This is a genomic window from Pseudomonas sp. CC120222-01a, assembly GCF_003097235.1.
GTDB lineage: Bacteria > Pseudomonadota > Gammaproteobacteria > Pseudomonadales > Pseudomonadaceae > Aquipseudomonas.
The window spans coordinates 227,336-285,006 of the sequence record NZ_QEQQ01000002.1 but is presented as its reverse complement, the minus strand read 5'-3'; the positions used below and the strand labels follow the sequence as shown (position 1 = coordinate 285,006).

At 63.1% G+C, this 57,671-nt stretch carries 47 protein-coding genes and 2 pseudogenes (2 of these 49 running past the window's edge); 23 read left to right on the top strand and 26 right to left on the bottom strand.

Annotated features, from left to right (window positions below):
- The 10 genes and pseudogenes from ubiB to N430_RS29930 all read left to right on the top strand — a co-directional run.
- Positions 1-1,006, top strand: the 3' portion of a protein-coding gene (ubiB, locus tag N430_RS04215; protein WP_110633184.1) for a ubiquinone biosynthesis regulatory protein kinase UbiB. 617 nt of this gene lie to the left of the window's left edge; only the last 1,006 of its 1,623 coding nucleotides appear in the window; its start codon lies beyond the left edge, outside the window; its stop codon occupies positions 1,004-1,006.
- Between the two features lie 72 nt (positions 1,007-1,078).
- Positions 1,079-1,471, top strand: coding sequence for a phosphoribosyl-AMP cyclohydrolase (gene hisI, locus N430_RS04210; RefSeq protein ID WP_027592414.1), 393 nt, complete (start codon positions 1,079-1,081; stop codon positions 1,469-1,471).
- Position 1,472: 1 nt separating this feature from the next.
- Positions 1,473-1,808, top strand: a complete 336-nt coding sequence (locus N430_RS04205) for a phosphoribosyl-ATP diphosphatase (protein WP_013974545.1) — start codon at positions 1,473-1,475, stop codon at positions 1,806-1,808.
- Positions 1,809-1,832: 24 nt separating this feature from the next.
- The gene (locus N430_RS04200; RefSeq protein WP_110633181.1) at positions 1,833-2,105 is read left to right on the top strand and encodes a twin-arginine translocase TatA/TatE family subunit; all 273 of its coding nucleotides are present in this window, start codon (positions 1,833-1,835) and stop codon (positions 2,103-2,105) included.
- Positions 2,106-2,108: 3 nt separating this feature from the next.
- A complete protein-coding gene (gene tatB / locus N430_RS04195; protein WP_103446006.1) occupies positions 2,109-2,486 on the top strand; it encodes a Sec-independent protein translocase protein TatB in 378 nt (125 codons plus the stop codon).
- A complete protein-coding gene (gene tatC, locus N430_RS04190) occupies positions 2,483-3,274 on the top strand; it encodes a twin-arginine translocase subunit TatC (RefSeq protein ID WP_110633178.1) in 792 nt (263 codons plus the stop codon). Before tatB ends, tatC begins: the two co-directional genes overlap by 4 nt.
- Positions 3,271-3,978, top strand: coding sequence for a 16S rRNA (uracil(1498)-N(3))-methyltransferase (locus tag N430_RS04185; protein WP_110633175.1), 708 nt, complete (start codon positions 3,271-3,273; stop codon positions 3,976-3,978). Before tatC ends, N430_RS04185 begins: the two co-directional genes overlap by 4 nt.
- A 100-nt stretch (positions 3,979-4,078) precedes the next feature.
- Complete coding sequence (locus tag N430_RS04180; RefSeq protein ID WP_110633172.1) at positions 4,079-5,995, top strand: methyl-accepting chemotaxis protein; 1,917 nt, start codon at positions 4,079-4,081, stop codon at positions 5,993-5,995.
- Positions 5,877-7,214 (top strand): annotated as a pseudogene (locus N430_RS29935) (methyl-accepting chemotaxis protein); the annotation flags it as partial. The gene N430_RS04180 and the pseudogene N430_RS29935, both read left to right, overlap by 119 nt.
- Positions 7,197-8,069, top strand: coding sequence for a methyl-accepting chemotaxis protein (locus N430_RS29930; RefSeq protein ID WP_371922760.1), 873 nt, complete (start codon positions 7,197-7,199; stop codon positions 8,067-8,069). The pseudogene N430_RS29935 and the gene N430_RS29930, both read left to right, overlap by 18 nt.
- Positions 8,070-8,179: 110 nt before the next feature.
- Here the strand turns inward: N430_RS29930 and N430_RS04170 are convergent, their stop codons facing one another.
- From N430_RS04170 to pip, 7 genes are all read right to left on the bottom strand, one after another.
- Positions 8,180-8,914 (bottom strand): amino acid ABC transporter ATP-binding protein, encoded by a 735-nt coding sequence (locus N430_RS04170; RefSeq protein WP_110633165.1) that lies wholly within the window; start codon positions 8,912-8,914, stop codon positions 8,180-8,182.
- Entirely contained in the window at positions 8,907-9,869 is a 963-nt protein-coding gene (locus tag N430_RS04165) for an amino acid ABC transporter permease (protein WP_110633161.1), read from the bottom strand. Before N430_RS04165 ends, N430_RS04170 begins: the two co-directional genes overlap by 8 nt.
- Before the next feature lie 79 nt (positions 9,870-9,948).
- Positions 9,949-10,746, bottom strand: a complete 798-nt coding sequence (locus tag N430_RS04160) for a transporter substrate-binding domain-containing protein (RefSeq protein ID WP_103446240.1) — start codon at positions 10,744-10,746, stop codon at positions 9,949-9,951.
- 219 nt (positions 10,747-10,965) lie between these two features.
- The gene (gene mdoH / locus N430_RS04155) at positions 10,966-13,539 is read right to left on the bottom strand and encodes a glucans biosynthesis glucosyltransferase MdoH (RefSeq protein WP_110633159.1); all 2,574 of its coding nucleotides are present in this window, start codon (positions 13,537-13,539) and stop codon (positions 10,966-10,968) included.
- Positions 13,532-15,268 (bottom strand): glucan biosynthesis protein G, encoded by a 1,737-nt coding sequence (locus N430_RS04150; protein ID WP_218278045.1) that lies wholly within the window; start codon positions 15,266-15,268, stop codon positions 13,532-13,534. The genes mdoH and N430_RS04150 overlap by 8 nt, the downstream gene beginning before the upstream one ends.
- A 263-nt stretch (positions 15,269-15,531) precedes the next feature.
- On the bottom strand, positions 15,532-15,969 hold the full coding sequence (gene dtd / locus N430_RS04145; protein WP_103446014.1) for a D-aminoacyl-tRNA deacylase: 438 nt from the start codon (positions 15,967-15,969) through the stop codon (positions 15,532-15,534).
- Positions 15,966-16,937: a prolyl aminopeptidase gene (gene pip / locus N430_RS04140; protein WP_110633153.1), complete on the bottom strand. Its 972-nt coding sequence runs from the start codon at positions 16,935-16,937 to the stop codon at positions 15,966-15,968. Before pip ends, dtd begins: the two co-directional genes overlap by 4 nt.
- 259 nt (positions 16,938-17,196) lie before the next feature.
- On the opposite strand from pip, the gene N430_RS04135 reads away from it, so the two are divergent.
- Positions 17,197-22,626 carry a dermonecrotic toxin domain-containing protein gene (locus N430_RS04135; protein ID WP_158288777.1) on the top strand — a complete coding sequence of 1,810 codons (5,430 nt, stop codon included), beginning with the start codon at positions 17,197-17,199 and terminating at the stop codon, positions 22,624-22,626.
- A 15-nt stretch (positions 22,627-22,641) separates the two neighbouring features.
- On the opposite strand, the gene hutG is transcribed toward N430_RS04135, so the two are convergent.
- The 7 genes from hutG to hutC all read right to left on the bottom strand — a co-directional run bounded on the left by hutG (position 22,642) and on the right by hutC (position 31,058).
- Positions 22,642-23,445 (bottom strand): N-formylglutamate deformylase, encoded by an 804-nt coding sequence (gene hutG / locus N430_RS04130; protein ID WP_110633146.1) that lies wholly within the window; start codon positions 23,443-23,445, stop codon positions 22,642-22,644.
- A 10-nt stretch (positions 23,446-23,455) separates the two neighbouring features.
- Positions 23,456-24,661 (bottom strand): imidazolonepropionase, encoded by a 1,206-nt coding sequence (gene hutI, locus N430_RS04125; protein ID WP_110633143.1) that lies wholly within the window; start codon positions 24,659-24,661, stop codon positions 23,456-23,458.
- A 15-nt stretch (positions 24,662-24,676) separates the two neighbouring features.
- Positions 24,677-26,068: an amino acid permease gene (locus tag N430_RS04120; RefSeq protein WP_110633140.1), complete on the bottom strand. Its 1,392-nt coding sequence runs from the start codon at positions 26,066-26,068 to the stop codon at positions 24,677-24,679.
- A gap of 179 nt (positions 26,069-26,247) precedes the next feature.
- Positions 26,248-27,780: a histidine ammonia-lyase gene (gene hutH / locus N430_RS04115; protein ID WP_110633137.1), complete on the bottom strand. Its 1,533-nt coding sequence runs from the start codon at positions 27,778-27,780 to the stop codon at positions 26,248-26,250.
- Positions 27,781-27,850: 70 nt separating this feature from the next.
- On the bottom strand, positions 27,851-29,524 hold the full coding sequence (gene hutU, locus N430_RS04110) for a urocanate hydratase (RefSeq protein WP_110633134.1): 1,674 nt from the start codon (positions 29,522-29,524) through the stop codon (positions 27,851-27,853).
- A 257-nt stretch (positions 29,525-29,781) separates the two neighbouring features.
- Entirely contained in the window at positions 29,782-30,351 is a 570-nt protein-coding gene (locus tag N430_RS04100) for a HutD family protein (protein WP_110633128.1), read from the bottom strand.
- The gene (hutC, locus tag N430_RS04095) at positions 30,348-31,058 is read right to left on the bottom strand and encodes a histidine utilization repressor (RefSeq protein WP_178083372.1); all 711 of its coding nucleotides are present in this window, start codon (positions 31,056-31,058) and stop codon (positions 30,348-30,350) included. The genes N430_RS04100 and hutC overlap by 4 nt, the downstream gene beginning before the upstream one ends.
- Before the next feature lie 145 nt (positions 31,059-31,203).
- Here hutC and N430_RS04090 point away from each other — a divergent pair, with 145 nt between their 5' ends.
- Positions 31,204-32,568, top strand: a complete 1,365-nt coding sequence (locus N430_RS04090; protein WP_110633125.1) for a formimidoylglutamate deiminase — start codon at positions 31,204-31,206, stop codon at positions 32,566-32,568.
- Positions 32,569-32,698: 130 nt separating this feature from the next.
- On the opposite strand, the gene N430_RS04085 is transcribed toward N430_RS04090, so the two are convergent.
- Positions 32,699-33,271: a lipocalin family protein gene (locus tag N430_RS04085; RefSeq protein ID WP_110633122.1), complete on the bottom strand. Its 573-nt coding sequence runs from the start codon at positions 33,269-33,271 to the stop codon at positions 32,699-32,701.
- Positions 33,268-33,522, bottom strand: coding sequence for an outer membrane protein assembly factor BamE (bamE, locus tag N430_RS04080; protein ID WP_027921036.1), 255 nt, complete (start codon positions 33,520-33,522; stop codon positions 33,268-33,270). Before bamE ends, N430_RS04085 begins: the two co-directional genes overlap by 4 nt.
- 134 nt (positions 33,523-33,656) lie before the next feature.
- Here bamE and N430_RS29925 point away from each other — a divergent pair.
- Positions 33,657-34,784: pseudogene (locus N430_RS29925) on the top strand (cache and HAMP domain-containing protein); the annotation flags it as partial.
- Positions 34,785-34,808: 24 nt separating this feature from the next.
- Positions 34,809-35,639, top strand: coding sequence for a methyl-accepting chemotaxis protein (locus N430_RS29920; protein WP_371922759.1), 831 nt, complete (start codon positions 34,809-34,811; stop codon positions 35,637-35,639).
- A 117-nt stretch (positions 35,640-35,756) separates the two neighbouring features.
- Here the strand turns inward: N430_RS29920 and N430_RS04070 are convergent, their stop codons facing one another.
- From N430_RS04070 to N430_RS04060, 3 genes are all read right to left on the bottom strand, one after another.
- Positions 35,757-36,353, bottom strand: a complete 597-nt coding sequence (locus tag N430_RS04070; RefSeq protein WP_103446027.1) for a DUF924 family protein — start codon at positions 36,351-36,353, stop codon at positions 35,757-35,759.
- A 3-nt stretch (positions 36,354-36,356) separates the two neighbouring features.
- Complete coding sequence (locus tag N430_RS04065; RefSeq protein WP_103446028.1) at positions 36,357-37,367, bottom strand: class 1 fructose-bisphosphatase; 1,011 nt, start codon at positions 37,365-37,367, stop codon at positions 36,357-36,359.
- Between the two features lie 292 nt (positions 37,368-37,659).
- On the bottom strand, positions 37,660-40,110 hold the full coding sequence (locus N430_RS04060) for a glycogen/starch/alpha-glucan phosphorylase (protein WP_110633115.1): 2,451 nt from the start codon (positions 40,108-40,110) through the stop codon (positions 37,660-37,662).
- A gap of 186 nt (positions 40,111-40,296) precedes the next feature.
- Here N430_RS04060 and N430_RS04055 point away from each other — a divergent pair, with 186 nt between their 5' ends.
- The 3 genes from N430_RS04055 to N430_RS04035 all read left to right on the top strand — a co-directional run bounded on the left by N430_RS04055 (position 40,297) and on the right by N430_RS04035 (position 42,121).
- Entirely contained in the window at positions 40,297-40,701 is a 405-nt protein-coding gene (locus N430_RS04055) for a YkgJ family cysteine cluster protein (protein WP_003249225.1), read from the top strand.
- A gap of 739 nt (positions 40,702-41,440) precedes the next feature.
- A complete protein-coding gene (locus N430_RS04040; RefSeq protein ID WP_110633112.1) occupies positions 41,441-41,722 on the top strand; it encodes a hypothetical protein in 282 nt (93 codons plus the stop codon).
- Positions 41,723-41,860: 138 nt separating this feature from the next.
- Positions 41,861-42,121 carry a DUF3077 domain-containing protein gene (locus N430_RS04035; protein ID WP_110633109.1) on the top strand — a complete coding sequence of 87 codons (261 nt, stop codon included), beginning with the start codon at positions 41,861-41,863 and terminating at the stop codon, positions 42,119-42,121.
- Positions 42,122-42,130: 9 nt separating this feature from the next.
- Here N430_RS04035 and N430_RS04030 read toward each other — a convergent pair whose 3' ends face one another.
- The 3 genes from N430_RS04030 to thiI all read right to left on the bottom strand — a co-directional run bounded on the left by N430_RS04030 (position 42,131) and on the right by thiI (position 47,142).
- Entirely contained in the window at positions 42,131-43,555 is a 1,425-nt protein-coding gene (locus N430_RS04030) for a PhoPQ-activated protein PqaA family protein (protein ID WP_110633106.1), read from the bottom strand.
- A gap of 183 nt (positions 43,556-43,738) precedes the next feature.
- Complete coding sequence (gene typA, locus N430_RS04025; protein ID WP_027921032.1) at positions 43,739-45,559, bottom strand: translational GTPase TypA; 1,821 nt, start codon at positions 45,557-45,559, stop codon at positions 43,739-43,741.
- 128 nt (positions 45,560-45,687) lie between these two features.
- Complete coding sequence (thiI, locus tag N430_RS04020; protein ID WP_110633103.1) at positions 45,688-47,142, bottom strand: tRNA uracil 4-sulfurtransferase ThiI; 1,455 nt, start codon at positions 47,140-47,142, stop codon at positions 45,688-45,690.
- A 490-nt stretch (positions 47,143-47,632) separates the two neighbouring features.
- Here thiI and glnA point away from each other — a divergent pair, with 490 nt between their 5' ends.
- From glnA to ntrC, 3 genes are all read left to right on the top strand, one after another.
- Complete coding sequence (gene glnA, locus N430_RS04015; RefSeq protein WP_103446036.1) at positions 47,633-49,039, top strand: type I glutamate--ammonia ligase; 1,407 nt, start codon at positions 47,633-47,635, stop codon at positions 49,037-49,039.
- Between the two features lie 411 nt (positions 49,040-49,450).
- Positions 49,451-50,536, top strand: coding sequence for a nitrogen regulation protein NR(II) (gene glnL / locus N430_RS04010; RefSeq protein WP_103446038.1), 1,086 nt, complete (start codon positions 49,451-49,453; stop codon positions 50,534-50,536).
- Entirely contained in the window at positions 50,533-51,969 is a 1,437-nt protein-coding gene (gene ntrC / locus N430_RS04005) for a nitrogen regulation protein NR(I) (protein ID WP_054884256.1), read from the top strand. Before glnL ends, ntrC begins: the two co-directional genes overlap by 4 nt.
- A gap of 358 nt (positions 51,970-52,327) precedes the next feature.
- Here the strand turns inward: ntrC and N430_RS04000 are convergent, their stop codons facing one another.
- Complete coding sequence (locus tag N430_RS04000) at positions 52,328-52,765, bottom strand: hypothetical protein (RefSeq protein WP_110633100.1); 438 nt, start codon at positions 52,763-52,765, stop codon at positions 52,328-52,330.
- On the opposite strand from N430_RS04000, the gene trmL reads away from it, so the two are divergent.
- Positions 52,764-53,225, top strand: coding sequence for a tRNA (uridine(34)/cytosine(34)/5-carboxymethylaminomethyluridine(34)-2'-O)-methyltransferase TrmL (trmL, locus tag N430_RS03995; protein WP_110633097.1), 462 nt, complete (start codon positions 52,764-52,766; stop codon positions 53,223-53,225). The genes N430_RS04000 and trmL overlap by 2 nt on opposite strands.
- Before the next feature lie 166 nt (positions 53,226-53,391).
- On the opposite strand, the gene secB is transcribed toward trmL, so the two are convergent.
- Genes secB through N430_RS03975 form a run of 3 tightly spaced genes read right to left on the bottom strand, consistent with a single transcriptional unit; the run spans position 53,392 to position 54,587 of the window.
- Positions 53,392-53,877: a protein-export chaperone SecB gene (gene secB, locus N430_RS03985; protein WP_103446040.1), complete on the bottom strand. Its 486-nt coding sequence runs from the start codon at positions 53,875-53,877 to the stop codon at positions 53,392-53,394.
- A 40-nt stretch (positions 53,878-53,917) separates the two neighbouring features.
- On the bottom strand, positions 53,918-54,172 hold the full coding sequence (gene grxC / locus N430_RS03980; protein ID WP_003249204.1) for a glutaredoxin 3: 255 nt from the start codon (positions 54,170-54,172) through the stop codon (positions 53,918-53,920).
- A gap of 1 nt (position 54,173) precedes the next feature.
- Positions 54,174-54,587 (bottom strand): rhodanese-like domain-containing protein, encoded by a 414-nt coding sequence (locus N430_RS03975; RefSeq protein WP_110633094.1) that lies wholly within the window; start codon positions 54,585-54,587, stop codon positions 54,174-54,176.
- A gap of 206 nt (positions 54,588-54,793) precedes the next feature.
- Between N430_RS03975 and gpmI the strand changes: the two genes are divergently transcribed.
- Entirely contained in the window at positions 54,794-56,329 is a 1,536-nt protein-coding gene (gene gpmI, locus N430_RS03970; RefSeq protein WP_110633090.1) for a 2,3-bisphosphoglycerate-independent phosphoglycerate mutase, read from the top strand.
- A gap of 141 nt (positions 56,330-56,470) precedes the next feature.
- Positions 56,471-57,671: the 5' portion of a murein hydrolase activator EnvC gene (locus tag N430_RS03965; RefSeq protein ID WP_110633087.1), read on the top strand. 95 nt of this gene lie beyond the right edge of the window; only the first 1,201 of its 1,296 coding nucleotides appear in the window; its start codon is at positions 56,471-56,473; the stop codon falls past the right edge of the window.

Here is a 57,671-nt window from a genome sequence, read left to right as displayed (position 1 = left end):
CCTGCTGCGCGAGGCGGCCAACGCCAGCCAGCTGCGGCGCAACTTCGAAGGCTCCGAGCTGATGTACGTGCCCCAGGTGTACTGGGACCTGTGCCGCCCCAAAGTGCTGGTGATGGAGCGCATCTATGGCGTGCCGGTCACCGACATGGCCACCCTGGCCGACCAGCGCACCGACATGAAGATGCTGGCCGAACGTGGCGTCGAGGTGTTCTTCACCCAGGTGTTCCGCGACAGCTTCTTCCACGCCGACATGCACCCGGGCAACATCTTCGTCAGCACGGTCAAACCCTGGAGCCCGCAGTACATCGCCATCGACTGCGGCATCGTCGGCAGCCTTACCGCCGAGGACCAGGACTACCTGGCGCGCAACCTGATCGCCTTCTTCAAGCGCGACTACCGCCGCGTTGCCCAGCTGCACATCGACTCGGGCTGGGTACCGGCGCATACCAAGGTCAATGAATTCGAAGCGGCGATCCGCACGGTGTGCGAGCCGATCTTCGAAAAACCGTTAAAGGATATTTCCTTCGGCCAGGTGCTGATGCGCCTGTTCCAGACCGCCCGGCGCTTCAACATGGAAGTCCAGCCGCAGCTGGTGCTGCTGCAGAAGACCCTGCTCAACATCGAGGGCCTGGGCCGTCAGCTGTACCCCGATCTGGACCTGTGGAGCACCGCCAAGCCATTCCTGGAACGCTGGATGCGCGACCGCATGAGCCCCAAGGCGGTAATCGGCAACCTCTATAGCCAGGCTGAACAGTTACCCCACCTGGCCGGTATGACCCGCGACCTGCTGGAGCGCCTGTCGCAGCCGCATCTGGAAGACCCGCAACTGCCGGAGCGCCGCCGCCAGGGCGACCGTTGGGCACTGCGCCTGCTCGGTGCCGGCTTGCTCGGTGGCGGCGCAGTACTGGCCGCCGGTGCCGCCGAAGCCGCCAGCCTTGCCGCCCCGGCCGCCTGGCCGGCCTGGCTGATGCTGGCCGCCGGCCTTTACCTGATCGTGCGCCAATAGCCAGCCGCGCTGCTGGCTGGCACACTAGCGCAAAGGGCCCGGCACAGGAGCGGGCCCGCTTTGGAGTCGACGATGAAAGACTGGCTGGACGAGATCAAGTGGAACAGCGATGGCCTGGTACCGGCGATCGCCCAGGACCACAAGACCGGACGCGTGCTGATGATGGCCTGGATGAACCGCGAATCGCTGGCGTTGACCGCCGCCGAGCAACGCGCCATCTACTGGTCGCGTTCCCGTGGCAAGCTGTGGCGCAAGGGCGAAGAGTCCGGCCATGTGCAGAAGCTGCATGAAATGCGCCTGGACTGCGATGCCGACGTGATCATCCTGATGGTCGAGCAACTGGGCCATATCGCCTGCCACACCGGCCGCGAAAGCTGCTTCTACCGCGTCTTCGAAGACGGCCAGTGGAAAACCGTCGACCCGGTTCTGAAAGATCCGGATGCCATCTACAGCGCAGGACACTGACATGAGCGACACCCTCAACCGCCTGGCCGAAGTGCTCGAAGAGCGCAAACAAGCGGCTCCCGACAGCTCCTATGTGGCCAGCCTGTACCACAAGGGCCTGAACAAGATCCTCGAAAAGCTCGGCGAAGAGTCCGTCGAGACCATCATCGCGGCCAAAGACGCCGCCGTGAGCAAGGATTACAGTGATGTCATCTATGAAACCGCAGACTTGTGGTTCCATAGCCTGGTCATGCTCAGCGCGCTGGGCCAGCATCCACAAGCCGTGCTTGATGAACTGGAGCGCCGTTTCGGGCTTTCCGGGCACGATGAAAAGGCCGCGCGTCAGCCATCGGCCTGAGCAAACCGCATTTAGGAGAGCACCATGGGTATTTTTGACTGGAAACACTGGATCGTCCTGCTGGTCGTTGTGGTCCTGGTGTTCGGCACCAAGAAGCTGAAGAACTTCGGCAGCGACCTGGGCGAGTCGATCAAGGGCTTCCGCAAAGCCATGAGCGAAGAAGAGAACAAGCCGGCCGAGCAGACCCCGCCGCCCGCCCAGCCCGTGCCGCCGGTGCAGAACACTGCCCAGCCGCAGCAAGGCCACACCATCGATGGCCAGGCCCAGCCGGTCCAAGAGCCGCAGCGGAAAGACTGACCCATGTTCGGCATCAGCTTCAGCGAGCTGTTGCTCGTCGGCCTGGTCGCCCTGCTGGTGCTCGGCCCCGAGCGCCTGCCTGGCGCCGCGCGTACTGCGGGGCTGTGGATCGGGCGACTGAAACGCAGCTTCAATGCGATCAAGATGGAGGTCGAGCGCGAAATCGGCGCCGACGACATCCGCCGCCAGCTGCATAACGAGCACATCCTGCAGATGGAGGAGGAAGCCAAGCGCATCCTCAACCCACTGACGCCACCCGCGCAGCCGCCGGTGACCACGGCCAGCGTGCAGCCACCTGCCGGGCTCGAAGCCAGGCCGGCCGAGCCACCTGCCGCCCCGGCCGCACCTTCTGAACCGCCTCAACCGCCGCGAGCCCCATGAGCGAAAATCCGGACCACGACCAGCCAATGCCGCTGGTTTCGCACCTGACCGAACTGCGCACCCGCCTGCTGCGCTGCGTGGCGGTCATCTTCCTGATCTTTGCCGGGCTGTTCTCCTTCGCCCAGCAGATCTACACCCTGGTCTCGGCGCCGCTGCGCGAACACTTGCCGGCCAACGCAACGATGATCGCCACCGACGTGGCCTCGCCGTTCCTGACGCCGTTCAAGCTGACCATGATCGTCTCGCTGTTCCTGGCGATCCCGTTCATCCTCCAGCAGATCTGGGGCTTCATCGCGCCAGGCCTGTATCGCCATGAAAAGCGCATCGCCATTCCGCTGTTGGTGTCGAGCATCCTGCTGTTCTACGCCGGCATGGCTTTCGCCTACTTCCTGGTGTTCCCGCTGATGTTCAGCTTCTTCGCCAAAGCCACGCCGGAAGGCGTGGCGATGATGACCGACATCGCCGCCTACCTCGACTTCGTGATGACGCTGTTCTTCGCCTTCGGCGTTGCCTTCGAGATCCCGGTGGCCGTGGTGCTGCTGGTATGGATCGGCGTGGTCGACGTGAAGTACCTGAAGAAGGTTCGCCCGTACGTGATCATCGGCTGCTTCGTGGTCGGCATGATCCTCACCCCACCGGACATCTTCTCGCAGACGCTGCTCGCCGTGCCCATGTGGCTGCTGTTCGAGATCGGCGTGCTGTGCGGCAGCCTGATCCGCAAGCGCAGCCATGCTGACGACGAAGCCACCAACGACCATAACGACCAGCCGCCAGCGACCCAGCCGTGAACCTGTTACTCCTTGAAGAGGCCGACTTCGTCTCGGCCGACCGCGTCGTTCTCGCTGATCGGCGCTTCACCCACATGCAGGACATCCACCGTGTCGCCGTGGGCGACACACTGCGCGTGGGCCGCATCAACGGCCTGATGGGCAAGGCCACGGTGCTGCGCCTGGAAAAGCATGAAGCCGAGCTGGAGGTCGCCTTCGACCAGCAGCCACCGGCCAAGCTGCCGCTAACCCTGGTGCTGGCCGTGCCGCGCCCGAAAATGCTGCGCCGGCTGTTCCAGACCGTGGCGACCCTGGGGGTACCGCGGCTGATCCTGGTCAACAGCTACAAGGTCGAAAAAAGCTTCTGGCAAACGCCCTTTCTCCAGCCTGAAACCATCCGCGAGAACCTGATACTCGGCCTGGAGCAAGCCCGTGACACGGTGCTGCCCGAGGTAATCATCGAAAAACGCTTCAAACCGTTCGTCGAAGACCGCCTGCCTGCCATCGCCGACGGCACCCTCGGCCTGGTCGGCCACCCCGGCCCCTACCCGGCCTGCCCACGTGCGGTTGAAGGCCCGGTAACCCTGGCCATCGGCCCCGAAGGCGGCTGGATCCCTTATGAAGTCGACCTGTTCGGCAAGGCTGGCTTGGCACCTGTTCAGCTGGGTGATCGCATCCTGCGGGTGGAAACCGCCGTAACTGCCCTGCTCTCAAGGATTTTCTGACAGGCGGGTCAGCTTTTCACTATCAAGTTTCCCCGGCGCAAGCCGATGGTGTTGGCAACACAACAAAAATCTGTGCTGCCACGTTGCCGGGGAGTCGAACATGTACCAATGGTTTTCCCAATCGCTCGGGAATGTAAGCGTCAATCGCAAGCTGGGGCTGGGCTTTGGCCTGGTGCTGTTGTTGACTCTGGCCATCACCTTTACCGGTTGGCAGGGCCTGAACAGCATCACCGAGCGGGGTGACAAGCTGGGCAACATTTCGGTGATCCACCAGTACACCCAGGATTTGCGCATCGCCCGCCAGCACTACCAGCGTGACCGCAACGATGCGGCCATCGGCGAGCTGGAAAAGGCCCTGGGCAATCTCGAGCGCCAGATCAGCTTCATGCTCGGGCAGATCGAGCAACCCACCGACCGCCAGCGCCTGCAACAGCAGCAGGCCGCCGTCAGCCAGTACCAGCAAGCCTTCAACGACATCAAGCAGGCCGGCCAGCGCCGAGAGGCTGCTCGCGATGTGCTGGGCGCTAGCGCCGACAAGGCCGTCGAGCTGATCAATCGGGTGCAACAGCGCCTGCTGCAGGGCGGCGACATCAGCCAATACCAGCATGCCGTGGACGTCAGCGCACTGGTGCAGCAGGCGCGCTACCAGGTACGTGGCTATACCTACAGCGGCATCGCTGACTACCAGCAAACCGCGCTGAATGCCGTCGACCAGGCACTGGCCGAGCTCAAGGCACTGCCGGCCAGGCTGCCAGCTGAATATGCCGCCAGCCTCGACGATTCGGCGACCGCGCTTGCAGGTTACCGCGATGCGGTGGCCCAGTTCGCCAATGCCCAGAGCGCCAGCGAGCAGGCGCTGCAACGCATGGCCGACCAGGGCACGGTGCTGTTGCAGACCAGTGAGGCGATGACCGTTTCGCAGACCGAAGTGCGCGATGCCGGCACTGCCCAGGCCAAAGTCATGCTCGGCGGTGCCACGGCCCTGGCCCTGGTGCTGGGTTTGCTCGCGGCCTGGGCCATTACCCGGCAGATCATCATCCCGCTGCGCCAGACCTTGGCTGCCGCCGAGCGCGTGGCCAATGGCGACCTGCGCCAGGACCTGCACTCGACCCGCCGCGACGAACTTGGCCAGCTGCAAGCCAGCATGCAGCGCATGACCCAGGGCCTGCGCGAGCTGATCGGCGGCATCGGCGATGGCGTGACGCAGATCGCCAGCGCCGCCGAAGAGCTGTCGGCGGTGACCGAGCAGACCAGCGCCGGGGTCAACAATCAGAAAGTCGAGACCGACCAGGTGGCGACTGCGATGAACGAAATGGCGGCCACCGTGCACGAAGTGGCGCGCAATGCCGAGCAGGCCTCGGAAGCGGCGGCCATGGCTGATCAACAGGCGCGCGAGGGCGATCGGGTGGTCAGCGAGGCGGTCACGCAGATCGAGCGCCTGGCCAGCGAAGTGGTCAACTCCAGCGAAGCGATGAACCAGCTCAAGGCCGAAAGCGACAAGATCGGCAGCGTGCTCGACGTGATCAAGTCGGTGGCCCAGCAGACCAACCTGCTGGCACTCAATGCCGCCATCGAAGCGGCGCGTGCGGGTGAGGCCGGGCGCGGCTTTGCGGTGGTCGCTGACGAGGTGCGCAGCCTGGCCCAGCGCACCCAGCAATCCACCGAAGAAATCGAAGAGCTGATCGCCGGCCTGCAAAGTGGCACCCAACGCGTGGCCAGCGTGATGGACGCCAGCCGTCAACTCACCGACAGCAGCGTCGAACTGACCCGCCGCGCTGGCAGTTCGCTGGAGACCATCACCCACACGGTGTCGTCGATCCAGGCCATGAACCAGCAGATCGCCACCGCCGCCGAGCAGCAGAGCGCCACTGCCGAGGAGATCAACCGCAGCGTGATGAATGTGCGCGATATCTCCGACCAGACGTCGGCGGCAAGTGAGGAGACCGCCAGTTCCAGCGTCGAACTGGCCCGCCTGGGCACCCACCTGCAGGGGTTGGTCGGACGGTTCAGGCTCTGATGCTTCACGACTTGCGCTGAATTTTCCTACAGAACTTTCAGGTCAAGTCCTACAAGCCCTCCGCCGATGGGCAGGGATGGGATGCCAGCACTACGCCAGCACCCCATCCCTATCAACTGGACGGAGACCTGCCATGTTCGGCTACCTCAATCACAGGCTCGGCAACATCAGTGTCGGCGCCAAGCTCGCCCTGGGCTTCGCCGTAGTCCTCGCGCTCACCCTGGCCACCACGGTCAGCGGCTGGCGTGCGCTCGACGGCGCCATTACGCGCTCGGAACAACTCAGTGAAATCGGCCGGATCAATGATCTGGTCAAAGACCTGCGCGCCGAGCGCATCACCTACCGGGTGCTGGCGGACGACGCCAGCAAAGCGCAGATCGCCGGTACCCTGCAGCAGCTGGATGCCCTGCTGACCACCCTGCAGCAGCGCAGCAGCGTCGATGAATCTCGCCAGGTGCTGACCCAGAAGCTGCAGCTGCTGCAGCGCCTGCGCGAGAACTTCACTGCCCTGCAAGGCAGCGTCGAGGAGCGCCGCGCGCTTCGCGCAGGCATGCAGGAGCAGGAGCAGAAGCTGAACGACGTCATCGACGATCTGCAGACACAGGCATTGCTGAAGATGCCCGCCGACAGCCAGGGCGGCGTGCTGGGACTGATGGAAACCTTGAGCCGCCAGGTCGACACCGCCAACCAGCAGAGCCTGGTGCCGGCCTACACCTTTTCGCCGCTCTCGGACTTTGCCAAGGTCGGCGATAGCGCATTGAACGCTGCCGATACCAGCCTCGGCCAGCTGCTCAGGGGCCTCGCTTCGTTGGGCCTGCCCCGCGCCCTGACAGAACAACCCGGCATCGAACTGGCCAAGTACCGCACCAGCCTTGACCAGTACCGCCGCAAGGCGCTGCAGGTCGAACAGCTGCAGAACGAAATGGAACAGATGGGCAACGAGCTCAGGGCGGTCAGCCTGGAGCTGGGTGAAAGGAAGGTCGAGCAACGCGACAACGAAGCTGTGGCCGCACGTTCCTTGCTCACCAGCGTGGCCCTGCTGGCGCTGATTGTCGGCATCGTCGCCGGCTGGCTGATTACCCAGCAGATCACCCAGCCCCTGCGCCAGACACTGGCGTTGGCCGCACGTATCGCCAAGGGCGACCTGAGCCAGCTCGAACCTGTGCAGCGCCGCGACGAGATGGGGCAGCTGCAGACCCGCATGGGCGAAATGACCGTCAGCCTGCGCGAGCTGATCGGCGGTATCGACCAAGGCGTCGGCCAGCTGTCCCAAGCCGCGTCGCAGCTGGCCGCCAGCAGTGAAGACACCAAGCTGCGCATCAACCAGCAGCGCGAAGAAACCGACCAGGTCGCCACCGCCATGAACCAGATGAGCGCCACGGTGCAGGAAGTGGCGCAAAACGCCGAGCAAGCGTCACTGGCAGCCACCAATGCCGACCAGCAGGCACAACTGGGTGACCAGGTAGTAGGTGAAGCCATAGGTCGTATCGAACAGTTGGCGGGCCAGATGGACCATTGCCTGGCCGCCATGCAGCACCTGGCCGGCGAAAGCCAGCGGATTGGCAGCATTCTCGATGTGATCAAGTCGGTCTCGGAGCAGACCAACCTGCTGGCACTGAACGCGGCGATCGAAGCCGCCCGTGCGGGTGAAGCGGGCCGTGGCTTTGCCGTGGTTGCCGATGAGGTGCGCGGGCTGGCGCAACGTACCCAACAGTCCACCGAAGAAATCGAGCAACTGATCGACAGCCTGCACAGCGGTACCGACGAGGTCACCCACCTGCTCGACGACAGCAAGCGCCTGACCGAGCAGAGCGTGGAGTTGAGCCGCAGGGCCGGGCATGCCTTGGGGCAGATCACCGACACGGTCTCGAGCATTCAGGGCATGAACCAGCAGATTGCCACGGCCAGCGAAGAGCAGAGCGTGGTGGCCGAGCAGATCAACCGGAGCGTGATCAGCGTGAGGGATGTGTCGGATCAGACCAGTGCGGCCAGTGAACAGACGGCGGCTTCAAGCGGGGAGCTGGAGCAGCTGGGGCGGCAGTTGCGGGGGATGGTGGGGCGATTCAGCCTCTGAGACCGAGTCGCCTGCTTCGCGGGCTTGCCCGCTCCCACAGGTACTGCATCGCAATTGAGGCAGTGCAGAATCCTGTGGGAGCGGGCAAGCCCGCGAAGAGGCCGGTGCGGTTACAGCACCTGGCGCAGGAAGGCCTGCGCGCGCGGGTCCTTCGGCGCTGCAAAGAACGCGGCCGGCGCCGAATCTTCCAGCAGCTTGCCGTGATCGAAGAACAACACCCGGTCGGCCACTTCCCGGGCAAAGCCCATTTCGTGGGTGACGCAGACCATGGTCATGCCTTCCTGGGCCAGGGTCTTCATCACGTCCAGCACCTCACCGACCATTTCCGGGTCGAGCGCGGAGGTCGGTTCGTCGAACAGCATCACCTTCGGGTCCATCGCCAGGGCCCGGGCGATCGCCACCCGCTGCTGCTGGCCACCGGAGAGGCGCGACGGGAACTCGTTGGCCTTCTGCGAGATACCGACCTTCTCCAGCAATGCCCGAGCCTTGGCTTCACGCTCGGCCTTGTTGCGCTTGCGCACCACCCTCTGCGCCAGGCACAGGTTTTCCAGCACGGTCATGTGCGGGAACAGGTTGAAGTGCTGGAACACCATGCCAACTTCGCGGCGGTAGGCGTTGATGTCGGTCTTCGGGTCGGCCAGTTGCAGGCCGTCGATGGCCACGTGGCCTTCGTCGAAATGCTCCAGGCCGTTAAGGCAGCGCAGGAAGGTCGACTTGCCCGAACCCGAGGGGCCGAGCACCACCACCACTTCGCCCTTGGCGACCTGGGTGGTGACGTTATCCACAGCCCGCACCACATGGCCGCGGGTGTCGAAGACTTTCAACAGATCACGGACTTCAATCACTTTGCGCAAGTCTCCGCTCGAGCCGGCTGGCGATATGCGACAGCGGCAGGTTGATCAGCAGGTACAGGCCTGCCACGCAGAACCAGATCTCGAAGGTCGAGAACGACGTGGTGATGGCCTCGCGGCCGCTCTTGGTCAGTTCGGTAATGGCGATCACCGACACCAGCGAGGTGTCCTTGACCAGGCTGATGAACTGCCCGGCCAGCGGTGGCAGCACGCGCTTGAACGCCTGCGGCAGGATCACGTGGCGCATCGACTGGCCGGCGTTCAGGCCCAGCGAGCGAGCAGCCTCGTTCTGGCCCTTGGCAATCGACTGCACGCCAGCGCGGACGATTTCCGCTACGTAAGCGCCGGTGAACAGCGCCAGTGCCGCCACCCCGGCAAACTCCCGGGACAGGTTGAGCACGGTGCCGATGAAGAAGTAGAAGATGAAGATCTGCACCAGCAGCGGCGTGCCGCGCACCAGTTCGACGTAGACGGTCGACAGGTCGCGCAGGGTCGGGTTGTTCGACAACCGGCACAGGCCGGCGAACAGGCCGATCACCAGGCCCAGCGCACCGGACACCACCGAGATCCACAACGTGGTCCACAGGCCCCAGGCCAGAGGGCCAGCCGCCCAGTGGCGGGTCACGCCGACCTGGTCGCCCTCGGCGACGTCGTCACCGCGGCTCAGTTGCAGGCTGTCCTTGGCCACGTCGAGCACTTGCTCTTCGCCGTTTTCATCCTTGAGCGTGACACGCGCGGTGTCACCGGAAACGACGATCTCCTGCACGCTACCGTTACCTGCGGCACGCTGTACGTCCTCGGCCTTGTAGGCGAAGTACTGCGGTACGCGGTTCCAGCGCCACTCGTAGGAAATCATCGAGGTGGCCATGTACAGGCTGAACGCCAGGCCCACCAGGACCAGGGCAGTCAACCCGTGCCAGGGCCACTGGGCTTTCTTGTGTTTGATCACGTGGGGTACTTCCGTAAATGCGAACGCGCAGGGTTTGCCTGCGCGTCGGGGTCATAAAGCCGGGCTTGTGGCCTGGGCCTTATTCCATGTCTTTCAGCCAGTCCTTGTTCTTGAACCACTTGTCGTGAATACGATCGTAGGTCCCGTCATGCTTGATCTGGTGCAGGAAGTTGTTGATGAAGTTGATGCTGTCGTAGTCGCCTTTCTTCAGGCCGAAGGCCAGCGGCTCGTAGGTGAAGGGTTCTTCGAGGAACAGCAGCTTGCCGGCGCCGGCCTTCTCGACTGCCACCACGTTGTACGGCGCGTCGTAGACGAAGGCGTCAGCCTTGCCGTTGACCACGTCCATCACCGCTTCCTGCTCGTTGTCATAGCCGTGGTACTTGGCTTTGCCGATCAGCTTCTTGGACACCATCTCACCGGTGGTACCGAGCTTGGAAGTCAGGCGGTACTTCTCGTTATTCAGGTCCTTGTACGACTTGATCTCGCCCGCCAGCTCCTTGCGGATCAGCAGGGTCTGGCCAACCACGATGAAGGGTTCGCTGAAGTTCAGGCGCAGGTTGCGTTCCTGGGTCAGGGTCATGCCGCTGCCGATCATGTCGAACTTGTCGGTCAGCAGGGCCGGGATGATGCCGTCATACGCGGTGGAAACAGCCTCGAACTTCACGCCCATGGATTTGGCCATGGCTTTGAGGATATCGACTTCGAAGCCGATGATCTCGCCGCGCTTGTTGGTCATCTGGAACGGCATGTAGGTTGGGTCCATGCCCACCCGCAGGGTGCCGCGCTTGACCGCCTCATCGATGGCGCCGGCCTGGGCCGCAGTTACGGCGACCAGGGCGGTAACACCGACCAACAGTCGCGAAAGGTATTTCTTGATCATCACCAAGTCCCCTAGAAAAGTAAGAAGCGAATCTTATTGTCTTGGCATGGCCGTGCCGGCCGATGCGGATTATCGGAGAGGGATGCTAACGCATGGCGGCGCTCGGACCTAGAGCCGGGGGGGACTTTGTTGGCCAAAATCGAGGGAAGGCCCTAAAAGCTTCGCGGGCAAGCCCGCTCCCAGTGTGGGAGCGGGCTTGCCCGCGAAGAGGCCCTATCAGGCGCCGACGAGTGCCGGTTGGCCTTCATTCTCCGGATGCAGCGGCAGCAGCGGCGAATGCGGGTCGTTCTTGATCGAGGCACGCCACACATCGATCCACGCCGCATTGTGCTCGGCCCAGACCCGCTCGTGCAGGCGGCTCAAGGCGACCGGGTCGCTGAGCAAGGCCAGGCGGGTGTTGAGGTCCAGCCCTTTCGGCCCGACCTCCATGGCCTTGGCCACGCGCTCGGCACGCAGCGCTTCGATCGGCGCGGCCTGACCGTGACGGGCAGTGGCCATGGCGCAGGCCAGGGCGTTCTGCCGTGGGTCGACCACTGCACGCACGAAGCCGTCATGCAAAGCATGCCAGCGGTTCTCGTGGGTGTACTGGTCGGTGGCCAGCAGCTCCTGCGGCGTCGCGTATTCCTCGGGAATGAGGAACAGCTTCTCGTCCTTGGCCGCCAGGCCCAGGCGCGTGCGGCTGGAGATGACCGATACCGGGATCGACAGCACCAGCGAGCCGACAATTGGCGCCAGCCACCACAGGAAGCTCGGGTTCAGCCAGGCCACCAGCCCGGCCCAGGCGAAGCCCAGCAGGGTCTGCGGACCATGGCGACGCAGCGCTTCGCTCCACGGAGTGGAGTCGTCATCACGCTGCGGCGAGTTCCAGGTCGCCGCCCAGCCGAGGAACGCGGCCAGCACGAAGCGAGTGTGGAAGATCATCCGAACCGGCGCCAGCAGCATGGAGAACAGCATCTCCATCAGCATCGACAGGGTAACCTTGATGCGCCCGCCGAACTCGACCGCGCCCTTGGCCCAGATCAGGATGACGCTGAGCAGCTTGGGCAGGAACAGCAGCACGATGGTGGTGGAGAACAGCGCCACGGCTTTTTCCGGGTGCCACTGCGGCCACAGCGGGTAGAGCTGATACGGCTCGATGAAGTACTGCGGCTCCATCAGGGTGTTGGTTGCCAGCAGCGCGGTCGACAGCACCAGGAACAGGAACCAAAGCGGCGCCGACAGGTAAGACATCACGCCAGTGAGGAACACCGCACGGTGCACCGGGTGCATGCCCTTGACCAGGAACAGGCGGAAGTTCATCAGGTTGCCGTGGCACCAGCGGCGGTCGCGCTTGAGCTCGTCGAGCAGGTTCGGCGGCAGCTCTTCGTAGCTGCCCGGCAGGTCATAGGCAATCCACACGCCCCAGCCGGCACGGCGCATCAGCGCGGCTTCGACGAAGTCGTGGGAGAGAATGGCCCCGGCGAACGCGCCCTTGCCCGGCAACGGCGCCAGGGCGCAGTGCTCGATGAACGGCTTCATGCGGATGATCGCGTTGTGGCCCCAGTAGTGCGACTCGCCCAGCTGCCAGAAGTGCAAGCCGGCGGTGAACAGCGGGCCGTACACGCGGGTGGCGAACTGCTGCATGCGCGCATACAGGGTGTCCATGCCCGAGGCTTTCGGCCCGGTCTGGATGATGCCGGCGTCCGGGTTGGCCTCCATCAGGCGCACCAGGCTGCTCAGGCATTCGCCGCTCATGACGCTGTCGGCGTCGAGCACGACCATGTACTTGTATTCGCCACCCCAGCGACGGCAGAAGTCGTCGAGGTTGCCGCTCTTGCGCTTCACGCGGCGACGGCGGCGGCGGTAGAAGATGCGGCCGAAGCCCTTGGTTTCGCGGCACACGTCCAGCCAGGCCTGTTGCTCGGCCACGGCGATGTCGGTGTCGTTGGTGTCGCTGAGCACGAAGAAGTCGAAACGGTCGAGGTTGCCGCTGGCCGCCACCGACTCGAAGGTCGCCCGCAGGCCTGCGAACACGCGCGGCACGTCTTCGTTGCAGATCGGCATCACCAGCGCGGTACGCGCCTCGGGGGCAATCGGCTCGTTACCGGCACTGCTACCCGAAATCTTGTATTTGTCACGCCCGGTGAGCAGCTCGAGGAAGCCCATCAGCGCGGTCCAGAAGCCTGCCGAAACCCAGCAGAAGAGGATACCGAACAGCACCAGGATGGACGTCTGCAAGGCATACGGCCAAACCTGCACCACGGTGTCCCACAGCGGCTGGTTGACGATTTCGTTCAGGTCGACGAACGACCAGCCCTGGTACGGCAGGATGCCCTTCATGTACCAGCCGGCGACGACGGTCTGGCCGATCATCAGGGCGAGCAGGATGTAGCGGCGGATCGAACCGACCGTGCGCCAGCGCGCTGCGGGCAGCTCGCGCTTGGGCGGCTGCGGGGCGTTGGTGCGACCGGTCATGCGCCGCCACAGGCGGATCAGCACGTTGGTGCGCCATGGCTCGGGCACGACCTTGGTGCGCTTGATCGGCGGCGCGATCTTCAGGCACAGGCGGCCGCTGCCGTCGACACCGAGCATCTCGGCGTCTTCCAGCTCGGCGGCGCTGCCCACGGTCAGGCGCGGGCCGACCGAGGCCTGCACGGCCTCGGTGGTGCTGGCGGCCGGGTTGGCCGCCAGGCGTTGGTGCAGCTCACTGAACGAGGTGCAGCTGGCGAGTTCCGCGCGCTGCTCATCGCTCAGTGGGAGGTGGGCCAGGTATTCGCCAAGCGATTCCGGCCTTGCGCTTGAGTTACTCATCGGCAGGCAACTGATAGCTCCAGGTCTCGGTCAGCACTTTTTCAGTGGTGGCCGGGGTCCCGTTGGTGGGCGCCGCATCGGCGGCAGGTTGTTCGGCCTTGGCTGGTTCCGCCTTGGCGGTCTTCTCATGCTTGGCGTGCTTGGCCGCGGCCTTTTCCTGCTTGGCTTCAGCAGCAGGCTTGGCCGGCTCGACCGGCACGTCACGCACCAGCGCAGCGCGCATTTCGGTGGACTTGTTGGCTTCCTTGACCTTCAAGCGCAGGGTCAGGCGCCAGCCCTTGGTCTCCGGGTTATAGCGCAGATTGTTCTCGACCACCTCGGCGTTGTCGCCAACGCTGATCTGGCTGCGCACCGGGGTGTCTTCCGGCAGGGCGGCAAGGGCCGGGCCGGCGAAGTCGACCAGGAAGGCGACGCTACCGTCTGGCTGGCGGATCAGGTTGGATTGCTTGACGTCACCGGTGGAACGCAGGGTCTGCTTGACCCAGCCCAGGTCAGGTGCCTGGAACTGCTGCTCGTCGATGGTCCAGTGCAGGCGGTAGGCGTATTCGAACGGCTTGCCTGGCTCAGGCAGCTTCTCCGGGCTCCAGAAGGCAACGATGTTGTCGTTGGTCTCGTCGGCAGTCGGGATCTCGACCAGGTCGACGGTGCCCTTGCCCCAGTCACCCTTCGGCTCGATCCAGGCGCTCGGGCGCTTCTGGTAGTTGTCGTCGAGGTCTTCGAAGTCACTGAAGGCGCGTTGACGCTGCATCAGGCCGAAACCACGCGGGTTCTCGACGCTGAAGTTGCTCACGGCCAGGTGTTTCGGGTTGTTCAGCGGGCGCCACAGCCACTCGCCGTTACCGGCATGGATCGACAGGCCCTCGGAGTCATGCAGGGCCGGGCGATAGTTCAGCACCTTGGACGGCTGGTTGGGGCCGAACAGGAACATGCTGGTCAGCGGGGCGATACCCAGGCGGCTGACCTGGTCACGCAGGAACACGCGCGACTGCACGTCGACCACGGTGTCGGTGCCCGGGCGCAGGATCAGCTTGTAGGCGCCGGTGGAACGTGGCGAATCCAGCAGGGCGTAGATCACCAGGTGCTTATCGGCAGGCTTGGGCTTCTCGACCCAGAACTCGGTGAAACGCGGGAATTCTTCACCCGACGGCAGCGCGGTGTCGATGGCCAGGCCACGGGCCGACAGGCCGTACACATGGCCCTTGCCGACCACGCGGAAATAGCTGGCCCCCAGCAGGGTCATGATCTCGTCCTGCTTGTCGGCCTTGTTGATCGGGTAAAGCACGCGGAAGCCGGCGTAACCGAGGTTCTTGACGGTTTCCGGGTCGTGCGGCACGTCACCGAACTCGAAGCGGCTCGAGTCGTACTTGATTTCCTCGACATTAGTGGCGGTGATCTCGTTGATCTTCACCGGTGTGTCGAAGTGCATGCCCTGGTGGTAGAAGGACAGCTTGAACGGGGTCTTGTCCTTGGCCCACTCGGCCTTTTCCTGCAGGAAGTGGATCTTCTGGTAGTCCGCGAACTTCATGTCGCGGAAGGCAGCAGGCAGATTGCTCTTCGGTGCTTCGTATTTCTGGCCGGCCAGATCCTTTGCCTTGGCTGCAACATCGTCAAGATTGAATGCCCACAGCTGGCCCGCGCTCATCAGGCCGACCAGTGCCACACTGGCCATCAGCGCCTTGCGCAGCCCGGTGCCGGGGATTCTTGATGCTTTTTGGGGACTAACAATCACGAGCAACCCTCGCCGAAAACAGATCATGAAACCAACGGCCAGCGACAAATGCCGGGTTGGCGAGCACTGTTCGGACCCCATGAGGGCGTAATGATTCCCCAAACAGGTCCAGACAATGCTCGAGTCAGAGTGAAACGAACCTGCGAACGCAGGCTCACGCAGCGCGCGATTATCCAGCAGGATGCGTTACAACGCATCAGTGTGGACCAACTATTTATCGTACAAAACCCCTTGTTTTCCTATAAACAAAGGGTTTTTCGACCTCATATTTGTAACAAGAATGTCACCGGGCCATCATTGACCAGGTGCACCTGCATGTCTGCGCCGAATCGCCCGCTCGCCACATCGGCATGCTGGCCGCGCGCCTTGCTCAAAAGATAGTCGAACAATTCGGCCCCGAGCGCTGGTGGCGCGGCGGTCGAAAAGCTCGGGCGCATGCCGCTGCGGGTGTCAGCCGCCAGGGTGAACTGGGACACCAGCAGCAAGCCGCCACCGACATCCTTGAGCGACAGGTTCATCTTGCCCTGATCGTCGCTGAATACCCGATAGTTCAGCAGCTTGTGCAACAGTTTATCGGCATGCTCACGGGTATCTTCAGGCTCGACGGCCACCAGCACCAGCAACCCCTGGTCAATGGCACCGACGATTTCCCCGCCGACCTCCACGCGTGCGCCACGCACGCGTTGCAGCAAACCCCTCATGCTTCTTCCAGCGGCAGGTCAAGCAGACGGCGGGCCATCTGATCGGCTGCACGCACCAGGGCATCGGTGATGCCTGGCTCGGAGGCGGCATGGCCGGCGTCGCGGATGACCTTCAGCTCGCTGTTCGGCCAGGCCTGGTGCAGCGCCCAGGCGTTGTCCAACGGGCAGATCACGTCGTAACGGCCATGCACGATCACCGCGGGCAGGTGGGCGATCTTCGGCATGTCGCGAATCAGCTGGTCTGGTTCCAGGAACGCGTTGTTCATGAAGTAGTGGCATTCGATGCGGGCGATCGACAGCGCGCGCTGTGGCTCGGAGAAGCGGTCGACCACCAGCGGATTCGGGCGCAGCGTGGCGGTGCGGCCTTCCCAGGTGGACCAGGCCTTGGCCGCGTGCATCTGGGCGATCTGGTCGTTGCCGGTCAGGCGCTTGTGGAAGGCCTTGACCAGGTCGCCGCGCTCTTCCGGTGGGATCGGCGCAATGTAGTCCTGCCAGTAGTCCGGGAACATACGGCTGGCGCCTTCCTGGTAGAACCATTCGATTTCCTGCGGGCGGCACAGGAAGATGCCGCGCAGGATCAGGCCGTGCACGCGCTCGGGGTGGGTCTGGGCGTAAGCCAGGGCCAGGGTCGAACCCCAGGAGCCGCCGAACAGCACCCATTTATCGATGCCGAGATGCTTGCGGATGCGCTCCAGGTCCTCGACCAGGTGCCAGGTGGTGTTGTTCTCCAGGCTCGCGTGCGGCGTGGAGCGCCCACAACCGCGCTGGTCGAAGGTGATGATGCGGTACAGGTTGGGGTCGAAGTAGCAACGGCTCTGGGCATCACAACCCGCGCCCGGGCCACCGTGGATGAACACCACGGGCAGACCTTCCGGCGAGCCGCTTTCATCGACATACAACACATGCGGCGCTTCCACGGCCAGATCATGCCGGGCGTAGGGTTTGATCTGCGGGTACAGGGTCTGCATTGCGCACTCCGTGTGAGGTTTGGGTCGGCCGAGGGCCATCATAAACCTGAATTGCGCTTTGAGCATGTGTCTACGGCGAGATCATGTTATGCACGGCTGCCTGTTGTGCTGAATAGCATCGAAGCCTTCGACAAATGCGAGGCTCATCATGATCGAATCAGCGCGACACCCAATCCCCGACACTGGCCACCCACAAAACCTGATCGCCAGCAAATTGCCCGCCTGGGTTGCCGGGCTTCACGCCGCAGAGCACCGACTGATGCGCGATGCTGCAGGCCGGCGAGACCTCCCGTTCGAGCAAGCCTGCCAGGCCGAGCCTGAAATCGCCCGGCAACTGGTGCAGCAGTATGGCACCCACAGGCAGGCGGAGGACCGGTTGCACGCACTGCTGGCAAGCTTGCCAGCGCTCGAGCCGTTCGCGGCCGGACTGTTGACCGAGGCAATCAGCCAGCGCTTTGGCCAGCACCTCGATGTCAGCGCAACCTACCTGCTGAATGTCAGCAAAGCTGCCACTTACAAAGAGGTGATGGACGGCGATCCGCTGGTCAGCAGCGATCGCGCCGTGAAGCTGGCCACGCAGTCCCTGCTGCATTGGGCATTGCAGAACTTCGAGGCATTCGAGGCAGAGGCTGGGGGCCTGGAAGCAGGCGGCAACAGATCGCTGGTCTTGGACAGCAACAAAGTCAGCATCATTTCCTCATCGATAAAGCAGTTGCCCATTGTTGCCGAGGAGTTCGCGGCAATGGTGCGTGAACTGGATATTGGCGGTCAGTACCAGAAACTGATCGATTCGCTCCTCACCTCGACGCCCGCTGCAGGCGATCAAGCGGCCCCGGAGGTTTTCAGCCACGCCGAACTGTCCACCTTCCGCTTGCATGTCCAGCGCGCCTATCTACAGGGTGCGATCGACAAGGCCAGCCATGACGCACTGCTCCAACTGGCCGTCGATGGCAAGGCAACCTACCAGGGGCGACCGATATTGTGCTCGCGCCTCAGCCTGCTACGCGCCACGCTGACCGGGGCTGCTGTATTGGGTGTCGCCGCTCCCGGCTTCTCCGGCGGCGGACGGTTTACGCCGCCCACCTTCCCGTATGGCGGCTGGCTGGTAATCTACTTACCGGGGATGCCGGAACCACTGACAGCGCACGCCAGCCGGGCGGATGCCGAAGCATTCTTGCTGGCCCAGATGCCCGCCCTTCGCCGCCCTGAACACCTGCGGCTGGTTCCTGAACGTGAAAAGTCCGCTTTTCTCGCCAGCCTCAGGGACACGCTTGAGCCCTACACCTGGAACCCGGCGAAAGGCTTCAAGGAGCGCATGGCTGACCCGAATGCCCGGATCACCCTCCACGTACAGCCATTTACCCAGCCTTTTGTGGACGAACTGGTCACCCAGCGCCTGCAGCGCCTCAGGGACGACGGGTTATTCCACGCCGTGCCGACAGCCTCGAAAGACCAGGACAGCCTCGACAGGACTCGGGCCTACTTCGAGTCCGTGGTATTGGGCAGCCTGAACATCGGCGCCTTTTTCATCCCGGGGCTTGCGCCTTTGATGCTGGGCCTGACAGTGCTGCAGCTTGGCCATGAGGTCTACGAGGGACTGGCAAGCTGGAGCGATGGCGAGCGCGAGCAGGCCTTTGCCTACCTGATGGATGTGGTGGAAAACGCCGCCCTCATCGCCGCCTTGGGCGCCACAGGCGCAGCGGACGCCCAGCCCGCGGTGCAGCGGATTGCCGTGGAGTCACCCTCGTTCATCGAAGAACTCGACACCGTCGAGCTTGCCGATGGTAGCCAGCGCCTCTGGCGGCCAGACTTGCAGCCCTTTGCCCATGACGTTGTGCTGCCGGCCGATAGCAGGCCGGACGCATTGGGCCTGCATCACCACCAAGGCAAGACCTGGCTTGCCATCGAAGACAGGGCCTACTCGGTTCGGCACTTAGCTGATGCCAGCGAATACCGCTTGCAGCCGGTGCACGCTGACAATGGCTATCAGCCTGCGGTACAGCAGAACGGTGCCGGGGCCTGGTTGCTGCCAGCGGAAAATCCCGCGCTCTGGCCGCAGTTGAAGCTGTTCCGCCGCTGCGGTCACCTCAGCAGCCGCTTCGATGATCAGACTGCCACGCGCATCCTGAGCATCTGCGGCATCGAAGAGGACGTTCTGCGCCGGGCTGTCAGTGACAACCTGCGGCTCCCGGCCCTGCTCGAAGACACCATGGCCCGCTTCGAGCTGGATCGGGCGCTCGATCAATGGCCAGGCGACCGGCACGCCGAATTCCAGGTTCGCTACGACCACCTCCCTGCCAGCGAATGGCCCCAAGCGCGTGTCATCGCGCAGCGCTACCCAGGCCTGCCGACGCCGGTTGTCGACGAGTTGTTGCGCAACGCCTCCCTTGAGGAGTGGAGGGCACTGTCACAAGCAACGGTACCTGTGCGCATGGCCGAAGAAATTCGCGTCTACCAGCAGCAGATCCGCCTCAGCCGCACCTATGAAGGGCTCTATCTGGAAGGGCCACGCAACTGGGACAGTGATCGACTGGTGTTACATAGCCTGGAGCACCTGCCGGGTTGGCAAGCCGACACTGGCATTACGCTGGCGCGACAGCTGAGTCCGTTTCAGGTCGACACCGTCGGTAGCACACCCGATGCGCCGGGCAAAACCATCTTCAGCCTGCAAGCGGGTTACCTGGTCAGCCACGTCGATACCGCCGTAGCAGACGGCCCGGTGTTGCCATCGATGTTTGCCGCGCTATTCGAGGTGCTAAGCCCGGCCCAACGCGCAGCGCTGGGTGTGGAAAGCGCTGCGGACCTGCGTGGGCTCATCCAGCGCACGCCCTTGTTGCCGCGTGCAACAACACGAAAATTGCTCGGTATGCAGCCAGTTCGGCCCGGCTATCGCTCCCCCATGCGCCTGGCCGATGGTCGCTTGGGCTACCCGCTGGGTGGCAGCCGCGCGCGCACCGGCAGTGTGTCGCGGCACAACCTGCTGGCCCGCATCCGCCAGCTTGGCCAGGCGGCTCCGCAGCCGCGCCCTGCCGAGCAGATTCTGACGGCCCTGGAAAACCAGCAGCTGACCCGTGCGCACATCGACGATTTGCTACAGGACCTGAGCAGTCAACACAGGCAATTGCAAAGGCAGCTGACCGACTGGCGCGACCTGGCAACGTTGCTCCATCGGCAAACGCCCGACGAACTCCAGCGCCTGATGGACGCCATTTCCCAGCACTGGTATGACCGCGCGTTCCTGCCCCCCAACGAAACCCCGCCGCCACTGCGCCTGGAGCGCCTGTCGCTGCTGGATTTCCCGCTGAACTTGCCCGAGCGCTTCACCGCCAGCGTCACTGACCTGCAGCTGGTCGACAGCGAACCGCAGGCATTCGCTGGCTGGAGCCAGCACGCGCCCCAGCTGACCAGCCTGCTGCGCCAGTTCGGTCACCTGCGTTCCTTGCAGGTCAGCCGCAGTTACCTGGCCAACGCGCACCCCTCGCCGTTCCAGTTCAGCCTGCCGGTGATCGCCCAGCATTTGCCGCAACTCGAGTCGCTTGGCCTGATCAATCAGAACCTGTCAGTGTCCTCCACTGACATCGACAGCCTGGCGGGTCTCGAACACCTGCGCCGGCTGGACCTGAGTGGCAATCGCCTGTCCGAACAATACACACCCAACTTCGACGAACTGACGCTGGACTTCCTTGGGCTCGACCGCGTGGCACTGGATCATTGGCCGGACGGCCTCGGTCGCAACAGCATGGCGCAGATCCGACACCTGTCACTGCGTGACAACCACATCACACTGTTACCGGACTTCCTGCTTGAGGGCCGCATCAGCCTGGCCGAGCATGCGCACATCGACCTACAGGGCAATGCCATTCTCGACCAGCACCTGCTGCGCATTCTGCTGAGCGAACAGGCGCGTGCCACTTGCTTCCAGCTGGACCAACCCGCGGAACTTCGGCAGTACCTGGCAGAACAACTGCAATTGCGCAGGCAACTGCATGAGTTCGTCGACAACTATGTCAACGCCTCCGGATCCACATCCACGCCAAGCCAAGCCGTACTGACCTCTCGCACGCGAATCGCCACCGCGTTGAACGAGTTCTGGCAACACCAGGAAATGGGCAACACGCATGCCCCCCTGCGCCTGACCGGCGTCGCGCTCGAGCACATGCCCAGCCGTTTGCCGAGTTTCTTCAGCGAGCGGGTAGGCAACCTCACGCTGGAAGCTGTCAGTGGCGTCACCGCACAGCTCGATAGCATGCTCGCGCAGTTTCCCAACGTCACCCGCCTGACCATCGATGGCTACACGAACGCGCAGGCGAGCCTGCCGTCAGCCCTGCTGCGCCTGCCTCGCCTGACCGACCTGGCTTTGCGCAACATCGGGCTGCAGATCGACGAGCAGCTACTCGCCGGCCTGGCCAGGCTGCACGGCCTGCAGTCGCTGGACCTGGGCGGCAACCGGCTGGCGGAAATCGCCCATGCCCCGGGCGAACTGCGGTCGCTACGCCGCCTTGACCTGAACGACATGAACCTGAGCCAGTGGCCTGCCTGGGTCAACGACCTGCTGCCGCTGGACATGCTCGACCTCAGCGACAACCAGCTGAGCGAACTTCCAGAGTTTGTCCTTTCCAACCTCGAAAGCGGTTTTCCGATCACCTCCATCCAACTGTTCAACAACCCGATCAGCGATCAGACCTACCTGCGCGCCCGGACGTCGTCCGATAGCCAGCACAGTTTCACGTTCGCCATGGACGTGCCGGACCACTTGACCGATTCCTCGGATGACGGCCTGCCGTTCGGCCACTTCCACATTCCATTGCTTGACCCCGCAGGTGACCGCCCCAACCTGAATGACTGGCTGCTGGGCTCGGACGTAGAAAACGAAGCCATGCGCAGTTGCTGGAAACAACTCGAAGAAGAGGGCAACGCGGCAAACCTGCTGGCGCTGGTGGGCCGCCTGCGACAATCAGGGCCCTACTCCAATGTGTCGACGCGCGTGGCCTTCAGCCAACGGGTGCGCCAGGTACTGGTAAAAGCGGCGGTGGATAGCGTCGACCGTGCAGTGCTCAATCTTCAGGCCAGCGAAGCACTGCTACAGGAGTCGGGTGATCTGACCTGCCACGACGGGGCGCTGCTGGTATTCCAGGACATCGAACTGTTCATCGCCAACCAACGTCTGGAGGTCGCTCAGGAGGAAACCGAAAACAACAGGTACCTGGAGCTGCGACGTCTGTTCCGGCTGCATGCGCTGGACGAAGTAGCCAAGAGCGAGGCCGGCGCCCGCGATGTGGCGGAAGTCCAGCTGACCTACCGAAGGGAGCTGAACGCCACGCTGCAACTTGGCCTGCCGGACGACAACCTGCGCTACGCCGTCAACACCTCACTGGACGAACTCATCTACGCCGAGCAAGAGGTGCAACGCGGGGAGCTGGGTGAAGCCTTCCTGGACTTCGCAGCGGGCAACGAACGCTGGGTGGCGCAACTTCGCCTTACCCATGCGGCGCGCTTTGCGCAGATCGAAGAAGATTACCAGGCCCAGGTGCTGGCATTGCCAGAACAGTATCCAGACACGCCCCTCGAGCAACTCAGTCCGCAATTCGAGGCGCTGGAACGGAGCAGGCGAACTCGCGAACGACGCCTGGTTCGCGAGCTCACTTCATTTGCCAACCCCGAGCGCAAACCGCGTTCATCCAGCCAGTAACGCGGCAGCTGGCGGTTAATGCCCGTAACGCTGGCGCCCCCAGGCCAGCATGGCTTCGAGCAGCTGACTCAGCACCCGTTGAGTCGGCTGCGCGAGGTCTTCGCGGTAGGCGAACGGTTCAACTTCTTCCATGTAAGTGCTTTGTGCCAGCTCCAGTTGCACCGCATGGATATGGTTGGCCGGGTCACCATAGTGACGGGTGATGTGCCCGCCCTTGAAACGACCATTGAGCACATGGCTGTAGTTGCCCGCCTCGGCGCACACACCTTGCAACCGCTCGGCCAGCTGTGGATCGCAACTGGCACCATTGAAGGTACCCAGGTTGAAGTCCGGCAGCTTGCCATCGAACAGGTGCGGGATCAGCGAACGGATCGAGTGAGCATCCCACAGCAGTGCATAGCCATGGGCTTCGCGCAGGCGCGCCAGCTCGCTCTGAAGGGTGTTGTGATAAGGGCGCCAGATCGACTCCAGATAAGTCTTGCGCACCTCAGCGGTCGGTGCCTGGCCTTCCTTGAACAGCGGCTCGCCGTCGAACAGCGTGGCCGGGTACAGACCGGTGGTGGCACCGACGTACAGCGGTTTGTCGTCGTCCGGGCGGTTCAGGTCGATGACGAAGCGCGAATACTCTGCCGCCACCACGCTGGCGCCCAGCTCACGGGCGAAGTCATACAGGCGCGGGATGTGCCAGTCGGTGTCAGGCAGGCTGCGGGCCTGTTCGACCAGGCCGTTGTCCACGGCCGGGGTCAGCTTGAGGCCGGCATGGGGCATGCTGATCAGCAGCGGCAGGCGGCCTTGGTGGAAACTCAATACCTTGTCCATCGTGCCTCGCTCAGTTGGAAATTTCATGGCCCTTGCGCACCACGCGCTTGGGCAGGTCACCGCCGAGCCAGTAGGCCAGGTCGGCAGGACGGGCGATCTGCCAGGCGACGAAGTCGGCGACCTTGCCGACCTCCAGCGAGCCGTGGCTGTCACCCAGGCCGAGGGCAGTGGCGGCATGCAGCGTGACGCCAGCCAGGGCCTCTTCCGGGGTCATGCGGAACAGCGTGCAGCCCATGTTCAGCATCAGGCGCAGTGACAACCCCGGCGAGGTGCCTGGGTTGAGGTCGCTGGCCAGGGCAATCTTCACACCGTGGCGACGCAGGGCATCCATCGGCGGCAGCTGGGTTTCGCGCAGGAAGTAGAAAGCGCCCGGCAGCAGCACGGCAACCGTGCCAGCTGCGGCCATGGCAATGGCATCTTCCTCGGTCATGAACTCCAGATGATCGGCCGACAGTGCCTGGTAGCGCGCTGCCAGGCTTGAGCCATGCAGTGAAGACAGCTGCTCGGCATGCAGTTTCACCGGCAGGCCCAGTTCATGCGCCTTGATGAACACCTTTTCGACCTGTGCCGGCGAGAACGCCAGGTGTTCGCAGAAGGCGTCCACCGCATCCACCAATCCTTCGGCGGCCAGGGCGGGCAGCATCTCGTCGCAGATATGGGCGATATAGTCATCGGAGCGGCCGGCATACTCCGGCGGCAAGGCATGGGCGGCCAGACAGGTGGCGCGTACCGCCAGCGGCAGCTCGTCGGCCAGGCGCCGTGCCACACGCAGCATCTTGCGCTCGTTGGCCAGGTCCAGGCCATAGCCGGACTTGACCTCGATGGTGGTCACGCCATCACGCATCAACGCCTGAACCCGCTGACGAGCACTGGCGAACAGCTCGTCCTCGCTGGCCGCGCGGGTGGCCCGCACAGTGCTGGCGATACCGCCGCCCTGGGCGGCGATCTCGGCATAGCTCACGCCCTGCAGGCGCTGTTCGAACTCGCCGCTGCGGTTGCCACCGAACACCGCATGGGTGTGGCAGTCGATCAGCCCCGGGGTGACCCAGGCGCCGCCCAGGTCCACCGTGCGGTCAACCTCGAAGGGCTGCAGCTCGGCGCGGGGGCCGATCCATTCGATCAGCCCGGCGCTGGTGACAATGGCCGCGTCCTCGATGATCGAGTAACGGCCCTCGGCCAGGGTTGCCGCGTGGCAGTGCTGCCAGAGGGTTCTCATGTGCAATCTCCTTGACTAGCGGTGCAGCTCGACTGGCACGTGCTTGCCTGCGCGCGGCTTGCACCACAGCAGGTAGGACGCCACCAGGAACACCACCCAGACCACACCGACCAGCAAGGCCGCCTGGGTATCCGGGAAGTAACCGAGCACACCGAAAATGAACACCATGAAGGCAATGGCCATGGCCGGGCCGTATGGCCAGAACGGTACCGGGAATTTCAGCTGGGCCGCCTCTTCAGCGCCCATGCTGCGGCGCATGGCAACCTGGGTGACCAGGATCATCAGCCATACCCACACGGTGGCGAAGGTGGCGATGGAGGCGATCAGCAGGAACACGTTTTCCGGGATCAGGTAGTTGAGCAGTACGCCGACCAGCAGCGCCGCGCCCATCACCAGCACGGTCATCCATGGCACGCCGTGCTTCGACAGCTTACCGAAGCTGCGTGGCGCGTGGCCTTGCTGGGCCAGGCCGTACATCATGCGGCCGGCGCCGAAGATGTCGCTGTTGATGGCCGAAATCGCCGCCGAGATCACCACGATGTTCAGCACGGCAGCCGCCGAGCCAATACCGAGGTGGCTGAAGATCTGCACGAACGGGCTGCCTTCGCTGCCGATCTGCGGCCATGGGTACAGGCACATCAGCACGAACAGAGTCAGCACATAGAACAGCAGGATGCGCAGCGGCACGGCGTTGATCGCCTTGGGGATGACGCGCTGTGGGTCCTTGGCTTCACCGGCGGTGACGCCGATGATCTCGATGCCACCGAAGGCGAACATCACCACGGCGAACGAGGCGATCAGGCCGCCGATGCCATTGGGCATGAAGCCGCCATGCTCGATCAGGTTGCTGATGCCCACGGCATGCTCGCCACTCACCTGGCTGAAGCCGAAGGCCATGATGCCGAGGCCGGCCAGGATCATCGCCACGATGGCGCCGACCTTGAGCAGCGACAGCCAGAATTCCATTTCGCCGAACACCTTGACGTTGCACAGGTTCAGGCCGCCGATCACGAAGACGATGCCCAGTACCCAGATCCAGCGGGCCACTTCCGGGAACCAGAAACCCATGTAGATACCGAAGGCGGTGATGTCGGCGATGGCCACGATGACCATCTCGAAGGCGTAGGTCCAGCCGAGGATGAAGCCGGCCATGGGGCCGAGGTAAGTGGTGGCGTAGTGGCCGAAGGAGCCGGCCACCGGGTTGTGCACGGCCATCTCGCCGAGGGCGCGCATGACCATGAACACCGCAGCACCGCCGATCAGGTACGCCAGCAGCACGGCCGGGCCGGCCATCTGGATGGCCGAGGCGGAGCCGTAGAACAGGCCGGTGCCGATGGCGGAGCCAAGGGCCATGAAACGGATGTGGCGGGCCGTTAGCCCGCGCTTGAGACCTTGAGCTTGTTGCATGTCACGTCCTTAAATTGTTTTTGTGGTCGTGAGTTTGAAGGGGGCTGCTTTGCAGCCCTTTCCGACCGGTCCGGCGCCCCGGCAAGGCCGCTCCTACAGGCAACGCATTACCTTTGTAAGAGCGGCCTTGCCGGGGCGCCGGACCGGTCGGAAAGGGCCGCGAAGCGGCCCCGGGGGCATCACAGGCTAGGCAGGACACCAGCAGGCAGCAGCCCGGTCAGGCTGCCCTTGGCCAGCAGCTCGACGGCTGCCTCGATGTCCGGTGCGAAGAAGCGGTCACGGTCGTAGTGCGGCACTTCACGACGCAGCGCCTGGCGCGCCTGCTCCAGCTTCGCCGAAGTCTTCAGGCCTTTGCGCAGGTCCAGCCCCTGACACGCACCCAGCCATTCGATGGCCAGCACGCCACGGGTGTTCTCGGCCATTTCCCACAGGCGCTTGCCAGCAGCCGGGGCCATCGACACGTGGTCTTCCTGGTTGGCCGAGGTCGGCAGGCTATCGACACTGTGCGGGTGCGACAAGGCCTTGTTCTCGCTGGCCAGGGCGGCAGCAGTGACCTGGGCGATCATGAAGCCGGAGTTGACCCCGCCGTTTTCCACCAGGAACGGCGGCAGCTGGGACATGTGCTTGTCCATCATCAGCGAGATGCGGCGCTCGCTCAGCGAACCGATTTCGGCGATCGCCAGGGCGATGTTGTCGGCGGCCATGGCCACCGGCTCGGCGTGGAAGTTGCCACCGGAAATCACGTCGCCTTCGGCGGCGAACACCAGCGGGTTGTCCGACACGGCGTTGGCTTCGATGCCCAGCACTTCGGCGGCCTGGCGGATCTGGGTCAGGCAGGCGCCCATGACCTGTGGCTGGCAGCGCAGCGAGTACGGGTCCTGGACCTTGTCGCAGTTCTTGTGCGACAGCGAGACTTCGCTGGAGTCGCCCAACAGGTCGCGGAAGCAGGCAGCGGTGTCGATCTGGCCACGCTGGCCACGCACTTCATGGATGCGTGCATCGAACGGCGAACGCGACCCCAGTGCCGCTTCGACGCTCAGGCCGCCGCAGGCGATGGCAGCGGCATACAGGTCTTCGGCGTGGAACAGGCCGCGCAGGGCATAGGCGGTGGAAGCCTGGGTGCCGTTGAGCAGGGCCAGGCCCTCCTTGGCAGCCAGGGTCAGCGGCTCGAGGCCGGCAACCGCCAGGGCTTCGGTGGCCGACAGCCACTGGCCCTGGTGGCGGGCCTTGCCTTCACCGAGCAGTACCAGCGACATGTGCGCCAGCGGTGCCAGGTCGCCGGAAGCGCCGACCGAGCCCTTGAGCGGGATGTGTGGGTAGACCTCGGCGTTGACCAGGGCGATCAGCGCATCGATGACCTTGCGGCGGATACCGGAGAAACCACGGCTGAGGCTGTTGATCTTGAGGACCATGATCAGCCGCACCAGGGCGTCGTCCAGCGGCGCACCGATACCGGCAGCGTGGGACAGCACCAGCGAGCGCTGCAGGTTCTCGAGGTCGTGGCTGGCGATACGGGTCGAGGCCAGCAGGCCGAAACCGGTGTTGATGCCGTAGGCGGTACGGTCTTCGGCAATGATCTGCTCGACGCAGGCAACGCTGGCGTCGATGGCTGGCGCGGCGCTGGCATCCAGTTGCAGGCGCACGGGGGCGGCGTGGATGGCGCGCAGCTGGGCCAGGGTCAGGGTGCCGGGCTTGAGGGTCAGGACGGTCACTTCGCTACTCCAATTCTGTCAGGGGCCCTCAGGCCCCTCTTGTTATTCAGTATCACTCAAAGCGCAGCGATCAGCCTGTGATCATTGGCAAGTCGAGGCCCTGCTCCTTGGCGCAGTCGATGGCGATGTCGTAACCGGCATCGGCGTGGCGCATCACGCCGGTCCCTGGGTCGTTGGTCAGCACGCGAGCGATACGCTCGGCGGCTTCATCGGTACCGTCGCAGACGATGACCATGCCCGAGTGCTGGGAGAAGCCCATGCCCACGCCGCCGCCATGGTGCAGCGAAACCCAGGTGGCGCCGCCTGCGGTGTTGAGCAGGGCGTTGAGCAGCGGCCAGTCGGAGACGGCGTCGGAGCCGTCGCGCATGGCTTCGGTTTCGCGGTTGGGGCTGGACACCGAGCCGGAGTCCAGGTGGTCACGGCCGATCACCACCGGTGCCGACAGCTCGCCGCTGCGGACCATTTCGTTGAAGGCCAGGCCCAGCTTGGCGCGCAGGCCCAGGCCAACCCAGCAGATACGGGCCGGCAGGCCCTGGAAGCTGATGCGCTCACGGGCCATGTCCAGCCAGCGGTGCAGGTGGGCGTCGTCCGGGATCAGTTCCTTGACCTTGGCGTCGGTCTTGTAGATGTCTTCGGCCTCGCCAGACAGCGCCGCCCAGCGGAACGGGCCGATGCCGCGGCAGAACAGCGGGCGAATATAGGCCGGGACGAAACCTGGGAAGTCGAAGGCGTTGGCCACGCCCTCTTCCTTGGCCATCTGGCGGATGTTGTTGCCGTAGTCGAAGGTCGGGATGCCCTGCTTCTGGAAGTCGAGCATGGCCTGTACGTGCACGGCCATCGACTGCTTGGCGGCCTTGACCACTGCAGCCGGCTCGGTCTGCGCGCGGTCGCGGTACTGTTCCCAGGTCCAGCCGGCTGGCAGGTAGCCGTTCAGTGGGTCGTGGGCGCTGGTCTGGTCGGTGACCATGTCCGGGCGCACGCCACGCTTGACCAGCTCTGGCAGGATTTCGGCGGCGTTGCCGTGCAGAGCGATGGAGATCGCCTTGCCTTCGGCGGTGTACTTGGCGATGCGCGCCAGGGCGTCGTCGAGGTCAGTGGCCTGTTCGTCGACGTAGCGGGTTTCCAGGCGGAAGTCGATGCGGCTCTGCTGGCATTCGATGTTCAGCGAGCAGGCACCGGCCAGGGTCGCGGCCAGTGGCTGGGCGCCGCCCATGCCGCCGAGGCCGGCGGTGAGTACCCACTTGCCTTTCAGGCTGCCACCGTAGTGCTGGCGACCGGCTTCGACGAAGGTTTCGTAGGTGCCCTGGACGATGCCCTGGCTGCCGATGTAGATCCAGCTGCCGGCGGTCATCTGGCCGTACATGGCCAGGCCCTTGGCGTCCAGTTCGTTGAAGTGTTCCCAGTTGGCCCAGTGCGGCACCAGGTTGGAGTTGGCGATCAGTACGCGCGGGGCGTTGCTGTGGGTCTTGAACACGCCGACCGGCTTGCCCGACTGCACCAGCAGGGTTTCGTCGTCTTCCAGGCGGGTCAGGGTTTCGACGATCTTGTCGTAGCAGGCCCAGTTGCGCGCGGCGCGGCCGATGCCGCCATACACCACCAGCTCTTTCGGGTTTTCCGCGACCTGCGGGTCGAGGTTGTTCATCAGCATGCGCAGTGGCGCTTCGGTCAGCCAGCTCTTGGCGGTCAGCTTGTTGCCACGTGGGGCACGGATTTCAACGTCACGGTATTTGTTGTTGTCGGTCACGGGAAGGTCCTCGGCGGTTGTCCGCGGGCAGTTGTGTCGTGGCCAATATACAAACACATCTTTACTTGTATGTACAAGCATGGACAACCAAATTTATCGGACCACTGCTCCGAATTCATGAAAGCACTGGGGCCGCTGCGCGACCCTTTCGCGACACAAGGCCGCTCCCACAGGTTCAGCGCCAACCTGAGCCATCGCGCTGTACTTGTGGGAGCGGCCTTGTGTCGCGAAAGGGCTGCGCAGCAGCCCCAGCTATTTCAGTTTGAAATGAGTTCGATCAGGCAGAACCGCCCTTGAACGTCCAGCCCCAGCAACCCGTCGTTACCCTCCAGCCGCAGGCAGTCGTAGAGACCCAACGTGTGCGTTTCCCCAGCCATCGCCACTTCAACCTGATTGCTCGCCGCAAACAGCAACACCGTCGACGCCGAGCTGTACAGCCGGCTGGTGCCGTCAAACCACTGCAAGCGCGCCCGATAGCGCTGCGGCGCATAGATCAGGTTGAAATCACGGATCGGCCCACCGAGCAGCTTGCAGCTGACCTGGCTCTCGCCACTGAAGGCGAAGGCATCGAACGGCAGCAGCGGCCGGCTGGCCTGGTCATCGACCAGCAAACGCATGCCGTCACCCTGGAGCACGGTGATGATCCGCTGGTAACCGGCGAACACGGAAAACCCGCCCGACTCCTCGATATCGGCGATCGACAGGCGCCAGCCGAAGCCATCAAGCCCCTCGCCGTTGTCGCGGGTGATCTCTTCGGTGAAACCGCCACCGTTCTTCCAGGGCATGCGCGGGTAGTCCTGCGCACGCAGCAACTGCAACTGGGTCATTTACTGAAACGTCCTTCAAGGCGGTGACGGGAACCAGGGTGGATCAGTCGCGCCGCCGTCACGGGCTGACGGCCAGACCAGGTGCGACGGCGGATCAGCAGGCAGGGCTCGCCGCGCTCGATCTGCAGCAGGCGACACTCTTCGGGCTCGGCGAGAATCGCCTCGACCACGTGCTCGCCCTCGGTCAGCGGCGCGACCTGGGACAGATAGGCATAGGGCGTCTGCCGGGTGAAGTCCTGCTTGAGGTACTCGGGGGCAATCGCCGCGTTGACGTAGCGGTCTTCGATCTGCACCGGCACGCCGTTTTCGTAATGCACGATCAACGAGTGGAACACTCGCTGCCCTTCGCGCATGTCCAGGGCCAGGGCGCGCTCGGAACCGGCGGCCTCCTCGGCCAGCTTGATTACCTGGCAGCTATGCTGGTGGCCACGGCCGGCGATCTCGTCGGCGATGTTGTTGACCTCGAACAACGCCGAACGGGACTTGGGCTCGGCGACGAAAGTGCCCACGCCCTGCATCCGCACCAGCAGGCCTTCAGCAGTGAGCTCACGCAAGGCACGGTTGATGGTCATGCGGCTGAAGCCCAGCTCGCTGACCAGTTCGCTCTCCGAAGGCACCCGGTGATGCGGTGGCCAGCTGCCGTTTTCGATCTGCTGGATGATCATCTGCTTGACCCGGGCATACAGCGGCGCCGGGCCCTCGCCCATCTGGGCAACCAGCGCGGAGACAGGAGGTGTCGGCACGGCGTTGAGTCCTTAGGCAATGGAATGAGCGGTAGCTTGCCGCAGTTTACCCGGCAGGCAAACGCCTGTATATGTATATACAAGTTAAACAATAACAGGATTTTTGCCGATGTCCGCCTATTTTGCCGAACGCGCCCTGCTGCCCACGGGCTGGGCCAGTAACGTCCGCTTCGAAGTCTCCAGTGATGGCCTGCTGAGCCGGATCGAAGCCGACGCCTCGGCCGACGGCGCCGAACGCCTGGCCGGGCCGCTGCTACCGGGCATGCCCAACCTGCACTCGCATGCGTTCCAGCGGGCCATGGCGGGGCTGGCGGAAGTCGCGGGCAACCCCAATGACAGCTTCTGGACCTGGCGTGAACTGATGTATCGGCTGGTCGGCAAGATCACCCCGGAGCAGCTGCAAGTCATTGCCCGCCAGCTGTATATCGAGATGCTCAAGGCTGGTTACACCTCGGTGGCAGAATTCCACTACGTGCACCATGACCAGGCGGGCAAGGCCTACGCCGACCCGGCCGAACTGTCCCGACGCATCAGTGCGGCGGCAGCCAGCAGCGGCATCGGCCTGACCTTGCTGCCGGTGCTGTACAGCCATGCCGGTTTCGGCGGCCAGGCACCGAACGAAGGGCAGCGACGCTTCATCAACTCCACCGAACAGTACCTGCAACTGCAGGCACAACTGGCACCGGTACTGGCAGCGCAACCGGCCCAACAACTGGGCCTGTGCTTCCACTCGCTGCGCGCGGTCACGCCCGGTCAGATCGCCGAGGTACTGGCAGCTGGCAATCAACACTGCCCGATTCACATCCACATCGCCGAACAGCAGAAGGAAGTCGACGACTGCCTGGCCTGGAGTGGGCTGCGGCCGCTGCAATGGCTGTATGAACATGTCGAAGTGGACCGCCGCTGGTGCCTGGTGCACGCCACCCACGCCGAAGCTGACGAAGTCACCGCCATGGCGCGCAGTGGCGCAGTGGCCGGCCTGTGCCTGACCACCGAAGCCAACCTGGGCGACGGCATCTTCCCGGCGGTGGACTTCCTCGCCCAGGGCGGGCGCATGGGCATTGGTTCGGACAGCCATGTGTCGCTGAGCGTGGTCGAGGAACTGCGCTGGCTGGAATATGGCCAGCGCCTGCGCGACCAGCGGCGCAACCGACTGTACCGTGGCGACCAGCCGATGGTCGGGCGCACGCTGTATGACGCGTCACTGGTCGGCGGTGCGCAGGCATTGGGGCAGCCGATTGGCGAACTGGCGGTGGGCAAGCGGGCCGACTGGCTGGTGCTGGATGGGCAGGACCCGTATATCGCCATGGCAGAGGGAGACGGCATTCTCAACCGCTGGCTGTTCGCGGGCGGCGACCGTCAGGTGCGGGATGTGATGGTCAATGGCAAATGGGTAGTGCGTCAGGGGCAGCATGCCCACGAAGAGGAAAGCCGACAGGCGTTTGCTGAAGTACTGCGGCAACTCTTGGGCTGAGTGTTATGGGGCTGCTTTGCAGCCCTTTCGCGACACAAGGCCGCTCCCACAAGAGAACGCGATCTCCTGTAGGAGCGGCCTTGCCGGGGCGCCGGACCGGTCGGAAAGGGCCGCAGAGCGGCCCCAGTATTCAATGCATCTGCACGATCTGCTTGTCCGGCGTACGCCAGATCAGCCGGCTGGTGTCATAGCCCTGCTGACGGGCCTTGGACATCAGGCTCTCGCGCTCCCATACCGGCAGTGTCGGTGTGCGCGACAGGATCCACAGGTACTTGCGATCCGGGCTGCCGACGATCGCCGTGCGATAGTGGTCGTCCACGTAAAGGATCCAGTACTCGCCCTTGGCCACGCCCGGTACCAGGCGGGTAAACCAGTTGTCGAACTCCACCCACAGCCTGTCGGTATGGCCCGGCTCCTGGATGTTGGCGTGCCCTTCGGCGCGCAGCCATTCATCCCCCATCGTGCGGCAGCGGTTGAGCACACCGTACGAGCCATCGGGCTTAAGGTTGTAATGCGCTTCGGACTGCGCGCAGTCGGCCTGATACTTCATCGGTAGACGCGCCAGTTCGTACCACTTGCCCTGATAGCGCTTGAGGTCGACATTACCGGCGGTCTTCGGCGCCAGCGGGTCGGTGGCGGAGGTGGCACAGCCCCCCAGCAGCATCACCAGGCACAGCCCCAGCAGTACGTGCAAACGCCTCATTTGAGGCCCTGCCCGGAGTAGATCAGCACCTTGTCGGCCGCGTATTGCACGCTGATAAAGCTCTTCTCGTCCCCCCAGGTACAGCTGCTCATGCCCAGCGCGCCGGAGCACTCGGTGGGCGTGCCGAGCAGTTGCTCGACCTCGGCCTTGTTCATGCCGGCCTTGAGCTTGGAATAGTTTTCCTGATTGATCTTGCTGCACGCAGTCAGGACGACGCACAAGGACAACAGGGCGAGGGAACGCAACGACATGAAGGGACACTCCTGGAAAATAGACACAGGCGAGTGGCCTGCAGTGATCTTCGACGGGAAAATCCCTCCCTGGTTCCCTGGCGACACCGCTTTAGTCGTACGCCGTTGGTCGGCTGGACCTGCGCAAACGATTAATGTTTTGCCGCGCCACGACGACACAGCGAGCACGCTGTGGCGCATTGCCACAGCGCCCTCCTATGCCTTGCCTTGTGCAGACCAGAAAAATGACCAAGAACCTCAAGTTCAGCCACAAGATCCTGCTGGCCGCCGCCCTCGTGGTGGCCGTTGCCTTTACCTGTTTCGTGCTGTTCAACGACTACCGACAACGCCAGTCCCTGCGCAGCGACACGCAGACCAACCTGCAGGACCTGGGCAACCTCACCGCCGGCAACATCCGCAACTGGCTCGACAGCCGCATCCAGTTGCTCGACTCACTGGCCCAGCAAGTTGCCGTCGATGGGCCGGGCAAAGCCAGCCTGGACCGCAGCCTGGCCTTGCCGGTGTACGGCAAGAATTTCCAGCTCACCTATTTCGGCGGCCAGGACGGCAGCATGCAGTCGGTACCGGTAGGTAACCGCGCCGCCGACTACGACCCGCGGGTGCGGGGCTGGTACAAGGCGGCCAGCGCCAGCGGCCAGACCATTGTCACCGAGCCGTACATCTCGGCCTCGGCCGGCAAGCTGGTGATCACCCTGGCCACCCCGGTGCAGCAGGCGGGCCGGCTGATCGGCGTCAGCGGCGTCGACACCGACCTGCAGACCATCAGCAACCTGATCAACGCCCTGAACTTCGACGGCCAGGGCCATGCCTTCATCGTCAACGGCGAAGGCAAGATCCTTATCCACCCCAAAGCCGACCTGGCCCTGAAGACCCTGGCTGACGTCTATCCGCAGGACACGCCGCGCATCGGCAGCGGCCTGAAGGAAGTCGAAGTCGATGGCCGCAAGCAGTTCATCAGTTTCACCCACGTCGACGGTGTGCCGTCGGCGGACTGGTACGTGGCCCTGGTACTCGACCAGGATGCAGCGTTCGCCATGCTGGGTGAGCTGCGCACCTCCGCCATCATCGCCACCTTGATCGCGGTGGTGGCGATCATCGCCCTGCTCGGCCTGCTGATCCGCGTGCTGATGGAGCCACTGCACCTGATGGGCCGCGCCATGCATGACATTGCCGAAGGCGAAGGCGACCTGACCCGGCGCCTGACCATTCACGCCCAGGATGAATTCGGCAGCCTTGGCCAGTCGTTCAACCGCTTTGTCGAGCGTATTCACGAGTCGATCCGCGAAGTGGCCTCGGCCACCGGCCAGGTCAACGCCGTGGCTGCCCAGGTGGTGACCGCTTCGAATGCCTCGATCAACAATGCCGACCAGCAGTCCAGCCGTACCAGCAGCGTGGCGGCAGCCATCAACGAGCTGGGCGCCGCCGCCCAGGAAATCGCCCAGAACGCCGCGCTGGCCTCGCAACATTCCAGCGAAGCGCGTGGCCTGGCCGAGGACGGCCAGCAAGTGGTCGGGCGCACCATCGATGTGATGAACCAGCTGTCGGCACGCATCAGCGACTCGTGCGGCAACATCGAGACGCTCAATGCCCACACCGCCAACATCGGCCAGATCCTCGATGTGATCAGCGGTATTTCCCAGCAGACCAACCTGCTGGCGCTCAACGCCGCGATTGAAGCGGCCCGTGCCGGCGAGGCCGGGCGTGGCTTTGCCGTGGTGGCCGATGAAGTACGCAACCTGGCCCACCGTACCCAGGAGTCGGCACAACAGGTACAGCGCCTGATCGAAGAACTGCAGGCCGGCGCACAAGTGGCGGTCAGCACCATGAACCAGAGCCGTGAGCACAGTGACCACAGCGTGGGGATTGCCAACCAGGCCGGCGAACGCCTGGGCAGCGTGACCCAGCGTATTGGCGAGATCGATGGCATGAACCAGTCGGTGGCCACCGCCACCGAAGAGCAGACGGCCGTTGTCGAGTCGATCAATGTCGACATCACCGAAATCAATACATTGAATCAGGAAGGGGTGCAGAACCTGCAGAGCACCTTGCGTGCCTGCACCGACCTGGAGCATCAGGTCGAGCGGTTGAAGCACCTGGTAGGCAGCTTCCGGATCTGAATCCGCTGGGGCCGCTGTGCGGCCCTTTCGCGACACAAGGCCGCTCCTACAAGTGACCGCGATCTCCTGTAGGAGCGGCCTTGTGTCGCGAATGGGCTGCAAAGCAGCCCCAGGGATCTAGAACCTGGACCCAGGCTCCAGCAGGAAGTCCATCTCTTCACTGGTACTCGGTCGCCCCAGTACCAGGTTGCGATGCGGGAAGCGACCGAAGCGGGCAATCACCCGCTGGTGCTGCTCGGCATAATCGAGGAAGCCTTCGAACAAGCGCCGGTGATCCTCCGGCTGCTCTTCCAGCAGCACCTGGTAACGCTCGACGCACAGGTTCTGCCAGTCCAGCACCTCGGCATGTTCCAGCACCAGCAGCACGAACACCCGCTGGATCGGCAGCAACTGGTAATCCCAGTTTTTCTGCAGACCCTGCATGGCCACCACCTGGGCACGCCGGTCGCCTTCAAAGGCGCGCGGCGTGTCGCGGTAGAGCATGCGCGGCAGCTGGTCCAGCAGGATCAGCAAGCCGAGCCAGCCCTGCGGGCTCTGCTGCCACTCGTCGAGCCCACCCGCCAGGGCGTGCTCGACCAGGTCGCCAAACAGCGCCTGGGCTTCGGCATCGTGATGCTTGCCGAACCACAGCGTGCTCTTCTCGTCAGCCACGGCCTGGGGACTGGTGCCCCAACCGAACCACCACTCCAGCAACGGCTGCCAAGGTGCGAGCATGACTTACTCCTTGTGATAGGCGGTAACGCGCTCGACCTCTTCCTTCGAGCCGAGGATCACCGACACGCGCTGGTGCAGGCCCTCCGGCTTGATGTCGAGGATGCGCTGGTAACCATCGGTGGACACGCCGCCGGCCTGTTCAATGATGAACGACATCGGGTTGGCTTCGTACATCAGGCGCAGCTTGCCCGGCTTGCTTGGGTCGCGGGCATCGCGCGGGTACATGAACAGGCCGCCACGGGTCAGGATGCGGTGCACGTCGGCCACCATCGAGGCGATCCAGCGCATGTTGTAGTTCTTCTTCAGCGGGCCAGTCTCGCCTGCCAGCAGTTCGCCCACGTAGCGCTGCACCGGGGCTTCCCAGTGACGCTGGTTGGACATGTTGATGGCGAACTCGGCGGTGCTTTCCGGCACGCGGATGTTCTCGTGGGTCAGGACGAAGCTGCCCAGTTCACGGTCCAGGGTGAAGCCCTTGACGCCGTTGCCCAGGGTCAGGATCAGCATGGTCTGCGGGCCGTAGATGGCGTAACCGGCAGCGACCTGCTGGGTGCCTGGCTGCAGGAAGGCGTTTTCGTTCAGGGTTTCGTTCTGGCTCAGGTACTCGTTAGGGCAACGCAGTACCGAGAAGATGGTGCCGACCGAAACGTTGACGTCGATGTTGGACGAGCCGTCCAGCGGGTCGAAGACCAGCAGGTAGGCGCCTTTCGGGTACTTGCCCGGGATCTGGTAGGCGTTGTCCATTTCCTCGGACGCCATGCCGGCCAGGTGGCCGCCCCATTCGTTGGCTTCGAGCAGGATGTCGTTGGAGATCACGTCCAGTTTCTTCTGGACTTCGCCCTGCACGTTTTCAGTGCCCATGCTGCCCAACACACCACCGAGGGCGCCTTTGGACACGTGATGGCTGATTTCCTTGCACGCACGCGCCACCACTTCGATCAGGAAGCGCAGATCGGCAGGGGTATTGTTGCTGCGGGTCTGCTCAATCAGATAGCGACTCAGGGTAACGCGGGACATGTATGGCTCCGAAAGGATAGGGGGTGAAAAACCCCCGCAGTTTACAGGGAGAGTTGCAGCCTAGCGAGCAAAGAGACTCGACTTCCGGCGTTGAGTTCAGCAAGTGCGCGGCCAATGGTCGGTTACACGGCACACATTCGGCCAACTGCACGGACTCTGTGGGAGCGGCCTTGTGTCGCGAAAGGGCCGCAAAGCGGCCCCGGGGATTTCAGCTGAGTTGCATAGATTGTGGGGCTGCTGCGCAGCCCTTTCGCGACACAAGGCCGCTCCCACAATGACCGCATGCCCTGCCTCAATCCAGTGCCTTCCAGATCTCGGTGGCGTATTCACGAATGGTCCGGTCCGAGGAGAACCACCCCATCCGCGCCGTGTTCAGCACCGCCATGCGCCACCATTCCTGCGGCGTGTGCCACAGCTCCTCGACGCGCCGCTGGGCATCCCAGTAGGCATCGAAGTCGGCGCACACGAGGAAGCGGTCATAGCCCACCAGCCCATCGATCAGCCCCGCATAGCGCGCTGGATCATCCGGCGAGAACACCCCGCTGCGGATCGCCTGCAGCACATCGTTCAGGCGGCTGGATGCGGCAATCGCCACATTGGCACCGAAGTCTCCCGCCTTGCGCCGCGACTCCACCTGCTGCGCGGTCAGGCCGAAGATGAACATGTTGTCCGCCCCCACCTGCTCGCACATCTCGACGTTGGCACCGTCGAGCGTGCCGATGGTCAGCGCGCCGTTGAGGCCGAATTTCATGTTGCTGGTGCCGGACGCCTCGTAACCGGCCGTGGAGATCTGCTCCGAGAGGTCCGCCGCCGCGATGATGCTTTCGGCCAGGCTGACGTTGTAGTTGGGCAGGAACACCACCTTGAGCAGGCCGCGCACGGTCGGGTCGTTGTTGACCACCCGGGCGATGTCGTTGGCCAGCTTGATGATCAGCTTGGCCTGGTGATAACTGGCCGCGGCCTTGCCGGCGAAGATCTTCACCCGTGGCACCCAGTTGGTACCGGGGTCGTTGCGCATGGCCTGGTACAGCGCCACGGTGTGCAGCAGGTTGAGCAACTGGCGCTTGTACTCATGGATGCGCTTGACCTGCACGTCGAACAGCGCCTCGGGGTTAACCGTAACGCCAATCCGGTCCTGGATGATGCTGGCCAGGGCACGCTTGCTGTGCAGGCGCTGGGCGGCAAACTGCTTGCGGAAGCTGGCTTTGTCGGCGAACGGCACCAGCCCGGCCAGGCGCCCCTCGGGGTCGTCCTTGAGCTCCGGCCCGAGCGCCTCGACCAGCATTTCGGTCAACTGCGGATTGGACTGGTATAACCAGCGGCGGAAGGTGATGCCGTTGGTCTTGTTATTGATCCGCTGCGGGTACAGCTTGTGCAGCTCGGCGAACACCGTGCTCTTCATCAGCTTGCTGTGCAGCGCCGACACGCCATTGACGCTGTGCGAGCCAAGGAATGCCAGGTTCCCCATGCGCACCCGACGGCCGTTGTCCTCTTCGATCAGCGAGACCGCGCGCAACACATCGAAGTCGTGCAGGCCTTTGGCCCGCAGGCTGTCGATATGGTAGGCATTGATCAGGTAGATGATCTGCATGTGCCGCGGCAGCATGCGTTCCATCAGCGCCACCGGCCAGGTCTCCAGGGCCTCGGGCAGCAGGGTGTGGTTGGTGTAGGCCAGCGTGCCGACCGTCAGCTCCCAGGCCTTGTCCCAGGGAATTTCGTGCTGGTCGACCAATAGCCGCATCAGCTCGGCCACGGCGATTGACGGGTGCGTGTCATTGAGCTGGATCGCGGCCGCATCCGGTAGGTTGAGCAAGTTCTGGTGCATGTTCAGATGGCGGCGCAGCAGGTCCTGCAGCGACGCCGAAACAAAGAAGTACTCCTGGCGCAGTCGCAGCTCCTGGCCGGCCTCGGTGCTATCGGCCGGATACAGCACCCGCGAGATGCTCTCGGCCCGCGCCACTTCGGCGACGGCACCCAGGTGGTCACCGGCATTGAAGCGCTCCAGGTGCAGCTCTTCCAGTGCCCGCGCCCGCCACAGGCGCAAGGTGTTGACGCTGGCGCCGCGCCAGCCGACCACGGGCGTGTCGTAGGCTACGGCCCGCACCGTCTCGCCCGGCGACCACACCTGGCGTTGCTGGCCGTGGGTATCGAGCACAGTTTCGACGCTACCACCGAAACTGATCGGGTAGATCACCTCGGCGCGCTCGAATTCCCAGGGGTTACCGAAGTCCAGCCAGTTCTCGGTCTGCTCCTGCTGCCACCCATCGACCACCGCCTGGCGGAACAGCCCGTGCTCGTAACGGATGCCGTAGCCATGGGCGGCGATGCCCAAGGTCGACATGCTCTCCATGAAGCAGGCCGCCAGGCGGCCAAGGCCACCATTGCCCAAGGCGGCATCCGGCTCCAGCAGGCGAATGCGCTCCAGATCGACGTTCAGGCCTTCGAGGGCGTCCCGGGCGATATCCAGCAAGCCGAGGTTGCTCAGGCTGTCGTAGAGCAGCCGGCCGATGAGAAATTCCAGGGAAAGGTAGTAGACCCGCTTCTGGCTGCGTCGATAGGCGCGGCGGGTGTGGTCCATCCAGTGGTCGACCATGTGATCGCGCGCGGCCAGGGCGATGGCTTCGAACCAGTCGTGGTCGAAGGCATGCTCCGGGTCCTTGCCGACCGCGTAGGTCAGCTTATCCAGTACAGCAGCGCGAAAATCCGCGACTTCGGCGTCACGTGCTTTAGGTTCCTGGGACATGCGGCATCCTCGGGCAAGTTGACGAAAGCGGAGGGAGACTGTTGAGCCTAGACGCTTCGACCAAGAGCGACAGCCCGTGTTCGCGGTTTTCATGAACCTTTGCGCATTCGGTCAAAAGGTTGTTCATAAATTGAACAATTCCGGTATGATCGCGCGCCCCAAAGACCGTGATTCACCCCCATAACGATGAAAACGACCCTGATCGCCGCGGCCGAAGTCGACCGCCTGGAGACCTGGCAGCGCTACACCAGCAACATGTGCCATGGCTGCCATTCGACCTGCTGCACCCTGCCGGTGGAGGTGAAGATCAAGGATCTGATCCGCATCGGCGTGGTCGACGAGTTCGAAAAAGACGAACCGCCGAAGAACGTGGCCAAGCGCCTGCAGAAGGAAGGCATCATCGAGCGCTTCAACCAGAAGTCGGGGATCTTCACCCTGACCCGGATGAGCAACGATGACTGCATGTACCTGGATCGCAAGAGCCGGCTGTGCACCATCTATGACAAACGGCCGGACACCTGCCGCAACCACCCCAAGGTCGGGCCGCGGCCGGGGTATTGTGCTTACAAGCCGAAGGTGGTTGGGCGGTGATCGCCTTTTGATCGGGTGATGGCCATCGGGCGCATGCCTTGGTTGTGATGGTGTGGCGGAGATCGAGCGCCGCCCGCGCGGCGCATCGCGGGCAAGCCCGCTCCCACATCTGTTTCGGGCCAGTCACTCCTGTGCCGCCAACAGGATTCGCCTTGGTGCATGGCTGGAGACCGATGATAGGCCTTCGTGCATGACTGGAGACAGGTGAAGCGGCATCAGCGCCCACCGAGATGCATTGTCATGTCAACAAGGCGGTCCCTGTTGGCTTTACAGGAGAGATTGGCCCGAAACAGATGTGGGAGCGGGCTTGCCCGCGATGCGCCGCGCGGGCGGCGCTCGATCTCATAGGCGCAGAAAATGTCGAGGCGGACCCATGGTGGCCCACCTGCAACCTAAAGACAGGCCCATCCCTGCACCATTCCTACTCGACCGCCAGACATTTCCTACAAATCCGATCTAGCGATCTCAATCCCTGCGAAATACCCTACAAACCCTGTCGACTCGCGTCTGATTGTTACTGGAAACCTGTCTCTCTAGGCTTTCCAGGTCGCTGAACAGTTCAGCGATCGAGGTGTGGAAACCTCGGCAATTCAACATGGAGGCTGTCGTCATGACAGCTGTACGCGGGAGGCTTTCGAGCCTACCGGGTTTGCCATGTGCCTGGTTTTCCACCCCGTGTACAGCTGTCACCCCAATGTGTGGAAACGGACGGGTGGCACATGAATCACATGGAGCCGATATGAAAAAGCTAGTCCCCGACCCACCCCACCACTTCGACCTCCCAGACGGCACGACCCTCACCCACGCCATCTGCGAAAACCTCGTCCCCCTCGACCACGTTGTGGTCAACATCACCCACTACCTGATGATCGCCTACAACCACAGCCACCGCGCCCTCGACGGCATCGAGGATGACCGCACGCGGGAGTCGCTGGTGAATGGCTTGCGGGCCATGCAGTTGGCCTGGGGGCAGGCGGATGCCTTGTCGCTCGCCTTGGAACGTGCCGGCAGCACGCATTGATGTTCGCCGCTTCGCGGGTAAACCCGCACAGGTACGGCGCCGGCCGTGGGCATTGCACATCTCCTGTGGGAGCGGGTTTACCCGCGAACACCGGCAGAGCCGGTGCCATCCACAACGAAGATTCAGGGAGAGGAACCCGTGAAAGAAAACAATCAGATCACCCCCGGCAAAACCTGCTTCTACCAGGGCGAAGAGCACAAACAACCCCTGTTCCAGGTCTGCGCAGGCATCCCCTGCCAGGACGCCCGCGATCAAGCTTCCGAACTGCTGGGTTGCGTGCGCGACCTGACCCTGACCGCCGTCATGGACAATGACCCGCAACTGATCTGGGCCGCGCACTACCTCAGTGCATTGGCCAAGGCCCTGCTGGACGACGCCGAACTGGGCATGACGCACTGAGCCTGCTGCTCACGCACCACCCGCCGGGAAGCTGCGGCAAGCACCACCGTGATTGGTCGGCGGATGCGCGGGGTATGTCTGCGGCAGCACGCTGACCGGGCTGGTGGCGATGAAGCCATCAGCGAACTTCGCTTCGACGAACTGCGCCTGCCACCCCGTCGCTGGCGCCGTGCGTTGCAGGGTGAAGTGCTGCTGAGGCACCAGCGTCTCGGACTGGTAGCGCACCCCGCAGGCATAGCGGAAATCGCGATCCTGGCTGTTGCTTGCCGTCCACACCCTCACTGCCACGGGCGGTTCGGAGAAGTCGACAGCCATCAGCCCAGGCTGCCCGCCCTGTGACACCTGCACGCTCGGCAGCGCTTTGCCATCGCGCAGGCGCGTTACCACCGGCACCAAGGTGCTGACCACCTGCTGACGCACCCCACCGTGGTCCGAGTTCGGCAACACTCTCAGGCTGGTCTGGCCTGGCAGGCGTTGCTGATAATCGGTGACGGGGTCGGGCGCGAAGAAATCATCGCCGCTGGCAGACACCAGGTACTTGGGAATCGCCAGGCGCTGCCCCTCCTCGTTCAGGTACTGCATCGGGTCCACCAGCGCCATCAGCCGCTCGAATGCCGGGGTGCCCAGTTGTTGTAGCACGCCAGCCTGCTGGTAGGAGCCCAGTGCCAAGGGCCAGTGACCGCCATAGCGCTTGCGCAATCCAGCCAGCATGTCCGAGGTGTCCGCCACGTCGATTACCGCAGGTACGATGGCCACCACCCGCTCATCGGCCAGCGCCGTGAGCCACGCACTCCAGCCACGCTTGGAGGCACCCGTGATGATGAAACTGTCCACCGTGAGCCCTTGCTTACCCAGTTCCAGCACGGCCAGGTCCATCGCCCGGCTCGCCGCCGCAGCCATCGGCACATGCAGTGGTAGTTCCGGCGCGGCACCGCGCAGCGAATGTGCCCAGGTATGCGCCACGGCGTCATCCTCGCGCAGGGGCTTCTCGACATCACTGAAGGTCACGTACTGGTTGGGCGCATCGCTGATCATGACCACGGCCATATGCGACTTTAGAGCCACTTCGCGCAATGCTTCGCGGGTATAGTCCGGGCTCTGCGCCGGCCCGTGCCTTACGCCGTTGTTCACCACCAGCAAGGCTTTGCCGGGCACTGCATTGCGCGGTACGTGCAGTTCGACATCGTGCTCCCAACGACGTGGTTCAACCACCGGGACCGGGTCCCACACCTGCGAAACCATCTGCAGGCGACGGAAATCGTAGCCAGGTTCAGAGGCCTGTTCGAGCAGTACGGCCTCCAGAGGCTTCTGGCGCACATTGCCGATGTGGCAGTGAACGACTTCCTGCGGGCGCAGGCCGCTACAGTCCTGCAGAGCGCTGGCATGGAAACTGGCCATCAGGCAGGGGATGGCAAGCGCAAATCGGTACTTCATGGGCGTGCTTCCTTCTGGAGAAAGCACGTCACGCTAGGCGGCCCTACAACCGCACACAAGGCGTGAACGCGTCTGAAAGAAGCTCCCTACACCTGCTAGAGACATAGGCTACAAATTGCGTCTCACAAACAAAAACGCCCCCGGCCTTTCGACCGGGGGCGTTTTCATTCAGCCTGAGCTAACTCAGTTCTTGGCTTTCTTGGCAGCGCGGGTACGCTCGCCTTCGTCCAGGATCTTCTTGCGCAGACGGATCGACTTAGGAGTGACTTCGCACAGCTCGTCGTCCTGGATGAATTCCAGAGCCTGTTCCAGAGTGTGGCGAACTGGCGGAACCAGGGCGATGACTTCGTCTTTGCCCGAAGCACGCATGTTGTCGAGCTTCTTGCCTTTGGTCGGGTTCACGCCCAGGTCGTTGTCACGGCTGTTCAGGCCGATGATCTGACCGTTGTAGATCTCCTGGCCGTGCTCAACGAACAGCTTGCCGCGAGCCTGCAGGGTTTCCAGCGAGTAGGTCAGTGCCTTGCCGGTTTCAACCGAAACCAGAACACCGTTCAGACGGCCGGACATCTGGCCCGACTTCATGGTGTCGTAGCGGTCGAAGATCGAGGTCAGGATGCCTGCACCGTTGGTCAGGGTCAGGAACTGGTTACGGAAACCGATCAGACCACGGGCTGGAATGTTGTACTCCAGGCGCACACGGCCCTTGCCATCCGGCACCATGTTGGTCAGGTCGCCTTTACGCAGACCCATTTCTTCCATGACCTTGCCCTGGGATTCTTCAGGGATGTCGATGGTGACGTTCTCGAACGGTTCCTGCTTCACGCCGTCGACTTCGCGGATGATCACTTCAGGACGGCCTACGGCCATCTCGAAGCCTTCACGGCGCATGGTTTCGATCAGAACGGACAGGTGCAGCTCACCACGGCCCGATACCTTGAACTTGTCAGGGGAATCGGTTTCCTGAACGCGCAGAGCAACGTTGTACAGCAGCTCCTTGTCCAGACGGTCCTTGATGTTACGGCTGGTGACGAACTTGCCTTCCTTGCCGCAGAACGGCGAGTCGTTGACCTGGAAGGTCATCGAAACGGTTGGCTCGTCAACGGTCAGCGGCTTCATCGCTTCTACCGCGTCCGGGGCGCACAGGGTGTCGGAGATGAACAGCTCGTCGAAACCGCTGATGCAGACGATGTCGCCAGCCTGGGCTTCTTCGACGTCGACGCGGTGCAGGCCGTGGTGGCCCATCAGCTTGAGGATACGGCCGTTACGCTTCTTGCCGTTGGTGTCGATGGCGACAACCGGGGTGTTTGGCTTGACGCGGCCACGGGCGATACGGCCAACGCCGATAACGCCGAGGAAGCTGTTGTAGTCCAGTGCGGAGATCTGCATCTGGAACGAACCGTCACGGTCAACGTCCGGCGCCGGTACGTTGTCGACGATCGACTGGTACAGGGCGGTCATGTCTTCGCCCATGGCGGTGTGGTCCAGACCGGCAATGCCGTTCAGGGCCGAGGCGTAGACGACTTTGAAGTCCAGTTGTTCGTCGGTGGCACCGAGGTTGTCGAACAGGTCGAAGATCTGGTCCAGAACCCAGTCAGGACGCGCGCCCGGACGGTCGACCTTGTTGATCACGACGATCGGCTTCAGGCCGGCTTCGAACGCCTTCTTGGTCACGAAGCGGGTTTGCGGCATCGGGCCGTCCTGGGCGTCGACCAGCAGCAGCACGGAGTCGACCATCGACATTACACGCTCAACCTCGCCACCGAAGTCGGCGTGGCCGGGGGTGTCGACGATGTTGATGTGGTAGCCGTTCCAGTTGATGGCGGTGTTTTTCGCCAGAATGGTAATACCGCGCTCTTTTTCCTGGTCGTTGGAGTCCATGACGCGCTCGTCGTTGAGCTCGTTACGCTCCAGAGTGCCGGACTGACGCAGGAGTTTGTCGACCAGGGTGGTTTTACCATGGTCAACGTGGGCGATGATGGCGATGTTACGCAGATTTTCGATCACAACTGTATCTCGATCAGAGGATTCGGTTGCCACCTAGTGTAGGCGGCGAATATGTACGCTTTTAGGCTCAGCGGGCCCGATGGTCGGGAGGGCGATGGCGGATGCTGCCGCCATACAGCCCTGGCGTCTTATGTCGGACGATAAACACGCACATTGGCATGTCCCTCACTGAGCAGGTGGTGTGCGTGCAAACGGCTCATCACACCTTTGTCGCAATACAGCAAGTACTGGCGCGTAGGGTCCAGGTGTTTGAACTTGCTGTTGATCGCATAGAACGGCATGGCCTGGACTTCGATGCCTTCCAGGGCCAGAGGTTCGTCTTCCTGGGCGTCGGGGTGACGAATGTCGATGACGATCTGGCCAGGCAGCGCCTCGGCCACTTCCTCGATTTCGATGTCCTTGCCCAGCTCGTCGATCACGTGGTCGATGGAGATGAACTTGGCACGCTCAAGGGCGCGCTCCAGCACGGCCATGTCGAACTGCTTTTCTTCGTGCTCCATGCGGTGACGCTTGGCATGGGTAGTCGGGTTCACCGAGATCACGCCGCAGTATTCCGGCATGTGCTTGGCGAAGTCGGCGGTGCCGATTTCAGTGGCCTGGTCGATGATGTCCTGCTTGTGGCTGGCCAGCAACGGGCGCAGTACCAGCTTGTCGGTGGCAGAATCGATGATCGACAGGTTCGGCAGGGTCTGGCTGGAAACCTGGGAAATCGCCTCGCCGGTAACCAGCGCGTCGATCTGCAGGCGGTCGGCCATGTGCGCGGCACCACGCAGCATCATGCGCTTGAGGGTCACGCCCATGTAGCTGTTGTCGACCTTGTTGAGGATCTCGCCGACCACTTCTTCGAACGGCACGCTGATGAACAGCACGCGCTGGCTGCTGCCGTACTTTTTCCACAGGTAGTGGGCGACTTCCATCACGCCCAGCTCGTGGGCACGGCCGCCGAGGTTGAAGAAGCAGAAGTGGGTCATCAGGCCGCGGCGCATCATCTGGTAGGCCGCCACGGTGGAGTCGAAACCACCGGACATCAGCACCAGGGTCTGCTCCAGGGCACCCAGCGGGTAGCCGCCGATACCGTTGTGCTGGTTGTGGATCACGTACAGGCGCTGATCACGGATCTCCATGCGCACCACGACTTCAGGCGTCTTCAGGTCGATGCCGGCGGCGCCGCACTGCTGGCGCAGCTGGCTGCCGACGTAGCGGTCGACGTCCATCGAGGTGAAGTCGTGATGGCCGCCGCGCTTGCAGCGCACCGAGAAGCGCTTGCCGGCCAGCAGGTGGCCGAAGTGGTGCTTGCACTTGGCGACGATGTCGTCGAAGTCGCCCAGCGGGTATTCCTCGACCTGCAGGAAGTGGGTGATACCCGGGGTGCAGGTGAGGCGCTCGATCATCTCGCGCTGGACCTTCTCGTCCTCGACGCGGGTGACCACCTCGAGATTGTCCCAGACACCATCGACCGCGAGCTCTGGATCGAGATCCTTGAGCACGTTACGGATGTTCTTGCCGAGCTGGCGGATGAAGCGCTTGCGCACCGGCCGGCTCTTGATGGTGATTTCTGGGAAGACTTTGACGATAAGTTTCATTGGTTAACAGCGCGCGCAGGGCCTGCCGAAAATGAGGGGCGCGAATTATAGCGGAAATTGCTCAGGATTTGACCAACTTTTGATCAGAAGCTTTGAGATAAATGCAGGGAGGGGGTTTTGTGCCGCCTGTTCCGGCCCTTTCGCGGGTAAACCCGCTCCCACAGGGACCACACAAGTTTCCAGCACTGTGCGGTCCCTGTGGGAGCGGGCTTGCCCGCGAAAGGGCCCTCAAAGAAAGCACAGCTTTCGAGCCATGCACTAATTTGGTGCCTTACCCTGAATTCCTGCCTCCTAAGGGTGCACTTTTGTCCGCTGCCACCCAGGCAAATGCCCGCAAACGCCCCTTTTTATCTCGCCCTCGCCATTTTCGGGCACTGGCATGCAATTTGCTCCCTTGTGAGGCAGGTAAGCTTGGCCGACTATCCGCGCCCGGCAACACCCTTTTTCCAGAGCAGCGGCCTACCGCGCTCTAGACCCTCCGGAGGACAACATGTCGAAGTCGGTTCAACTCATCAAAGATCATGACGTCAAGTGGATTGATCTGCGTTTCACGGACACCAAGGGCGTACAGCATCACGTGACCATGCCGGCGCGTGATGGCCTGGACGAAGACTTCTTCGAAGTCGGCAAGATGTTCGACGGCTCCTCCATCGCTGGCTGGAAAGGCATCGAAGCTTCCGACATGATCCTGATGCCGGTCGACGAGACCGCCGTTCTGGACCCGTTCACCGAAGAACCGACCCTGATCATCACCTGCGACATCGTCGACCCGTCGAGCATGCAGGGCTACGATCGTGACCCACGTGCGATCGCCAAGCGCGCCGAAGAGTACCTGAAGAGCACCGGCATCGGTGACACCGTCTTCGCTGGCCCAGAGCCAGAGTTCTTCATCTTCGACGAAGTGAAGTTCAAGTCGGACATCTCCGGCTCGATGTTCAAGATCTTCTCCGAGCAAGGCTCGTGGATGTCTGACGCTGACGTGGAAGGCGGCAACAAAGGCCACCGTCCAGGCGTGAAAGGCGGCTACTTCCCGGTTCCGCCGTTCGACCACGACCACGAAATCCGTACCGCCATGTGCAACGCTCTGGAAGAAATGGGCCAGACCGTTGAAGTTCACCACCACGAAGTGGCGACTGCCGGCCAGAACGAAATCGGCGTCAAGTTCAACACCCTGGTGAAGAAGGCTGACGAAGTACAGGCCCTGAAATACGTCGTGCACAACGTTGCCGACGCTTACGGCCGCACCGCTACCTTCATGCCGAAGCCACTGTACGGCGACAACGGCTCGGGCATGCACGTGCACATGTCGATCTGGAAAGACGGCAAGAACACCTTCTCCGGTGAAGGCTATGCCGGCCTGTCCGACACCGCTCTGTACTTCATCGGCGGTATCATCAAGCACGGTAAGGCCCTGAACGGCTTCACCAACCCGTCGACCAACTCGTACAAGCGTCTGGTCCCAGGCTTCGAAGCCCCGGTAATGCTGGCCTACTCGGCTCGCAACCGTTCCGCCTCGATCCGTATTCCTTACGTCGGCAGCCCGAAAGCCCGCCGTATCGAAGCACGCTTCCCGGACCCATCGGCCAACCCGTACCTGGCCTTCGCAGCCCTGCTGATGGCTGGCCTGGACGGCATCCAGAACAAGATCCACCCAGGCGATGCTGCTGACAAGAACCTGTATGACCTGCCGCCTGAAGAGGCCAAGGACATCCCGCAGGTTTGCGGCAGCCTGAAAGAAGCCCTGGAAGAGCTGGATAAAGGCCGTGCGTTCCTGACCAAAGGCGGCGTGTTCTCCGACGACTTCATCGACGCCTTCATCGAGCTGAAGAGCGAAGAAGAAATCAAGGTCCGCACCTTCGTACACCCGCTGGAATACGAGCTGTACTACAGCTGCTGATCTGATTGGCGCCTTGCGCCGATGACCTGATCAAGACGGCCTCCTTCGGGAGGCCGTTTCTGTTTCTGCCTTCAGGATCTTCTACAAGGCCCAGTGGATTAACCTGACCCAACAAGCCCTGACTCCCGCGCCCGGTCAACTGTGCGATAAATCCTGAAACCTCTATGCTCTATATTGGTGCACGCAAGGACCTTACGCCCCTGGATACACCCCAAAACAGGTCACGTGAAACGTTAAACCCAGACAATCTGGTCCGAATTTGCGCAATTGCAGGCCTTTATCGGCAAATTCCGCTTCTTTTCGGAGCCTTGGTTTGTTTCTTGCATTTTGCTGGCATCAGCGGATCCACTGCGCGCCCGAGCTGGCTCAAACCAGTGCCGGAAAAGCGCCAAAAGAGGTCAACGACGCCTTATGACCATCAGCGATGCACAGCACCGTCTGCTTCTGGACAACCTGACCACCGCAACGCTCCTGCTCAATGCCGAGCTGCGCCTGGAGTACATGAACCCGGCTGCGGAAATGCTCCTGGCGGTCAGCGGCCAGCGCAGCCATGGGCAGTTCATCAGTGAACTGTTCACCGAATCGACCGAGGCGCTCAATTCGCTGCGCCAGGCCGTGGAACAGGCGCACCCCTTCACCAAGCGTGAAGCGCAACTGACCTCGCTGACCGGGCAAGCTATCACCGTCGACTATGCCGTGACGCCGATCCTGCATCAGGGCAATACCTTGCTGCTGCTGGAAGTACACCCGCGTGATCGCCTGCTGCGCATCACCAAGGAAGAGGCCCAGCTGAGCAAGCAGGAAACCACCAAGATGCTGGTGCGCGGCCTGGCCCACGAGATCAAGAACCCCCTCGGCGGTATCCGCGGTGCCGCACAGCTGCTGGCCCGTGAACTGCCCGAAGAGGGCCTGCGCGACTACACCAACGTGATCATCGAAGAGGCCGACCGCCTGCGCAATCTGGTCGACCGCATGCTCGGTTCGAACAAGCTGCCGTCGCTGGCCATGACCAATATCCATGAAGTACTGGAGCGGGTCTGCAGCCTGGTCGAGGCCGAAAGCCAAGGCTGCATCACTTTGGTGCGTGACTACGACCCAAGCCTGCCGGACGTATTGATCGATCGCGAGCAGATGATTCAGGCCGTCCTTAACATCGTGCGCAACGCGATGCAGGCGATCAGTTCGCAGAACGAGCTGCGCCTGGGCCGCATCACCCTGCGCAGCCGCGCCGTGCGCCAGTTCACCATCGGCCATGTGCGCCATCGCCTGGCGGCACGTATCGAGATCATCGACAACGGCCCGGGCATCCCTGCGGAACTGCAGGACACGCTTTTCTATCCCATGGTCAGTGGGCGCCCGGACGGTACCGGGCTCGGCCTGGCCATTACCCAGAACATCATCAGCCAGCACCAGGGCCTGATCGAGTGTGAAAGCCACGCAGGGCACACCGCCTTCTCGATCTTCCTGCCCCTGGAACAAGGAGCCACCGCCTCATGAGCCGAAGTGAAACCGTATGGATCGTCGATGATGATCGCTCCATCCGCTGGGTCCTGGAAAAAGCCCTGCAACAGGAAGGCATGACCACCCAGAGCTTCGACAGCGCCGATGGTGTGATGGGCCGCCTGGCCCGCCAGCAGCCGGATGTGATCATTTCCGACATTCGCATGCCCGGTGCCAGCGGCCTCGACCTGCTGGCGCAGATTCGCGAGCAGCATCCGCGCCTGCCGGTCATCATCATGACCGCCCATTCCGACCTGGACAGCGCCGTGGCGTCCTACCAGGGCGGTGCCTTCGAGTACCTGCCCAAGCCGTTCGACGTCGATGAAGCAGTGTCGCTGGTCAAGCGTGCCAATCAGCATGCCCAGGAACAGCAAGGCCTCGATGTGCCGCAGGCCTTGGCCCGCACCCCGGAAATCATCGGCGAAGCGCCGGCGATGCAGGAGGTGTTCCGCGCCATCGGCCGCCTGAGCCACTCCAACATCACCGTGCTGATCAACGGTGAATCCGGAACCGGTAAAGAGTTGGTGGCGCACGCCCTGCACCGTCACAGCCCGCGCGCCGCCTCGCCGTTCATTGCCCTGAACATGGCGGCCATCCCCAAGGACCTGATGGAGTCGGAGCTGTTCGGCCACGAGAAAGGCGCCTTCACCGGGGCGGCCAACCTGCGCCGCGGCCGCTTCGAGCAGGCCGACGGCGGCACCTTGTTCCTCGACGAGATCGGCGACATGCCCGCCGATACCCAGACCCGCCTGCTGCGGGTGCTGGCCGATGGCGAGTTCTATCGCGTTGGCGGCCATGTGCCGGTGAAGGTCGATGTGCGCATCATCGCGGCGACCCACCAGAACCTGGAGTCGCTGGTGACGGCCGGCAAGTTCCGTGAAGACTTGTTCCACCGCCTCAACGTAATCCGCATTCATATTCCACGCCTGGCCGACCGCCGTGAGGACATCCCGGCGCTGGCCCGCCACTTCCTCGGCCGTGCTGCCCAGGAACTGGCCGTCGAGCCGAAGCTGCTCAAGCCGGAAACCGAGGAGTTCATCCGCAACCTGCCATGGCCAGGCAACGTGCGCCAACTGGAGAACACCTGCCGCTGGATCACGGTGATGGCCTCCAGCCGCGAAGTGCTGATCGGCGACTTGCCGCCGGAGCTGCTGAACCTGCCGCAGGACGCCGCGCCGGTGACCAACTGGGAGCAGGCGCTGCGCCAGTGGGCGGATCAGGCCTTGGCACGTGGGCAGTCGAACCTGCTCGACAGCGCGGTACCCAGCTTCGAACGGATCATGATCGAGACGGCCCTCAAGCACACTGCCGGTCGCCGGCGTGACGCGGCGGTGCTGCTCGGCTGGGGCCGCAATACCCTGACCCGCAAGATCAAGGAACTCGGGATGAACGTGGATGGCGGGGATGATGATGAGGGTGAGGACCACTGACCCCTATTGACCCGTGAAACCTCTGGGGCCGCTATTGCGGCCCCAGTCATTTCCACCCATCAGTGCACCGATGCTGTGCCCGATGCACCTCACGAAGGCACAAAACCCCTCAAAACTCGGCAAAAACACCCTGAAACCCAATGTTTCCGGCTTTTTCAAAACTGGCACGTCCCCTGCAATAGCTAATACATACCCAGTTTCGGGGGCCCTGGTACAGGCAGGCCGGGTGACCCCTCTTTTATTCGCAGTAACGCCAGTTTTGGGGACCTCGGTACAGGCAGGCCGGGCCATCCCCCCTTTAATTCGCTGTAAGCCCTTTTGGGGACCTTGGTACAGGCAGGCCGAGATATCCCCTCTTTTATTCGTGCAGCTTCACCTGCACCCGCCAACGTCCAGCGTCCTCTGCACCGGCCCACTCACCGTGCAGGGGACGCGCGGCAATCACCGTCAGCAGCAGCCCTTTGTCGCTATTCTGCAATCGCCAGCCGACCGGCTTGCCCTGCAGGTCCAACTGACCACGCTGTGCCTTGCCCTCGGCCTCGAACAGCAGCGCCACGGTACCTTCGACATTTTCGCCATGCAGTTTGGGCTCTTCGTTGAACCACAGGTTCAGACCATCCTGTACCACCTCGACCTGCTCGAGCACATGCTCATCCGGAGCAGTCAGGCGGCCTATCATCAGGCCCACCAACACGCCGAACAGCGCCAGGGAAAGCAGCATGCGCGGCCAGGCCTTCGAACGCAGGTCGGGTTCAGGGGTAGAATGCTCGTCATCTTCACGTTTGGAGCCGTGCATGTTTCACGTCATCCTTTTTCAACCAGAAATTCCGCCGAATACCGGCAACATCATCCGCCTCTGCGCCAACAGCGGTTGCGCCCTGCACCTGATCGAGCCGATCAGCTTCGAACTGGACGACAAGCGCCTGCGCCGTGCCGGGCTGGATTACCACGAGTATGCCACGCTCAAGCGCCACGAAAGCCTGGCCGGATGCCTGGAAAGCCTGGGCAATCCGCGGCTGTTCGCCTTTACCACCAAGGGCTCGCATCCGTTCCATGAAGTGGCTTATCAGCCCGGTGATGCGTTCCTGTTCGGGCCGGAGAGCCGCGGGCTGCCAGCTGACGTGCTGGACAGCTTGCCGGCCGAGCAACGCCTGCGCCTGCCGATGCGGCCAGGGTGCCGGAGCCTGAACCTGTCCAATACTGTGGCGGTGACGGTGTATGAGGCCTGGCGGCAGAACGGGTTTGCCGGGAGCTGATCGCTAGCCTGTACCGGCCTCTTCGCGGGTAAACCCGCTCCCACAGGTACGGCGCCAGGCTTCAAAGTCGCGCAATACTTGTGGGAGCGGGTTCACCCGCGAAGAGGCCGGTACAGGCAACAAACAAAAAAGCGCCCCGAGAGGCGCTTTTTTTAACCCGGCAGGATTACTGCACGGTCGGGGTTTCGCCAGCTTCCTGCATGCGCTGCAGCTCTTGCGCGTACAGGGCATCGAAGTTGACCGGCGACAGCATCAGGGCCGGGAACGAACCGCGGGTCACCAGGCTGTCCAGGGTTTCACGGGCGTACGGGAACAGGATGTTCGGGCAGAACGCGCCGAGGGTGTGGCTCATCGACGAAGCGTCGAGGTTCTTGATCAGGAAGATGCCAGCCTGCTGAACTTCAGCGATGAAGGCCACTTCGTCGCCGTTCTTGACGGTCACCGACAGGGTCAGTACCACTTCGTGGAAGTCGCCTTCCAGGGCCTTCTGCTTGGTGTTCAGGTCCAGGGCAACGCTCGGCTCCCAGGTCTGACGGAAGATCTGCGGGCTTTTTGGGGCTTCGAACGACAGGTCGCGCACGTAGATACGCTGCATGGAGAACTGAGGGCTGTTGTCTTCTGCAGCAGCGCCGTTGGTCTGTTGGTCAGTCATGGCAGATCCTTAATCCTAATGTTTTTGAATGCAGTGCAAATCAGGCCGCCAGCAGCGCGTCGAGCTTGCCGGCGCGCTCCAGGGCATAGAGGTCATCGCATCCACCGACGTGGGTGCTGCCGATCCAGATCTGCGGCACCGAAGTACGGCCGGCCTTCTGGCTCATCTCGGCGCGAACCTGCGGCTTGCCGTCGACCTTGATTTCCTCGAAGGCCACGCCCTTGCTCTCGAGCAGGTACTTGGCGCGCATGCAGTAGGGGCAGTAGTCGCTGGAATAGACGATGACGGGCTTCATATCACTTCACCAGGGGCAGGTTATCGGCTTTCCAGCTGGAAACGCCACCGCTCAGTTTGGCGGCAGTGTAACCGGCCTTGATCAGCTCGCCGCAGACCGCGCCGGACTGCTGGCCCATCGCGTCGACGACGATCAGGGTCTTCTCTTTGTGCTTCTCGAGCTCGGTCATGCGGTTGGCGATCTTGTCCTGCGGGATGTTCAGCGCGCCAACGATGTGGCCGGCGGAATATTCCTTGGAAGGACGAATGTCGATGACCAGTGCCTTGTCGGCATTGACCAGCGCGGTCAACTGGCCGTTGCTCAGGCTCTGGCCGCCGCGGCGCAGTTCATTGACGAGCAGTGCAACCAGCAGAACCACGAAGATCGCCACCAGGATGTAGTGATCTGTCGCGAATTGAATCAGGTGAGCAACCATCAGCGGTGTTCCAGGCGATTGAAAATGCCGGCCAGTATACACAGCCCCCCAGTACCACCAAAGCCCGAAGGGCCGGCGGTAAAGGTACCTTCATGTTACCGGGTTGCCTGCGCCGGTCGGGCAACAGGACGATTATTCGCCGTTGATGGCGCATTTGCCCTAAAATGCGTGTCTTTATCATCTTTGAACAACCGTGAGTTTGATTGATGACGAGTACGCCCAAACCCCTGGTCCTGATCATCCTGGATGGATTCGGCCACAGCGAAAGCCCCGAATACAACGCCATCTATGCCGCCAACACACCGGTCTATGACCGCCTGCGCGCTACCCAGCCGCATGGCCTGATTTCCGGATCAGGGATGGATGTCGGCCTGCCGGACGGGCAGATGGGCAACTCCGAAGTCGGTCACATGAACCTCGGCGCGGGTCGCGTCGTCTACCAGGACTTCACCCGGGTGACCAAGGCCATCCGCGATGGCGAGTTCCTCCAGAACCCGGTGCTCACCGGCGCGGTGGACAAGGCTGCGGGCGCCGGCAAGGCGGTGCACATCCTTGGCCTGCTGTCCGACGGTGGCGTGCACAGCCACCAGGACCACCTGGTCGCCATGGCCGAACTGGCCGCGCAGCGCGGTGCCGAGAAGATCTACCTGCACGCCTTCCTCGATGGCCGTGACACCCCGCCACGCAGCGCGCAATCGTCGATCGAACTGCTCGACGCGACCTTCGCCAAGCTCGGCAAGGGCCGCATCGCCAGCCTGATCGGCCGCTACTTCGCAATGGACCGTGATAACCGCTGGGACCGCGTCAGCGCCGCCTACAACCTGATCGTCGACAGCGTTGCCGACTACACCGCCGACACCGCGCTGGCAGGCCTTGAAGCCGCCTACGCCCGCGAAGAGAACGACGAGTTCGTCAAGGCCACGCGTATTGGCGAGGCAGTCAAGGTCGAAGACGGCGACGCCGTGATCTTCATGAACTTCCGCGCCGACCGCGCCCGCGAACTGTCACGTGCCTTCGTCGAACCGGACTTCAACGAATTCCCGCGTGCCCGCCTGCCGAAGATGGCCGCCTACATCGGCCTGACCCAGTACTCGGCAAAAATCGCCGCGCCGGCAGCCTACGCCCCGTCCAGCCTGAACAACGTGCTCGGCGAGTACCTGGCGAAGAACGGCAAGACCCAGCTGCGCATCGCCGAAACCGAGAAATATGCACACGTCACCTTCTTCTTCTCCGGTGGCCGCGAAGAGCCGTTCGAAGGCGAAGAGCGCATCCTGATCCCGTCGCCGAAGGTCGCCACCTACGACCTGCAGCCGGAAATGAACGCACCTGAAGTGACCGATCGCATTGTCGAGGCCATCGAGCAGCAGCGTTTCGACGTGATCGTGGTCAACTACGCCAACGGCGACATGGTCGGCCACACCGGCGTGTTCGAGGCTGCCGTCAAGGCAGTCGAAGCCCTGGATACCTGTGTCGGACGCATCGTCGAGGCGCTGGAGAAGGTCGACGGCGAAGCCCTGATCACCGCCGACCACGGCAACGTCGAGCAGATGGAAGATGCGTGCACCGGCCAGGCGCACACGGCGCATACCAGCGAGCCGGTGCCGTTCATCTATGTCGGTAAGCGCAAGGTGAAAGTCCGCGAAGGCGGCGTGCTGGCTGACGTCGCGCCGACCATGCTGAAACTGCTGGGCCTGGAAAAGCCGGCAGAAATGACCGGTACTTCGATCCTGGTCGACGCCTGATTCGGTGTACCGGGGCCGCCTAGCAGCCCCTTTGTACATGAATTCCGGACAAACGCCCCGCTGCCCCCGCAGCGAGGCGTTTTTTTTGCCTGCCCGCACGGGCATACTAGGCCAGTCTCCATCCTTGGTACGCCAAACCCCATGCTACGCGCCCTGATCCCTTTAGCCCTGTCCTGCCTGCTCAGCCCGGCCTTTGCCGATGAGCGCGCACAGACCCAGCAGCAACTGGACGCCACCCGCCAGGACATTGCCGAGCTCAAGAAGACGCTGGGCAAGCTCCAGGAAGAAAAGGCCGGCGTGCAAAAAGACCTCAAGGCCACTGAAACCGACATCGGTAATCTGGAGAAGCAGGTGGAGGCCCTGCAACAAGAACTAAAAAAGACCGAGGGCGAGCTGGAGCGCCTTGATACCGAGAAAAAAAAACTCCAGAGCGCCCGCGTTGAACAACAACGGCTGATCGCCATCCAGGCCCGTTCGGCCTACCAGAACAATGGCCGCGAGGAATACCTCAAGCTGCTGCTCAACCAGCAGAACCCAGAGAAATTCGCGCGCACCCTGTCCTATTACGACTACCTGAGCAAAGCGCGCCTCGAGCAGCTCAAGGCGTTCAACGAGACCCTGCGCCAGTTGGCCAGTGTCGAACAGAACATTTCCCGCGAGCAGGAACAACTGCTGGCCCAGCGCGCTGACCTCGACACCCGCCGCCAGGCGCTGGACGCCGAGCGCGGCAAACGCCAGCAGGTACTGGCCAAGCTCAACAGCGACGTGAAAGACGGCGACCAGAAGCTGCAGGCCCGCCAGCAGGACCAGGCCGACCTGGCCAAGGTGCTCAAGACCATCGAAGAAACCCTGGCCCGCCAGGCCCGCGAAGCCGAAGAAGCACGCAAGAAAGCCCTGCTCGCCCAGCAGGAAGCCGAGAAACGCCGCCAGCAGGAGGCCCTGGCCGCCCGCGCGGACAAGGAAGATGCCGAGCCGCCGAAAAAGGCCCGCACCACCCTCGGCCCGCTGGTTTCCAGTGACGGCGCCAGCTACGGCGGTGCATTTTCTGCAGCACGGGGAAAACTTCCCTGGCCGGTCAATGGTCGATTGCTGGCACGCTTCGGTGATGCCCGCGGCAGCGATGCCCGGGCCAAGTGGGACGGCGTGATGATCAGCGCCAGCCCCGGCACCCAGGTACACGCAGTACACGGCGGGCGCGTGGTGTTTGCCGACTGGTTGCGTGGCGCTGGACTTCTGGTCATTCTCGACCATGGTAATGGTTACCTGAGCCTGTACGGCCACAACCAGAGCCTGCTCAAGAGCGCCGGCGACATCGTCAAGGCCGGCGAGGCCATTTCCACCG

What these genes read in the sequence shown, in the direction of transcription:
- N430_RS04000 (WP_110633100.1), bottom strand. Translation starts at nt 52,765, where the DNA reads ATGCACGGCTCCAAACGTGAAGATGACGAGCATTCTACCCCTGAACCC.
- gpmI (WP_110633090.1), top strand. Translation starts at nt 54,794, where the DNA reads ATGACGAGTACGCCCAAACCCCTGGTCCTGATCATCCTGGATGGATTC.
- ntrC (WP_054884256.1), top strand. Translation starts at nt 50,533, where the DNA reads ATGAGCCGAAGTGAAACCGTATGGATCGTCGATGATGATCGCTCCATC.
- N430_RS29930 (WP_371922760.1), top strand. Translation starts at nt 7,197, where the DNA reads ATGGGCGAAATGACCGTCAGCCTGCGCGAGCTGATCGGCGGTATCGAC.
- N430_RS04180 (WP_110633172.1), top strand. Translation starts at nt 4,079, where the DNA reads ATGTACCAATGGTTTTCCCAATCGCTCGGGAATGTAAGCGTCAATCGC.
- hutG (WP_110633146.1), bottom strand. Translation starts at nt 23,445, where the DNA reads ATGGACAAGGTATTGAGTTTCCACCAAGGCCGCCTGCCGCTGCTGATC.
- N430_RS04060 (WP_110633115.1), bottom strand. Translation starts at nt 40,110, where the DNA reads ATGTCCCAGGAACCTAAAGCACGTGACGCCGAAGTCGCGGATTTTCGC.
- N430_RS04055 (WP_003249225.1), top strand. Translation starts at nt 40,297, where the DNA reads ATGAAAACGACCCTGATCGCCGCGGCCGAAGTCGACCGCCTGGAGACC.
- dtd (WP_103446014.1), bottom strand. Translation starts at nt 15,969, where the DNA reads ATGAGGGGTTTGCTGCAACGCGTGCGTGGCGCACGCGTGGAGGTCGGC.
- N430_RS04030 (WP_110633106.1), bottom strand. Translation starts at nt 43,555, where the DNA reads ATGAAGTACCGATTTGCGCTTGCCATCCCCTGCCTGATGGCCAGTTTC.
- N430_RS04120 (WP_110633140.1), bottom strand. Translation starts at nt 26,068, where the DNA reads ATGCAACAAGCTCAAGGTCTCAAGCGCGGGCTAACGGCCCGCCACATC.
- N430_RS04040 (WP_110633112.1), top strand. Translation starts at nt 41,441, where the DNA reads ATGAAAAAGCTAGTCCCCGACCCACCCCACCACTTCGACCTCCCAGAC.
- N430_RS04070 (WP_103446027.1), bottom strand. Translation starts at nt 36,353, where the DNA reads ATGCTCGCACCTTGGCAGCCGTTGCTGGAGTGGTGGTTCGGTTGGGGC.
- hutC (WP_178083372.1), bottom strand. Translation starts at nt 31,058, where the DNA reads ATGGGCGAGGGCCCGGCGCCGCTGTATGCCCGGGTCAAGCAGATGATC.
- tatB (WP_103446006.1), top strand. Translation starts at nt 2,109, where the DNA reads ATGTTCGGCATCAGCTTCAGCGAGCTGTTGCTCGTCGGCCTGGTCGCC.
- glnL (WP_103446038.1), top strand. Translation starts at nt 49,451, where the DNA reads ATGACCATCAGCGATGCACAGCACCGTCTGCTTCTGGACAACCTGACC.
- mdoH (WP_110633159.1), bottom strand. Translation starts at nt 13,539, where the DNA reads ATGAGTAACTCAAGCGCAAGGCCGGAATCGCTTGGCGAATACCTGGCC.
- N430_RS04205 (WP_013974545.1), top strand. Translation starts at nt 1,473, where the DNA reads ATGAGCGACACCCTCAACCGCCTGGCCGAAGTGCTCGAAGAGCGCAAA.
- N430_RS04090 (WP_110633125.1), top strand. Translation starts at nt 31,204, where the DNA reads ATGTCCGCCTATTTTGCCGAACGCGCCCTGCTGCCCACGGGCTGGGCC.
- N430_RS04085 (WP_110633122.1), bottom strand. Translation starts at nt 33,271, where the DNA reads ATGAGGCGTTTGCACGTACTGCTGGGGCTGTGCCTGGTGATGCTGCTG.
- N430_RS04065 (WP_103446028.1), bottom strand. Translation starts at nt 37,367, where the DNA reads ATGTCCCGCGTTACCCTGAGTCGCTATCTGATTGAGCAGACCCGCAGC.
- pip (WP_110633153.1), bottom strand. Translation starts at nt 16,937, where the DNA reads ATGCAGACCCTGTACCCGCAGATCAAACCCTACGCCCGGCATGATCTG.
- thiI (WP_110633103.1), bottom strand. Translation starts at nt 47,142, where the DNA reads ATGAAACTTATCGTCAAAGTCTTCCCAGAAATCACCATCAAGAGCCGG.
- hutI (WP_110633143.1), bottom strand. Translation starts at nt 24,661, where the DNA reads ATGAGAACCCTCTGGCAGCACTGCCACGCGGCAACCCTGGCCGAGGGC.
- trmL (WP_110633097.1), top strand. Translation starts at nt 52,764, where the DNA reads ATGTTTCACGTCATCCTTTTTCAACCAGAAATTCCGCCGAATACCGGC.
- secB (WP_103446040.1), bottom strand. Translation starts at nt 53,877, where the DNA reads ATGACTGACCAACAGACCAACGGCGCTGCTGCAGAAGACAACAGCCCT.
- N430_RS04200 (WP_110633181.1), top strand. Translation starts at nt 1,833, where the DNA reads ATGGGTATTTTTGACTGGAAACACTGGATCGTCCTGCTGGTCGTTGTG.
- tatC (WP_110633178.1), top strand. Translation starts at nt 2,483, where the DNA reads ATGAGCGAAAATCCGGACCACGACCAGCCAATGCCGCTGGTTTCGCAC.
- grxC (WP_003249204.1), bottom strand. Translation starts at nt 54,172, where the DNA reads ATGAAGCCCGTCATCGTCTATTCCAGCGACTACTGCCCCTACTGCATG.
- glnA (WP_103446036.1), top strand. Translation starts at nt 47,633, where the DNA reads ATGTCGAAGTCGGTTCAACTCATCAAAGATCATGACGTCAAGTGGATT.
- N430_RS04135 (WP_158288777.1), top strand. Translation starts at nt 17,197, where the DNA reads ATGCGCGATGCTGCAGGCCGGCGAGACCTCCCGTTCGAGCAAGCCTGC.
- bamE (WP_027921036.1), bottom strand. Translation starts at nt 33,522, where the DNA reads ATGTCGTTGCGTTCCCTCGCCCTGTTGTCCTTGTGCGTCGTCCTGACT.
- N430_RS04100 (WP_110633128.1), bottom strand. Translation starts at nt 30,351, where the DNA reads ATGACCCAGTTGCAGTTGCTGCGTGCGCAGGACTACCCGCGCATGCCC.
- N430_RS03975 (WP_110633094.1), bottom strand. Translation starts at nt 54,587, where the DNA reads ATGGTTGCTCACCTGATTCAATTCGCGACAGATCACTACATCCTGGTG.
- hisI (WP_027592414.1), top strand. Translation starts at nt 1,079, where the DNA reads ATGAAAGACTGGCTGGACGAGATCAAGTGGAACAGCGATGGCCTGGTA.